This is a genomic window from Flavonifractor sp. An82 (assembly GCF_002159265.1).
Taxonomy (GTDB): Bacteria; Bacillota; Clostridia; order Oscillospirales; family Oscillospiraceae; genus Flavonifractor.
This window is the reverse complement of record NZ_NFHG01000019.1, coordinates 1-53832: the sequence shown is the minus strand read 5'-3', so window position 1 is coordinate 53832 and position 53832 is coordinate 1. Positions and strand designations below refer to the sequence as shown.

General features: G+C 56.3%; 64 protein-coding genes and 5 pseudogenes (1 of these 69 only partly in view). 26 read left to right on the top strand and 43 right to left on the bottom strand.

Annotation, left to right across the window (positions count from 1 at the left end):
• From B5G34_RS15290 to zupT, 3 genes are all read right to left on the bottom strand, one after another.
• Nucleotides 1-376, bottom strand: partial view of a hypothetical protein gene (locus B5G34_RS15290; protein WP_006571783.1) — the 5' portion only. The gene continues 140 nt to the left of window position 1, outside the view; only the first 376 of its 516 coding nucleotides appear in the window; the start codon lies at nucleotides 374-376; its stop codon lies off the left edge, out of view.
• Nucleotides 377-438: 62 nt separating this feature from the next.
• Entirely contained in the window at nucleotides 439-1158 is a 720-nt protein-coding gene (locus B5G34_RS15285; RefSeq protein WP_087339456.1) for an L-2-amino-thiazoline-4-carboxylic acid hydrolase, read from the bottom strand.
• A 202-nt stretch (nucleotides 1159-1360) separates the two neighbouring features.
• Nucleotides 1361-2164: a zinc transporter ZupT gene (zupT, locus tag B5G34_RS15280; protein WP_006571785.1), complete on the bottom strand. Its 804-nt coding sequence runs from the start codon at nucleotides 2162-2164 to the stop codon at nucleotides 1361-1363.
• A 170-nt stretch (nucleotides 2165-2334) separates the two neighbouring features.
• Between zupT and B5G34_RS15275 the strand changes: the two genes are divergently transcribed.
• Genes B5G34_RS15275 through B5G34_RS15265 form a run of 3 tightly spaced genes read left to right on the top strand, consistent with a single transcriptional unit; the run spans nucleotide 2335 to nucleotide 3861 of the window.
• The gene (locus tag B5G34_RS15275; RefSeq protein ID WP_087339453.1) at nucleotides 2335-2697 is read left to right on the top strand and encodes a metalloregulator ArsR/SmtB family transcription factor; all 363 of its coding nucleotides are present in this window, start codon (nucleotides 2335-2337) and stop codon (nucleotides 2695-2697) included.
• A gap of 19 nt (nucleotides 2698-2716) precedes the next feature.
• Complete coding sequence (locus tag B5G34_RS15270) at nucleotides 2717-3298, top strand: chromate transporter (protein WP_006571788.1); 582 nt, start codon at nucleotides 2717-2719, stop codon at nucleotides 3296-3298.
• Nucleotides 3298-3861: a chromate transporter gene (locus B5G34_RS15265; protein ID WP_087339450.1), complete on the top strand. Its 564-nt coding sequence runs from the start codon at nucleotides 3298-3300 to the stop codon at nucleotides 3859-3861. The genes B5G34_RS15270 and B5G34_RS15265 overlap by 1 nt, the downstream gene beginning before the upstream one ends.
• 5 nt (nucleotides 3862-3866) lie before the next feature.
• On the opposite strand, the gene B5G34_RS15260 is transcribed toward B5G34_RS15265, so the two are convergent.
• The 6 genes from B5G34_RS15260 to B5G34_RS15235 all read right to left on the bottom strand — a co-directional run bounded on the left by B5G34_RS15260 (nucleotide 3867) and on the right by B5G34_RS15235 (nucleotide 8026).
• Nucleotides 3867-4523, bottom strand: coding sequence for a hypothetical protein (locus B5G34_RS15260; protein WP_087339447.1), 657 nt, complete (start codon nucleotides 4521-4523; stop codon nucleotides 3867-3869).
• A gap of 3 nt (nucleotides 4524-4526) precedes the next feature.
• Nucleotides 4527-5372 (bottom strand): metal ABC transporter permease, encoded by an 846-nt coding sequence (locus B5G34_RS15255; protein ID WP_242823646.1) that lies wholly within the window; start codon nucleotides 5370-5372, stop codon nucleotides 4527-4529.
• On the bottom strand, nucleotides 5356-6078 hold the full coding sequence (locus B5G34_RS15250) for an ABC transporter ATP-binding protein (protein ID WP_006571792.1): 723 nt from the start codon (nucleotides 6076-6078) through the stop codon (nucleotides 5356-5358). The genes B5G34_RS15255 and B5G34_RS15250 overlap by 17 nt, the downstream gene beginning before the upstream one ends.
• A 15-nt stretch (nucleotides 6079-6093) precedes the next feature.
• Nucleotides 6094-7170 (bottom strand): metal ABC transporter substrate-binding protein, encoded by a 1077-nt coding sequence (locus B5G34_RS15245; protein WP_006571793.1) that lies wholly within the window; start codon nucleotides 7168-7170, stop codon nucleotides 6094-6096.
• Nucleotides 7171-7297: 127 nt separating this feature from the next.
• Complete coding sequence (locus B5G34_RS15240; protein ID WP_006571794.1) at nucleotides 7298-7594, bottom strand: hypothetical protein; 297 nt, start codon at nucleotides 7592-7594, stop codon at nucleotides 7298-7300.
• 36 nt (nucleotides 7595-7630) lie between these two features.
• Nucleotides 7631-8026, bottom strand: coding sequence for a transcriptional repressor (locus tag B5G34_RS15235; RefSeq protein WP_006571795.1), 396 nt, complete (start codon nucleotides 8024-8026; stop codon nucleotides 7631-7633).
• Nucleotides 8027-8302: 276 nt separating this feature from the next.
• Between B5G34_RS15235 and B5G34_RS15230 the strand changes: the two genes are divergently transcribed.
• The 6 genes from B5G34_RS15230 to B5G34_RS15215 all read left to right on the top strand — a co-directional run bounded on the left by B5G34_RS15230 (nucleotide 8303) and on the right by B5G34_RS15215 (nucleotide 11659).
• Entirely contained in the window at nucleotides 8303-8926 is a 624-nt protein-coding gene (locus B5G34_RS15230; RefSeq protein WP_040646418.1) for a class I SAM-dependent methyltransferase, read from the top strand.
• Nucleotides 8927-9201: 275 nt separating this feature from the next.
• Nucleotides 9202-9615 carry a hypothetical protein gene (locus tag B5G34_RS15225; RefSeq protein WP_006571797.1) on the top strand — a complete coding sequence of 138 codons (414 nt, stop codon included), beginning with the start codon at nucleotides 9202-9204 and terminating at the stop codon, nucleotides 9613-9615.
• 79 nt (nucleotides 9616-9694) lie between these two features.
• Nucleotides 9695-9868: a hypothetical protein gene (locus B5G34_RS18820; RefSeq protein WP_006571799.1), complete on the top strand. Its 174-nt coding sequence runs from the start codon at nucleotides 9695-9697 to the stop codon at nucleotides 9866-9868.
• A gap of 276 nt (nucleotides 9869-10144) precedes the next feature.
• Nucleotides 10145-10306, top strand: coding sequence for a hypothetical protein (locus B5G34_RS18965; RefSeq protein WP_006571801.1), 162 nt, complete (start codon nucleotides 10145-10147; stop codon nucleotides 10304-10306).
• A 341-nt stretch (nucleotides 10307-10647) separates the two neighbouring features.
• Nucleotides 10648-11199: a DUF3793 family protein gene (locus B5G34_RS15220; RefSeq protein WP_087339444.1), complete on the top strand. Its 552-nt coding sequence runs from the start codon at nucleotides 10648-10650 to the stop codon at nucleotides 11197-11199.
• 37 nt (nucleotides 11200-11236) lie between these two features.
• Nucleotides 11237-11659 carry a flavodoxin gene (locus B5G34_RS15215; protein ID WP_040646419.1) on the top strand — a complete coding sequence of 141 codons (423 nt, stop codon included), beginning with the start codon at nucleotides 11237-11239 and terminating at the stop codon, nucleotides 11657-11659.
• A gap of 189 nt (nucleotides 11660-11848) precedes the next feature.
• Here B5G34_RS15215 and B5G34_RS15210 read toward each other — a convergent pair whose 3' ends face one another.
• On the bottom strand, nucleotides 11849-12253 hold the full coding sequence (locus tag B5G34_RS15210) for a metal-dependent transcriptional regulator (protein ID WP_006571805.1): 405 nt from the start codon (nucleotides 12251-12253) through the stop codon (nucleotides 11849-11851).
• A gap of 235 nt (nucleotides 12254-12488) precedes the next feature.
• Between B5G34_RS15210 and B5G34_RS15205 the strand changes: the two genes are divergently transcribed.
• The 7 genes from B5G34_RS15205 (at nucleotide 12489) to B5G34_RS15175 (ending at nucleotide 19165) form a co-directional block, all read left to right on the top strand.
• Nucleotides 12489-12701: a FeoA family protein gene (locus tag B5G34_RS15205; protein WP_006571806.1), complete on the top strand. Its 213-nt coding sequence runs from the start codon at nucleotides 12489-12491 to the stop codon at nucleotides 12699-12701.
• Nucleotides 12702-12814: 113 nt separating this feature from the next.
• Nucleotides 12815-14818 carry a ferrous iron transporter B gene (locus tag B5G34_RS15200; protein ID WP_087339441.1) on the top strand — a complete coding sequence of 668 codons (2004 nt, stop codon included), beginning with the start codon at nucleotides 12815-12817 and terminating at the stop codon, nucleotides 14816-14818.
• Entirely contained in the window at nucleotides 14818-14991 is a 174-nt protein-coding gene (locus B5G34_RS15195) for a FeoB-associated Cys-rich membrane protein (protein ID WP_006571808.1), read from the top strand. The genes B5G34_RS15200 and B5G34_RS15195 overlap by 1 nt, the downstream gene beginning before the upstream one ends.
• Nucleotides 14992-15174: 183 nt before the next feature.
• Nucleotides 15175-15531, top strand: a complete 357-nt coding sequence (locus tag B5G34_RS15190; RefSeq protein WP_087339438.1) for a metal-dependent transcriptional regulator — start codon at nucleotides 15175-15177, stop codon at nucleotides 15529-15531.
• A gap of 121 nt (nucleotides 15532-15652) precedes the next feature.
• Nucleotides 15653-16567 (top strand): AraC family transcriptional regulator, encoded by a 915-nt coding sequence (locus B5G34_RS15185; RefSeq protein WP_087339435.1) that lies wholly within the window; start codon nucleotides 15653-15655, stop codon nucleotides 16565-16567.
• Nucleotides 16568-16738: 171 nt separating this feature from the next.
• Entirely contained in the window at nucleotides 16739-17011 is a 273-nt protein-coding gene (locus B5G34_RS15180; RefSeq protein ID WP_006571811.1) for a DUF6110 family protein, read from the top strand.
• A 54-nt stretch (nucleotides 17012-17065) separates the two neighbouring features.
• Nucleotides 17066-19165, top strand: coding sequence for a heavy metal translocating P-type ATPase (locus B5G34_RS15175; RefSeq protein WP_087339432.1), 2100 nt, complete (start codon nucleotides 17066-17068; stop codon nucleotides 19163-19165).
• Nucleotides 19166-19277: 112 nt separating this feature from the next.
• On the opposite strand, the gene B5G34_RS15170 is transcribed toward B5G34_RS15175, so the two are convergent.
• Genes B5G34_RS15170 through B5G34_RS15160 form a run of 3 tightly spaced genes read right to left on the bottom strand, consistent with a single transcriptional unit; the run spans nucleotide 19278 to nucleotide 21660 of the window.
• The gene (locus B5G34_RS15170) at nucleotides 19278-20216 is read right to left on the bottom strand and encodes a hypothetical protein (protein ID WP_087339429.1); all 939 of its coding nucleotides are present in this window, start codon (nucleotides 20214-20216) and stop codon (nucleotides 19278-19280) included.
• Nucleotides 20213-20956, bottom strand: a complete 744-nt coding sequence (locus tag B5G34_RS15165) for an ATP-binding cassette domain-containing protein (protein ID WP_087339425.1) — start codon at nucleotides 20954-20956, stop codon at nucleotides 20213-20215. Before B5G34_RS15165 ends, B5G34_RS15170 begins: the two co-directional genes overlap by 4 nt.
• Nucleotides 20944-21660 carry a GTP-binding protein gene (locus B5G34_RS15160; protein ID WP_087339422.1) on the bottom strand — a complete coding sequence of 239 codons (717 nt, stop codon included), beginning with the start codon at nucleotides 21658-21660 and terminating at the stop codon, nucleotides 20944-20946. The genes B5G34_RS15165 and B5G34_RS15160 overlap by 13 nt, the downstream gene beginning before the upstream one ends.
• A gap of 169 nt (nucleotides 21661-21829) precedes the next feature.
• On the opposite strand from B5G34_RS15160, the gene B5G34_RS15155 reads away from it, so the two are divergent.
• The 4 genes from B5G34_RS15155 to B5G34_RS15140 are packed head-to-tail and all read left to right on the top strand — an operon-like array spanning nucleotide 21830 to nucleotide 24920.
• Nucleotides 21830-22504 carry a Crp/Fnr family transcriptional regulator gene (locus B5G34_RS15155; RefSeq protein ID WP_087339419.1) on the top strand — a complete coding sequence of 225 codons (675 nt, stop codon included), beginning with the start codon at nucleotides 21830-21832 and terminating at the stop codon, nucleotides 22502-22504.
• 23 nt (nucleotides 22505-22527) lie between these two features.
• A complete protein-coding gene (locus B5G34_RS15150) occupies nucleotides 22528-23580 on the top strand; it encodes a PhnD/SsuA/transferrin family substrate-binding protein (RefSeq protein ID WP_087339416.1) in 1053 nt (350 codons plus the stop codon).
• Between the two features lie 5 nt (nucleotides 23581-23585).
• Nucleotides 23586-24335 (top strand): ABC transporter permease subunit, encoded by a 750-nt coding sequence (locus B5G34_RS15145; protein WP_087339413.1) that lies wholly within the window; start codon nucleotides 23586-23588, stop codon nucleotides 24333-24335.
• A 3-nt stretch (nucleotides 24336-24338) separates the two neighbouring features.
• Entirely contained in the window at nucleotides 24339-24920 is a 582-nt protein-coding gene (locus B5G34_RS15140; RefSeq protein WP_087339410.1) for an ABC transporter ATP-binding protein, read from the top strand.
• A 53-nt stretch (nucleotides 24921-24973) separates the two neighbouring features.
• Here B5G34_RS15140 and B5G34_RS15135 read toward each other — a convergent pair whose 3' ends face one another.
• From B5G34_RS15135 to B5G34_RS15115, 5 genes are all read right to left on the bottom strand, one after another.
• Nucleotides 24974-25318, bottom strand: a complete 345-nt coding sequence (locus B5G34_RS15135; RefSeq protein ID WP_087339406.1) for a cupin domain-containing protein — start codon at nucleotides 25316-25318, stop codon at nucleotides 24974-24976.
• 20 nt (nucleotides 25319-25338) lie between these two features.
• Nucleotides 25339-25668, bottom strand: coding sequence for a cupin domain-containing protein (locus B5G34_RS15130; RefSeq protein WP_006571822.1), 330 nt, complete (start codon nucleotides 25666-25668; stop codon nucleotides 25339-25341).
• A gap of 77 nt (nucleotides 25669-25745) precedes the next feature.
• Complete coding sequence (locus B5G34_RS15125) at nucleotides 25746-26432, bottom strand: ABC transporter ATP-binding protein (protein ID WP_087339403.1); 687 nt, start codon at nucleotides 26430-26432, stop codon at nucleotides 25746-25748.
• The gene (locus B5G34_RS15120) at nucleotides 26426-27175 is read right to left on the bottom strand and encodes an ABC transporter permease (RefSeq protein ID WP_087339401.1); all 750 of its coding nucleotides are present in this window, start codon (nucleotides 27173-27175) and stop codon (nucleotides 26426-26428) included. Before B5G34_RS15120 ends, B5G34_RS15125 begins: the two co-directional genes overlap by 7 nt.
• Nucleotides 27165-27827, bottom strand: a complete 663-nt coding sequence (locus B5G34_RS15115) for an MqnA/MqnD/SBP family protein (RefSeq protein ID WP_242957077.1) — start codon at nucleotides 27825-27827, stop codon at nucleotides 27165-27167. The genes B5G34_RS15120 and B5G34_RS15115 overlap by 11 nt, the downstream gene beginning before the upstream one ends.
• Nucleotides 27828-27847: 20 nt before the next feature.
• Here B5G34_RS15115 and B5G34_RS15110 point away from each other — a divergent pair.
• The 3 genes and pseudogenes from B5G34_RS15110 to B5G34_RS15100 all read left to right on the top strand — a co-directional run.
• Nucleotides 27848-28285, top strand: a pseudogene (locus B5G34_RS15110) (recombinase family protein); the annotation flags it as partial.
• A 121-nt stretch (nucleotides 28286-28406) separates the two neighbouring features.
• A complete protein-coding gene (locus B5G34_RS15105; protein ID WP_162609498.1) occupies nucleotides 28407-34649 on the top strand; it encodes an S-layer homology domain-containing protein in 6243 nt (2080 codons plus the stop codon).
• 185 nt (nucleotides 34650-34834) lie between these two features.
• A complete protein-coding gene (locus B5G34_RS15100) occupies nucleotides 34835-35008 on the top strand; it encodes a cysteine-rich KTR domain-containing protein (protein ID WP_087339395.1) in 174 nt (57 codons plus the stop codon).
• Nucleotides 35009-35065: 57 nt separating this feature from the next.
• Here the strand turns inward: B5G34_RS15100 and B5G34_RS15095 are convergent, their stop codons facing one another.
• The gene (locus B5G34_RS15095) at nucleotides 35066-35416 is read right to left on the bottom strand and encodes a helix-turn-helix transcriptional regulator (RefSeq protein WP_087339392.1); all 351 of its coding nucleotides are present in this window, start codon (nucleotides 35414-35416) and stop codon (nucleotides 35066-35068) included.
• 481 nt (nucleotides 35417-35897) lie between these two features.
• A complete protein-coding gene (locus B5G34_RS15090) occupies nucleotides 35898-36143 on the bottom strand; it encodes a hypothetical protein (protein WP_087339389.1) in 246 nt (81 codons plus the stop codon).
• On the opposite strand from B5G34_RS15090, the gene B5G34_RS18815 reads away from it, so the two are divergent.
• Together B5G34_RS18815 and B5G34_RS15085 are read left to right on the top strand one after the other, a co-directional pair.
• A complete protein-coding gene (locus tag B5G34_RS18815; RefSeq protein ID WP_162609497.1) occupies nucleotides 36142-36315 on the top strand; it encodes a hypothetical protein in 174 nt (57 codons plus the stop codon). The two genes, B5G34_RS15090 and B5G34_RS18815, sit on opposite strands and share 2 nt — an antisense overlap.
• A pseudogene (locus B5G34_RS15085) lies at nucleotides 36312-36473 on the top strand (recombinase family protein); the annotation flags it as partial. The gene B5G34_RS18815 and the pseudogene B5G34_RS15085, both read left to right, overlap by 4 nt.
• On the opposite strand, the pseudogene B5G34_RS15080 reads toward B5G34_RS15085, so the two are convergent.
• A pseudogene (locus B5G34_RS15080) lies at nucleotides 36472-37020 on the bottom strand (ABC transporter ATP-binding protein); the annotation flags it as partial. The pseudogenes B5G34_RS15085 and B5G34_RS15080 sit on opposite strands and share 2 nt — an antisense overlap.
• 87 nt (nucleotides 37021-37107) lie before the next feature.
• Nucleotides 37108-37758 carry a TetR/AcrR family transcriptional regulator gene (locus tag B5G34_RS15075; RefSeq protein ID WP_242957076.1) on the bottom strand — a complete coding sequence of 217 codons (651 nt, stop codon included), beginning with the start codon at nucleotides 37756-37758 and terminating at the stop codon, nucleotides 37108-37110.
• Nucleotides 37759-37901: 143 nt separating this feature from the next.
• Between B5G34_RS15075 and B5G34_RS15070 the strand changes: the two are divergent.
• A pseudogene (locus B5G34_RS15070) lies at nucleotides 37902-38228 on the top strand (helix-turn-helix transcriptional regulator); the annotation flags it as partial.
• A 15-nt stretch (nucleotides 38229-38243) separates the two neighbouring features.
• Here B5G34_RS15070 and B5G34_RS15065 read toward each other — a convergent pair.
• The 21 genes and pseudogenes from B5G34_RS15065 to B5G34_RS14970 all read right to left on the bottom strand — a co-directional run.
• Nucleotides 38244-39392 (bottom strand): DUF6017 domain-containing protein, encoded by a 1149-nt coding sequence (locus tag B5G34_RS15065; protein WP_087339380.1) that lies wholly within the window; start codon nucleotides 39390-39392, stop codon nucleotides 38244-38246.
• A gap of 98 nt (nucleotides 39393-39490) precedes the next feature.
• Nucleotides 39491-40333, bottom strand: a complete 843-nt coding sequence (locus B5G34_RS15060; protein ID WP_087339377.1) for a phosphotransferase — start codon at nucleotides 40331-40333, stop codon at nucleotides 39491-39493.
• On the bottom strand, nucleotides 40333-40743 hold the full coding sequence (locus B5G34_RS15055; RefSeq protein WP_087339374.1) for a hypothetical protein: 411 nt from the start codon (nucleotides 40741-40743) through the stop codon (nucleotides 40333-40335). Before B5G34_RS15055 ends, B5G34_RS15060 begins: the two co-directional genes overlap by 1 nt.
• 124 nt (nucleotides 40744-40867) lie before the next feature.
• The gene (locus B5G34_RS15050) at nucleotides 40868-42220 is read right to left on the bottom strand and encodes an NCS2 family permease (protein ID WP_242957075.1); all 1353 of its coding nucleotides are present in this window, start codon (nucleotides 42218-42220) and stop codon (nucleotides 40868-40870) included.
• 98 nt (nucleotides 42221-42318) lie between these two features.
• On the bottom strand, nucleotides 42319-43242 hold the full coding sequence (locus B5G34_RS15045; protein WP_087339371.1) for a CorA family divalent cation transporter: 924 nt from the start codon (nucleotides 43240-43242) through the stop codon (nucleotides 42319-42321).
• Nucleotides 43243-43259: 17 nt separating this feature from the next.
• A complete protein-coding gene (locus B5G34_RS15040) occupies nucleotides 43260-43766 on the bottom strand; it encodes a EutP/PduV family microcompartment system protein (protein WP_087339368.1) in 507 nt (168 codons plus the stop codon).
• On the bottom strand, nucleotides 43763-44143 hold the full coding sequence (locus tag B5G34_RS15035; RefSeq protein WP_204245964.1) for a BMC domain-containing protein: 381 nt from the start codon (nucleotides 44141-44143) through the stop codon (nucleotides 43763-43765). The genes B5G34_RS15040 and B5G34_RS15035 overlap by 4 nt, the downstream gene beginning before the upstream one ends.
• A 1-nt stretch (nucleotide 44144) precedes the next feature.
• Nucleotides 44145-44390, bottom strand: coding sequence for a glutaredoxin family protein (locus B5G34_RS19510; RefSeq protein ID WP_343286574.1), 246 nt, complete (start codon nucleotides 44388-44390; stop codon nucleotides 44145-44147).
• A gap of 84 nt (nucleotides 44391-44474) precedes the next feature.
• Nucleotides 44475-44960, bottom strand: a pseudogene (locus B5G34_RS19505) (peroxiredoxin); the annotation flags it as partial.
• Between the two features lie 72 nt (nucleotides 44961-45032).
• The gene (locus B5G34_RS15025; protein ID WP_087339361.1) at nucleotides 45033-45239 is read right to left on the bottom strand and encodes a hypothetical protein; all 207 of its coding nucleotides are present in this window, start codon (nucleotides 45237-45239) and stop codon (nucleotides 45033-45035) included.
• 13 nt (nucleotides 45240-45252) lie between these two features.
• Nucleotides 45253-45804: a BMC domain-containing protein gene (locus tag B5G34_RS15020; RefSeq protein ID WP_087339358.1), complete on the bottom strand. Its 552-nt coding sequence runs from the start codon at nucleotides 45802-45804 to the stop codon at nucleotides 45253-45255.
• A 40-nt stretch (nucleotides 45805-45844) separates the two neighbouring features.
• Nucleotides 45845-46753, bottom strand: a complete 909-nt coding sequence (locus B5G34_RS15015) for a hypothetical protein (protein WP_087339355.1) — start codon at nucleotides 46751-46753, stop codon at nucleotides 45845-45847.
• Nucleotides 46754-46771: 18 nt separating this feature from the next.
• A complete protein-coding gene (locus B5G34_RS15010) occupies nucleotides 46772-48097 on the bottom strand; it encodes a 4Fe-4S dicluster domain-containing protein (protein WP_087339351.1) in 1326 nt (441 codons plus the stop codon).
• A gap of 18 nt (nucleotides 48098-48115) precedes the next feature.
• Nucleotides 48116-49525 carry an aldehyde dehydrogenase family protein gene (locus B5G34_RS15005; protein WP_087339348.1) on the bottom strand — a complete coding sequence of 470 codons (1410 nt, stop codon included), beginning with the start codon at nucleotides 49523-49525 and terminating at the stop codon, nucleotides 48116-48118.
• Nucleotides 49526-49538: 13 nt separating this feature from the next.
• Entirely contained in the window at nucleotides 49539-50525 is a 987-nt protein-coding gene (locus B5G34_RS15000; protein WP_087339345.1) for a cob(I)yrinic acid a,c-diamide adenosyltransferase, read from the bottom strand.
• Entirely contained in the window at nucleotides 50525-50791 is a 267-nt protein-coding gene (locus tag B5G34_RS14995; protein WP_087339342.1) for a EutN/CcmL family microcompartment protein, read from the bottom strand. The genes B5G34_RS15000 and B5G34_RS14995 overlap by 1 nt, the downstream gene beginning before the upstream one ends.
• A gap of 13 nt (nucleotides 50792-50804) precedes the next feature.
• A complete protein-coding gene (locus B5G34_RS14990) occupies nucleotides 50805-51620 on the bottom strand; it encodes a flavoprotein (RefSeq protein WP_242957074.1) in 816 nt (271 codons plus the stop codon).
• 22 nt (nucleotides 51621-51642) lie between these two features.
• Nucleotides 51643-52470: an ethanolamine utilization protein EutJ gene (eutJ, locus tag B5G34_RS14985; protein ID WP_087339339.1), complete on the bottom strand. Its 828-nt coding sequence runs from the start codon at nucleotides 52468-52470 to the stop codon at nucleotides 51643-51645.
• Nucleotides 52471-52497: 27 nt separating this feature from the next.
• A complete protein-coding gene (locus B5G34_RS14980) occupies nucleotides 52498-53157 on the bottom strand; it encodes a phosphate propanoyltransferase (protein ID WP_087339336.1) in 660 nt (219 codons plus the stop codon).
• Between the two features lie 18 nt (nucleotides 53158-53175).
• Complete coding sequence (gene pduA, locus B5G34_RS14975; protein ID WP_087339333.1) at nucleotides 53176-53451, bottom strand: propanediol utilization microcompartment protein PduA; 276 nt, start codon at nucleotides 53449-53451, stop codon at nucleotides 53176-53178.
• A 31-nt stretch (nucleotides 53452-53482) separates the two neighbouring features.
• The coding region (locus tag B5G34_RS14970; RefSeq protein WP_204245963.1) for a hypothetical protein at nucleotides 53483-53832 on the bottom strand (350 nt) is incomplete at its 5' end.

Here is a 53832-nt window from a genome sequence, read left to right as displayed (position 1 = left end):
CCTCCGTACCGGGGATGACAAACCGGGCTTTCGCTTTTCCCTGGATCAGCCAGAAATCCAGAAAGAACAGGTCACAGAAATTGACCATCATCCACTGGATATATCCGGTCAGGGCCAGACGCCAGAACCCTGTTGTCCCGCCCTCCACAGAGCTGACCGCACCGTAAAGAAGGAGAGGCAGCAACTCTCCGAAACAGATCCATAGCCAGTAAAAACGGTTTTCCGCCCCAGTGGGCGGATCTTTCGCTGCCTTGATGATGGCAGGCGGATAACAGTGGAACATTAGCCGGGGGCGATACAGTGCGACCAACCCAGCGAACAAGTTGAAGTAGGCTGCCATAGCGAGCCCGTCTAAGATGGTGCGCGTCCAGTTCATACACATCCCCTTTCACCTGCAAGCGGGTTAAGCGGAAAAAAGTCCCATTTGAAATGTCACCATTACTTCAGAGGATCCGATTCATCCAGAATATGAGGCGGCCACACACCGGGAATGGGTACACCCCTCTTCATCTTGAAGTCGCATAGTCCATCCCCGGTCGCACAGGTCTTTTCCCTGTACAGGGCAACACCAAAAGCCCGGAACATCACATAGTCCAGGTTGCACATATAAGGCAGATACTCCATGTATCCTCTTTCTTTGCAGAATTCGCAAATCGGGCAAACCTGATTGTGGTAGATAACGGGATACTCGGCAGTGGGTGTCTGGGTCTTTGTCACAAAGCTGCCCGGATTTTTTGCGGCGTTTTCTGCATTCCTTCTGTCTTTTCGCCGCAACGCTTTGTTGATAAGATCAGGGCAGCAATTGAATAGTCCGCCGACTAACCGTCGCAGCAGCTTGGGAATTCTCTCAAAATACCGCTCATAGAGTGTGGTGGCCAATCGTCCCCAGTCGCGGGTGGAAAGGCCGTACTGTTTGCCAACCACTCCGATAGAAACAAAGAACATACATCCGGTCAGATTTCTGGTGCCACTGCTACTGTCTCCGCCGATAAAGGGGAAATGCTCCAACATCTCTTGCTCGTAATCATTCCAGATTTCAGTGAAAACCAGGGGATAGGGCTTCCCGAAGATCTCCTCGATCTCCGGCCTGATAAGCTTCAGATATCCATCCATTTCCCGCCTGAGTTTGCTCTTATTTTTTTGATAATACGGATGCATGACGTCCCTCCTTGCCGCCGGGTATCAAAGTTCCGTTCTTCTCATAGTTCTTTTTGATTAGCAATTGCTAACTACATATTCACTATACTCCATTTCAGGCCTGAAATCAATTTCCGTGGTGGAATTATTCTTGAAATAAGCAAATAAGGAGAGGACCAGCAACTCCGTCCTCTCCTTATTGAGAATATTTACAATTTGGGGCTTACAAAAAGAGCAGCAGGCTGATCGCCATGACCACCATGCCGGAGATCAGGCCGTAGATGGACAGATGGTGCTCCCCATATTCCCGGGCAGCCGGGAGCAGTTCGTCAAAGGAAATGAACACCATAATGCCAGCAACTCCCGCAAACAATAGTCCAAATACCGTGTCGCTCATAATCGGGCGCAGCACCAGCCATCCCAGCAAAGCCCCCAGAGGTTCCGCCAGGCCCGAAAGGAAAGAATAGCAAAAGGCCCTGCGCCGGGAACCGGTGGCCTGGTAAATGGGCACCGACACCGCGATCCCCTCCGGAATATTATGGATGGCGATGGCCACAACGATGGGGATGGCTACGCTCGGCTCCTGGAGTGCCGATACAAAGGTGGCCAGACCCTCGGGGAAATTGTGGATGGCGATGGCCAGCGCCGTAAAAACGCCCATGCGCATCAAACGCCCCGGCTGCGGAGCGTCCTTCGCTGTGTCCTCCATGAGCTTTACTTCGTGGGGATTCTCCGCAGAGGGGATCAGCTTGTCGATTACCGCGATCACCAGCATACCACCGAAAAACGCCGCAACTGTCGCCCAACTGCCGGGGCGGGTCCCCATTTCGGCGATCAACGCATCCTGTGCTTTGAAAAATATCTCGATCATGGAGACATAGATCATGACACCCGCGGAAAAGCCCAGGGAAACCGACAAAAATTTTCGGTTGGTGTGCCGACAGAGAAACGCGATGCAGCTGCCAATCCCGGTGCTGAGCCCAGCCAGCAGTGTCAGAAAAAAAGCAAGCAAAACAGTATAGTCCAAAGTAAACCTCCTTGTTTGTTTTCGGTTAGCTGTGGCTAACTACGCTGATTCTATCACTCTCCTCATGGTATGTCAACGGCAAGCTCTACGTTCCAATATAAGCTTGACATTTGTAAAAAGCAGGATATGATTAAGTGTATACTTAATCATATCCTGCTCGAGGTGAAGAAATGAAGTCTGTCACAGTATGGAAGGCATTGTCGGATGAAACCCGCAGAGCTATTTTGAAATTGCTGTTAAGCCGTAGTTATTGTGTCCGCGCATTGGCAAGACAGTTGGATCTTTCAGAAGCAGCCATTTCTCAACATTTGAAAATTTTACGGGATACAGAGCTGGTCATCGGAGAAAAAAACGGCTATTTCATGCACTACAGCGTCAATCGTCAGCTTCTGAAAGACACGGCAAAAGAACTGGAGAGCTGGGCAGCCATTCCATGTGATACCTGCTGCCCCGAACACGGTGCCTGTATGATAAAAGAGGCGGAGCACTGCCATCTTGCCGGCAGGACCAACACAGGCCGAACGGATACATGAAAGACATGAGGAGGCTGCTATGAAAGGACACCGTTATACCGATCTCTTTTTGACCTTTTGCAAAATCGGGCTTTTTACCTTTGGCGGAGGATATGCCATGATCTCCATGATGGAGCATTACTGTGTCGACCAAAAGAAGTGGATTTCCCAAGATGAAATGATGGATGTTACTGTGATCGCAGAATCTACGCCGGGGCCGATCGCCATCAACTGCGCGACCTTCGTGGGGTACCGGCAAGCTGGATTTCCCGGCGCAGTCGCCGCTACCTTTGCCATCGTTTTTCCTTCCTTTGTAATCCTCTATCTTCTCTCCCTTTTTCTGGATGGTTTTTTGATGTATCCTGTGGTAGCCAACGCATTTCGGGGCATAAAAATCGCCGTAGGACTACTGATATTGGAGGCAGCCATACGCATCATCCAAAAAATGCCTGCCAAAAGATTGCCCAAGGGCATCCTGATATGCTCCGCCCTGATGATGCTGTGCATCAGCTTTTTCTCCTTGAACATTTCCTCCATCACTTTGATGTTGGCAGCCGCAGCACTTAGTTTAACATTGTATTTTGTCCATAACACCATGAAAACAAAGAAGGAGAGCAGGTAATGATCTATTGGCAGCTTTTTATCGGCTTTTTGCAAGTAGGCTGTTTTGCCTTTGGAGGCGCCTATGGTGCGATCCCTTTGATCCGGGATGTGGTTCTGGCCAACGGTTGGTTGACAGAAGAAAAGCTGACCTATATGATCGCCGTCAGTGAAAGTACGCCCGGACCGATCATGGTCAATCTGGCTACCTATGTGGGCAGCAGTCAGGCCGGGCTACTTGGCGCCATGATCTCCACACTAGCGGTGGTGCTGCCCTCGTTCTTTGTGATCCTGCTGATCATGGTGCTGCTGAAAACCGTACTTCAGCAGCCTTGGATGCAGGCAGTCCTGCGCGGCGTAAAACCATGTATGGCCGGCATTATACTCGCTACCGGCATTTACATGGTATGTAACCATTGCGTATCCTTCGGCGAGCATCTGGAACTCGATATGCACTCTTTCCTAATCACGCTGCTCCTTGCCTTTGCTATGTTAGGGAGTGGTTTCCTGTTCCGGAAAAAGCTCTCCCCCATCGGGCTCATTGCCTTATCCGCCGGGCTTGGTATTATAGTCTATGGCATATGACCCTCCTACTCAAAGGTCACATCTTCCAACCTTAGAAAGATGATCCCATGTTCCTCCAGCGTGCGGTCCGCCTGAAGCGTTCCCACCACGGTTATCTCCGATTCCGGAGCTGGGTAATCCTGAGGATAAGAACGTTCTTCCGGCATGACAAGGTCAAATCCCTGGGCGCAGCAGGCGGTGGCGTCCTCTACAATCACACCGCAGTAGACCTGTTTCGTTTCAGGGTCCTGATATACCGTGAAAATTCCCGTCATGCGGATGGTTCTTCCGATATAGTCATCCGGCGACATCATCATGTTGAACACTTCTGCGTAGACCATGGTGCTGCTGAGGGTGGTTAAATCCACATCCACGGACACTGCGGGAGCTTCCTGAGAATCCGGCTGCAAATCCGCAGCCGGATTCTCCGTTTCTTCCAGCGCGGGACTGACAGCCGGGAATACCGGGCTGTCTCCCTGCCCATCACCGCCTTCTGCCGGCAGCGGTTCTTTCCCGGACACTTCGGATTCGGCGGATGGTACATGCTCCGGAGCTGCTTCCGCCTGTTGAGAAACAACGGGCGGTGCCAGGCTCTCAGCTTGCCAAGAGCCTTCTTTTTTTCCACATGCGGAGCAGGTCAGGAGCAACATCCCGGCCAGGAGCAAAATCGATTTTCGTTTCATCGGTCATCTCCTTCCTATCCATCCTACAAGGGAGCAAAGGGCAAACAGTGCAATTTGCACGGCAACAATGGTGGACCCCACCGGTGTGCCGGCCAGGATGGAGGTAAGGATCCCGGCAGCGGCACAGAATACGGAGAGGACAGCGGCGCAGAAAGTGACGGCCCGGAAGCTTTTGAACAATCTCATGGCGGACATGGCCGGGAAGATCACCAGGGCGGAGATCAGCAAAGATCCCACCAGATTCATGGCCATCACAATGACCACCGCCGTCACCACCGCCAGAATCAGATTGTACACTCTGGCCCTGGTTCCGGTGGCCGAGGCAAAGCTCTCATCAAAGGTGACCGCAAAGATCTTGTGGTAGAAAAAGAGGTATAGGAGCACCACTACCACCGATAGTGCGGCACACATCCAGACCTCGGTCTGGGTAAGAGTGAGAATGGAGGTGGAACCGAATAGGGTGGTGCAGACATCCCCCGTTAGATTGGTGGAGGTGGAAAATACATTCATCATCAAATAGCCTATGGCCAGCGCGCCCACCGAAAGCATCGCCATGGCGGCGTCGCCTTTGATTTTGGAATTCTGGCCCGCCCCCAGCAGAAGGATGGCACACAGCACCGTGATGCCCATAACCAGCGGCATGTCATTGATCAGGTTCAAAACAGAGGCCACCGACATGGCCCCGAAGGCCACATGGGACAACCCGTCCCCGATAAAGGAGAACCGTTTGAGCACCAGTGTGACCCCCAGCAGAGAAGCACACAGGGCCACCAGCACACCCACCACAAGCGCATAGCGGACGAAGGGATAGGCCCAGTATTGGACCAGCTTCTCAATCAGTAATTCCACGGTCGCCACCTCCTCTCTGCTCGAGAAATCCACGTCCGGGATTGGATCGGACAAAGGCATCCCGGGTTCCGAAAAACGCCTGCTCCCCCAGATAGAGGATGTGACTGGCATAGTGGAGGGCAGCCTCCACATCGTGGGAGATCATCAGGATGGTCATGCCATCCTTTTGATTCAGCTGGGCGATGACCTGATACAGCTCCCGGCTGGCCGCCGGATCCAGTCCGGCTACCGGCTCGTCCAGCAGCAGCATCTTCCGGGCCGCGCAAAGAGCCCGGGCCAGCAGCACCCGTTGCTGCTGGCCTCCCGACAGCTCCCGATAGCATCGCTTTGAGAATCGTTCCATATCCATGCGCCGGAGGGACTGCCGGGCCAGTTCCTTTTCCGCCTTGGTGTAAAAGGGACGCAGGCCGCACCGGCTTTGACAGCCGGACAGAGCCACCTCCCAGACAGTGGCGGGGAAATCCCGTTGGGCCTGGGTCTGCTGGGGCAGGTATCCGATCTCATTGGCACGCACTCCGCCGCTCAGAGTCACCGAGCCCTCCAGAGGCGTCAGCAATCCCAGGATGGTCTTCATCAGGGTAGATTTTCCGGCGCCATTCTCCCCCAGGATGCACAGGTAGTCCCCGGTGCCCACGGTAAAGCTCAGATCCCGCACCAGGGCAGAATCATAGCCCAGGGCCAGGCCCTGGCAGTTCATCTGGATCATGTGATGGCCCTCCTCTCAGCCCAGCGCGGTTTTCAGGGTCTCCAAGTTCTGCTCCATAATGCCCAGATAAGTGGCTCCCCTCTCCACATCCGCGGCCGTCACCGACTGCATGGAATCCAGCACCAGGATCGTCTGGTTTTTGGTGCTGGTATTGCCCACCACCGTCTGGGCGATCTGATGGGTGGCCCCCTCAATGGTCAGCACACAGGGCAAGGACAGCTCATCCACCTTACCGGCCAGGAAGGCCACCGTTTCAAAGCTGGCCTCCGTTTCCGCCGAGCAACCAGAAAAGGCGGCATAGTAGGTAAGTCCATAATCATCCGCCAGATACCGGAAGGGGAACCGGTCGGCAAAAAGTAGGGTATGGGTGGAAGCGGCGTCCACGGCAGCCTGATACTGACCATCCAGGTCAGTTAGTTTCCCGATGTAGGCGGCCGCATTTTCGGCATAGGCATCCTGATGCTCAGGGTCAATGGTACCCAGGGTGTCCGCAATGGCGCCGCAGAGCAGTACGGCATGCTTCAGAGACAGCCAGATATGTTCATCATCATGGCTGTGGGTGCATTCCGAGGGGTCGTCGCAATCTTCATGATCTTCATGGTCATGCTCATGATCGTGTTCTTCGTGGTGTTCATGGGTATCCTCGGGATTCTCTTCCTCCTCATGGTGGTGATGATGCTCGCTCTCCTGCATTCCCTCAACCACTTCCTCTGCTTTTACGCCGTCCCCCAGCACCTCCATCAGGTTCATGGCCACCAGATCGGGATTGGTGGCGTTGGCCAGGGCATCCTCTACCCAGGAGTCCGACTCTCCTCCTGTGTAGAGAAACAGGTCGCAGTTGGAGATGGTGACCATATCATCAGCAGTAGGCTGAAAGCTGTGAAGATCCACGCCATCGTCCAGGAGCATCGTCAGCTCCACATGGTCGGCTCGATCCCCCAAGATTTCCCGCACCCAGTCGTACTCCGGGAAAATAGTGGTGACGATCCGCAGCTTTTCGCTGCCGCTTTCTGAGGTGGATCCGGTGCTGCAGCCGGTCAGAATCCCGGCGGTCAGCGCTAGGGAAAGAAGGATGGAAATCGCTTTTCTCATGGGATAAAACCTCCGAATTCATACAGAAACTGAAAAATGGGCGCAAAAATACAAGGGGTTCCGGGCATGCGCCAGGAGAGCCTGCCTTAAATAGGCAGACCCGTCCCCTTGTCCTTTTTCATTCTGTTTAATTCAGTAGTTTTACCTTCCACAAAACCGGGGAAGATGCGACAAAGATGTTCTGCGTCCACAGGACGCAAAGCAGCATATAGACACCCAGCACCGCTGCTCCAACAGAAGCGGCGTGAACTACCGAGAGCTGCTCCAGAAGCTTTTGGACGCTTTGGATCTGATGGCAGATGGTACAGTGCTCGCCGCCACAATCGTGGTCAGCCTCAGCAGCGACAAAAAATACGGAGAAGAACAGGGCAAACACCAGCAGCGCTGCCCCGCAGGTGGCGGCAAAACGTGTTTTTTTCGCCATGTTCTTCTCCCCCCTTTGAAGTTTATGAGTACGACGTTATGTGCCGTGGCAGTTTTGACAAATGCCGTACAGGACTGTCTTGAGAATATCTAGGTCAAACCCGTCCAGCTCCGACATGGCACGGGTTAATTGCGCAGTATGCGCCGCATCCATGTGGAAAGTCTTTCCGCAGCGGGTGCAGGACAGGTGCAGATGGGAGTGGCAGTCTTCCGCACCCACATACTGGTAATAGGCCTCTCTGCTTCCCGGTTTTACCGATTTACGGATCAGCCCCTCCGCCTCCAGCTGAGACAGATTCCGGTAGACGGCACTGAGGCTGATCTGCTGGGCGCACAGTTCCTGAGCGATCTGCCGTACCGACAGCAGCTGATCCGGATGCTCATTGAGAAAGCTGATTAGATAATCCCGTTGACGGGTATCGTACTTCTTCATCCCCAGGCCTCCCAAAATTTGCGAATTATTTGCAAATTAAGATAGCATGATGCAGGTGGTATGTCAAGCCTATTCTTTAGACCCTATTGGAGAATATGTCACCGCCGATCCCCCATTAACGGATGGCCCTTCATACCATCCCTTTGCCCTCCCATCCTAACTGCCAGGAACGACAGAGGACTCATGTAAATTTCCTTTATGTATTACCTTGCAATTACCGTTATCCTGTAGTAATATACGGTTAGCTATATCTAACCAAGACGGAGCGTACATTCTATGGATAACAAACGATTCTGGGACCGATGTTCTAAATATTATCCCGCTTTTATTCGTCATTCAGAGAAGACATACCTGCAGATCCGCAAAACGATCCGTCCTTTCCTGAAGCGTGATATGGATGTTCTGGAACTTGCCTGCGGTACAGGACAGTTATCAGTGCCCTTATCACCGTATGTTCGCACTTGGGAAGCCACCGATTTCTCCCCTGAAATGGTGAAGCAGGCAAAAAAACAGCTTCATACATCGCGTCTGCATTTCTCGGTCCAGGATGCCACAAAACTGCCCTATGGACCCGAGAGCTTTGATGCGGTGGTAATTTCCAATGCGCTCCATATTATGCCGCAGCCGGAAAAGGCTCTGTCAGAAGCCTGGCGGGTATTAAAGCCAGGCGGGTTCCTTTTTACTCCCACATTTGTCTGGGGAAACGGCCGTTGGGCCAGATTTCGGCTCTGGGTCATGGGTTTGTCCGGCTTTCATGTCTATCACTCCTGGAACGCAGGGGAACTGATGGCATACTTATCTGAGCATGGATATACCATCGTGTGCCACCAGCTTTTTGGCAGCAAATTTACACCGCTCTGCTGCCTGATCGCCCAAAAACCCCCGCTGGACCGTTTGTAGTCCATCAGTCAGCCGCGAGAAATTTGGGAGTGATAGAGCTCACACCCCAGCTTCTCACAGAAGACATCCTGCAATTCTTTGCTGTTACTTAGGAATTGTGGACTATGCTTGGAGGCATCGATATGCAGTCTTTTTGCTATGGGTTGACCGCTTTTCTGTTTTGTGCGGCAATTATATTTGGGTGCCAGAAAATCAAAAACCTTGCGCGGCGAGCCGCTTGCCGAGAGGACCACAAGATTTGCGCCAGAAAAGAAAATGAAGGAGTGTGATTTATCATGCCGAAAAAAATCATATTATTCTTTCTCACCGCAGCCTTATTGTCTATCCTTGCCGGATGTGACGGCAACACAGCTTCCTTTGTGGACCAAAGCGGTGATACAGCCTTCGCTTTACAGGATGCTTTTGATACAAGCGTTAAGGCCGAGGCATACACAAACGAGCTCTTTACATCCATGCTTTCAGAAGAGGGTATTTCCCAATATGAGATCTTATTGACTACCGGCGGCTTTATTACCAGCGACCCTCTTGTTTATATTTCGGGTTATCAATATAGTTATGACGGCAAAAACGCGGTATACGGGTATAAATTACAATTAAATGACGATGGCTCAACATTCACTGTATTGGAAGAAGGAGTTGAAATAGGAGAATTTGTATGTCTCAACGAGAGTTCTTCTGCGGAAGGTTAGGTCATCTTCCTTTTTGTGTCGACAGGCCTTTTCTTGGGCTGCCCATAGTCAAGTTTTCATGTACTAAAAGGAGCAGATTATGAAAAAATACATTGGTCCCATCTGCTGGCTGGCCGCGGTCGTTATTTGGGTTACTATCTCATGGATCAATTATGCAGAAGGTAATATGGGGTTTGCAGTGGTACAGCTCCTTATTTCCGCGCTCTGCTTGATTCATGCAATCCGCACATTTTTGAAGAACAAAAAAGCATAATATTTTTTTCAGGATCTCGTCATTGTTATGGACTGCTCACCACGGATTGATGCTTTTCCTCTTGAGAAATTCATCCCAGGAAGCACTCATATTGTTTCACAAAAGTGAATTTTTGCTAACTATTGAGCAGAGCAGATCTTTTATAAAAATCATTCTTACAGAAACAGGTCAGATTTCCTCCACTTCATTCCTGAGATAACGTTGCTCTTTACTTCTCTCCCTGTTGGCCCTATACTTATTCTGTTGTATGTATTGATTGCAAAAGGAGGGTCTTACATGTTCAGGACTGTTGTTTCCGTCATCATTATGGTGGCAGCCAGCATTGGGGGTATGTTTTTCGGTGCGCTGTTTAACAACGCCATTGGCGGGATGATCCTGTTTGCACTAATTTCCGGCATCGCCTGTATCATCCATAGTTTGGACAACCGAAACACTTGATTTTTTATGCTGATGCAGTCACGCAAAGAGCGTGACTGCATTTTCTCTTTCTGCATTTTGCTTACTGAAATGCACCACTAATCGATGCGCCTACTACATTTCTCATACAAGAAAATGTGATTTCCCCTCTGGATTGCTGTGGCACGGAAGTTACATCATCCTTGCCTGAACAAATTATCTTGACAAATTCATCCCAGTCATTTATAATCACACCAGTCAGTTAGCAATAACTAACCAAGAGCGTGAAATTATTTTTTTATTCAGCAGTTAGCATTTGCTAACCACTGTACAGAACATACCACTTAGAACAATTATTCTCAGTCGAGAAATGGGGTGCTTCCATGTCAGAGGATTTATTGGTTCGCCATTGTTCTCCTACACTGGCAGGAATCAAAACAGGGAATCTGTTCTCATGCCCCTGTGCCTCCCGAACAGACCTGACTAAAGAATTGTCCCAATTGAATAAAAAGCTGGTTCCGAAAGGAATCCGAGTTTTGCCGCTCAGAGTCCGCAGAGGACGTGCCTTGATTTATGTTTATCGTCCCCATGCACTGGAGTGCGACTTGGCCGATCAACGTGCCAGAGTTCTTCTGCTGAAGTACGGATACACGCCGGAGAATCCGTACTGCTGCGTGGTTCATTTGATACGTCGCCTTTGCGCAGAAGAGGAATTTCCTCATGAGATCGGCCTATTTTTAAGCTATCCGCCGGAAGACGTGTTAGGTTTTATCCAAAATAGAGCCTGTAATCACAAGTGCGTCGGTTGCTGGAAAGTCTATGGAGACGAGACCGCAGCTAAACATAGATTTGAACAGTATGATGCGTGTAGCAAGATCTATTCCCTACATTGGCAACAAGGGAAATCCATCGAACGGCTCACTGTGGCTGGTTGATGTATTTACATTCAAAAAGGAAAGGTTGTTTTATTTTATGAGCAAGGTTGCAGTTGTCTATTGGAGCGGTACCGGCAATACCGAAGCCATGGCCATGGCCGTGGCAGAGGGAGCCAAAGAGAAGGGCGCCGAGGTCTCTGTTCTGCCCGCTTCTGAATTTTCGGCCGATCAGGTAAGCAGCTTTGATGCCATTGCGTTTGGCTGTCCCTCTATGGGCGCTGAGCAGCTGGAGGAAATGGAATTCGAGCCCATGTTTTCCGCCTGTGAAAACCGCCTGAGCGGAAAGAACATCGCTCTGTTCGGCTCCTACGGATGGGGTGATGGCGAGTGGATGCGCAGTTGGGAAGCCCGCTGCAATGATGACGGCGCTAATCTGGCCTGTGACAGCGTGATCTGCAATGAAACTCCGGATGACGATGGTCTGGCAGCATGCCGCAACCTGGGTGCCTCTCTGGCCTGAATTGATACCAGAAATAGTCACTAGATTATTGAATACTCAAGTTCCTTCTGTACACAACATATTACCAAAGAAAGCAAAATCACCTCCTCTTTCTCCCCTCAAAGTAACATGGCCGGCATGGTTTATTCCACGCCGGCCATGTTGCTTTATTAGGGCACGATAGTTTATCTGCATAATGAGTATTCCTGCTTACTCTACACTGTCACGCTGCCCCTTCACACTCTGCGCAACGCTCCACTCCAAGTGCTTTTTCACTGCCAAAAAGGACTCTTCGCTGATGACATGCTCAATTCTACACGCATCCTCTGTTGCCGTTTTCTCATCCACACCCAATCGCATCAACATTTCTGATAGGACGATATGACGAGTATACATAGTCTGTGCAATTTCCATTCCGCTTTCCGTTAATGTGATCGCTCCGTCTGCATCCACCAGAACATATCCGTTTTTCTTTAAAATAGACATAGCCCTGCTGACACTGGGCTTGGAATATCCTAAATGCTCTCCGACATCAATAGCCCGTACATAGCTTTTATTCTGAGAGAGAATGTAAATCGTTTCCAGATACATCTGGCCAGACTCATGGATTGACATGGCTACCTCCAGCAGTATTGTTTTTCTTATTATACCACAGAAAACCAGCAAGTTTCAATTTGATTATCTTTTTCCTGCGTTACACTGTTGCGTATAATTTCAAATTTGGTCTTGACAAAGGCGTATTGGTGATATATTATTTGCGATGCAGTGGTTAGGGTTGTCTAACCTTTTTTGATGGGTTCTGGTTGTTATACGCTAACCAAAGCTACCATTTTATTGACAGGTGAAGAATATGACTTTGAAAGAAGCCCTGGAAGGAACGGAGTACAAGATCCAGCGAATCGATACGGACGATGAAGAGTTGAATGCGTTTTTATTTTCGCTTGGATGTTACGAAGGAGAGCCGATCACGGTAGTCTCCCACTTAAAGGGCGGCTGTGTCGTTTCTATCAAAGACGGCCGCTATAACATTGACAATCAACTGGCGGAGGCAATTCTGATTTGAATTGCCTCTCCCCCCTGCTTCTAAAAATATGTGTGTCTACTGCACATATCGGTTAGCTATCAGCAACCGTCGTGTGTTGTAATAGAGAATAGCAAAAAGAGGAGGAACTACCCATGCGTATTGCCTTGACAGGCAACCCGAACTCCGGCAAGACCACCATGTACAACGCCCTTACCGGGCGGAACGAAAAGGTGGGCAACTGGGCCGGCGTGACGGTGGAGAAGAAGGAACACCCCATCAAGAAAGCCTATTACAGCGGGACCGAAGATCTGATCGCGGTGGATCTGCCCGGTGCCTACTCCATGTCCCCTTTTACCTCGGAGGAGAGCATCACCAGTTCCTATGTTCGCAATGAGCACCCGGATGCCATTATCAACATCGTGGATGCCACCAATCTCAGCCGCAGTCTGTTTTTCACCACCCAGCTGCTGGAGCTGGGCATCCCTGTGGTGGTCGCTCTGAACAAGAGCGATATCAACGCGAAAAAGCAGACCACCATTGACACTGCTGCTCTCTCTGCTAAGCTGGGCTGTCCCGTGCTGGAGACCGTATCTACAGCCGCTGAGGGACTGAAAGCAGTGGTAGAGGCTGCGGCAGCTCTCAACGGCAAAGGCCAGAAGGCTCCATATCATCAGGGCAATATCGACCTGACCGATAAAAAGGTCGTGGAAGAAGCAGACCGCAAGCGTTTCACCTTTGTCAACCAGTTGGTCTCGCAAGTGGAAAAGCGGAAGGTACTTACCCGCGAAAAGGGAACTGGGGACGCTATTGACGCTGTCCTCACCAATAAATTTGCCGGTATTCCCATCTTTGCCGTGGTCATGTTACTGGTGTTCCAGATCTCCCAGGTCTGGGTGGGGCCCCTGATCGCAGACACCCTGGTGGCCTGGATCGAGACCTTCCAGGGCTTTGTGGCGGACAGCCTGGCCGATGCCAACCCGCTGCTGACCGCTCTGCTGGCCGACGGTATCATCGGCGGCGTGGGCGCCGTTGTCGGCTTCCTGCCTCTGGTGATGATCATGTACTTCCTGATTGCCCTGCTGGAGGACTGCGGCTACATGTCCCGTGTTTCCGTGGTGCTGGATCCCATCTTCAAAAAAGTGGGCCTCTCCGGCAAGTCCGTGATTCCCTTTGTCATCGGTACGGGCTGCGCTATCCCCGGCGTCATGGCTAGCCGCACCATCCGCAATGAGCGTGAGCGCCGAGCCACCGCTATGCTGACCCCCTTCATGCCTTGCGGCGCCAAGATCCCTGTCATCGCCCTCTTTGCCGGTGCTTTCTTTGATGATGCAGGCTGGGTGAGCTTCACCATGTACTTTACCGGTATCGTCCTGATTTTCCTGGGTGCTCTGCTGGTCAACAAGATTGCTGGTTACAAGAACCGCAAGTCCTTCTTCATCATTGAGCTGCCCGAGTACAAGATCCCCTCTTTGCTCTTTGCCCTGAAGGCCATGTGTGCCCGGGGCTGGGCCTACATCGTAAAGGCTGCCACCATCATTCTGCTGTGCAACACTGCCGTGCAGATCATGCAGACCTTCAACTGGAGCTTCCAGGTGGCTGAAACCGCCGACAGCTCCATCCTGGCTTCCATTGCCGGCCCCTTCGCCTACCTGCTGGTGCCCATCGTGGGCGTCCTCAGCTGGCAGCTGGCCGCCGCTGCTGTCACCGGCTTCATCGCCAAGGAAAATGTGGTTGGCACCCTGGCCGTGTGCTTCGTGGGTCTGGAGAACTTCATCGACACCGACGAGCTGGCCATGCTTGAGGGCTCTGGTGCCGAGGTTGCCGGTATCATTGCCATCACAAAGGTTGCCGCTCTGGCCTACCTCATGTTCAACCTCTACACGCCTCCCTGCTTTGCCGCTATCGGCGCCATGAACTCTGAGATGAAGAGCGCTAAGTGGCTGTGGGCCGGTATTGGTCTCCAGCTGGGAACCGGCTACACCGTGGGCTTCCTGGTCTATCAGATCGGCACTCTGGTCACCACCGGCGCGGTGGGCGCTGGCTTCCTCCCCGGCCTGATTGCAGTGGTTGCCTTTGCTGCGGTCCTGGTCTACCTGTGCATGAAAACAGAAAAGGACCTGAAGCGTGAGTATGCGCTGAGTGGGGCGAAATCCTGATGATCGACTACATTGTGATCGCAATCCTTGTGGTTATTGTTGCCGCCGCTGCGTTCTATGTTTATAAAGCGAAAAAAAGCGGAAAAAAGTGTATCGGTTGTCCTGACGGCTGCTCCTGCAGTTCGAAACATGACGATACACATTGCAGCTGCGGAAACCATCATCATAAATAGCACATGAGCAAAGGATTGCGGCTTTTCCAGCGGAAGGGCCGCAATCCTTTTTTGGTATCGTCTTGTTCACTAAAAGCTTTCCGCTGTCTGCAAGAATACGTCAACTCGAGCTGAAAAGAATGCAGTGTTCATAGCTGTAACACCAGTCTCCCGAAACGCAGACCAAAAGGATGGTAATCGTCCATGACATTAAAACGAACAACGGAAGATTACGTAAAAACAGTCTTCATTTTATCCCGAAAAGGAGATGTGCGTTGCCATCAACTGGCTACATGTCTATCCGTTTCCCGCCCCACCGTTTCTGTTACCGTCAAAGCGCTCTGTGAAGCTGGCCTTCTCTATATGGATGACAAAAGAGCGCTTCATTTGACTGACAAAGGGCTTGAGCTTGCTCAAATAGTGGAGGAACGGCATCAGGTCTTGTGCGACCTCTTGGTAGGGCTTGGTGTAGATGCCGATATTGCCTCCAATGACGCATGCAGGATGGAACACGCGATCAGTGATGAAAGCTTCCGCGCCCTGAAATCGCTGACTCAATGAGTCATGCACTCTTTTTCATCATAGAATCTGGTCAAACGAGTTGTGTTAGATCCGAGGAATACCGGATACGATCGATCTTATTTTTGACTGCAGGCCTTCTCTCTGAAAATAGGTGTTGGATATGTTGATCGAGTATTTGCAAACCAAATATCCGGAATATGTGCAATGGCTCCATGATATCCCTGGTGCGCATGTTTGCCAATTCACATTGTCAGGATCGACGCCGGAAGACCTTTCCATGCTTCCGGCACACCCCCCCGGCCAGATATACGAAATCTTTTTTTGCTTGGGCGGGCAGGTCGTTGCCAAGCGACCAAACGAAAAATCTCATACAATCGAAAAATATGATGTACTTGTCCTTTCCAGTGTTTGCGCGCCCGATTCAGTAAAAATCAGCGGGAACCTGCAAGGAATTCTTATTACGATCGAACCAAACCTATCCCATGACGGACTTTTTTCCGTCTTCACCTCTTTGGGACTCCCTATAGACCTGTGTCAACTTACCTCCAAATTAGCCGTACACTATGGCTACACCACGCTTTGCAATCGTTGCTGGGGCCAGGCCATATTTGATTTTTTGACGCATCTACCGAAAGAGGCATGCGGAAGATATTGCCTCTTGAAAGCTATGGAACTGCTCTATATCCTCACGGTAAAAGACCATAGTTCCGCATACTCAACAGCAAACCAAGTGCCTAAAAATCTTTTGGATGCACGGGCATATATGGAGTCGCATTTGTCCGAGAAAATTACAATCGCAGATTTGAGCCGGCTTCTTGCCGTCTCACCCACCTACCTAAAAGCAGAGTTCCGACGTATATATGGAACGTCTATTCACGGCTATCTCACGGATCTGCGTATGCGCAGGGCCGCTGAATTGATTCATTGCACAGATCTGCCGATCTATCAGATCGCTCAGCAAGTAGGCTATGCAGGAATGAACCAGTTCAGCTCTGTCTTCAAGCGCTATTATGGAGTAACACCAGGGCAGTTCAAAAAAATGTCGAAAGCCGGGATGCATTGTCTTTTTCAGTGATGACAAAGTGAATTTAGTTGGCTATAATGATTGGACGCTCAACGCTATCCTGAGATATAAGGGGTGATTGCGATGAAACAGCATCGTTTTTGGGCCTGGGGCGCGGTAATCTGCATGATCATGGTCATGGTTACCGGCTACAAACGAAAATAACAGAAAGGAAGTATCAGAATGAGTGTCTATACGAAATTGGCCTGCTTTGTGGGCGGCACACTGTTTGGATCTTTCGGAATCAAGCTGCTGTCCAGCAAGGACGCTAAGAATGCATATGTCCATGCGACTGCTGCTGGTCTGCGTATGAAGGATTCCGTCATGGGAACCGTCGCTACTGTGCAGGAGAATGCCGCCGACATTCTCGCTTCTGCCAAGGACCTGAATGAGGCGCGGGCTGCCAAAGAGGCAGAGGATGCCGCTGCTGCCAATCTGGACAGCGTGGAAGCCTGATGACAGCAGAGGGAGCCGCCCGTGCGGCTCCCTCTTTTCGTGAAGGAGGAACCTATGAACGCAACCATATTGCATGAAAGCCGGGGACGTATTCGAATCAGGCTGAAGCAGGATCGCATGACGCTGGAGCAAGCCGACCGGCTGGAGCTCTGGCTGCAGAATAAAGCCTGGGCTCGCCGTGTTACGGTCCACGAGCGGACATGCTGCATCATTTTACAGTACGAAGGAGACCGGCAGGCCGTTCTGGACGATGTCCGCTGTTTTTCCTGGGAGAAAGCAGAACAGCAAATCTCTCTGCCCGCCCACAGCACCCGGGCGCTTAACCGAGAATTTGAGGAGAAGTTGGTCAGCAAGGTCATGATGAAGGCGGCCTGCACACTGTTTCTGCCCTCCCCGCTTCGCATTGCCCGGATCGTGTGGCATATGATCCCCTTTGTGCGCCGCGGTCTGCATTGCCTACTGCGCCGCCGCATCAAGGTGGAGCTGCTGGATGCCCTGTCCATTTCCATCTCCGCCTGCCGTGGGGATTTCGGAACTGCGGGTGCGGTCATGTTCCTTTTGGAACTTGGAGAGCTTCTTGAGGAGTGGACTCGGAAAAAGTCTGTGGAAGACTTGGCCCGGTGCATGTCGCTGAATGTGGATCGAGTCTGGCTCCGGACCTCCGAGGGTGAGGTACTGATTCCTATTTCCCAGGTTCAGCCTGGGGATGCAGTAGTCGTGCGGGCCGGCGGAATCGTCCCTGTGGACGGAGTGGTACTGGAGGGCGAGATCACCGTTAACCAGGCATCCTTGACTGGTGAATCCATCCCCGTGCCCAAACGTCCCGGCGGAGCGGTCTATGCCGGAACTGTGGTAGAGGAAGGCGAATGTGTGCTGGAGGTCAAGAAAGCCTCCGGACAGAGCCGATACGACCAGATCGTCCACATGATTGAGCAATCGGAACAGATGAAGTCTGCCGCTGAGAGCAAGGCTGCCCATCTGGCCGACAAGCTCGTTCCCTATACCTTTGCAGGAAGCCTACTGAGCTTCGTCCTCACCCGCAACGTGGCCAGAGCGCTTTCCGTGCTGATGGTAGATTTCTCCTGCGCCCTGAAGCTGGCCATGCCACTGGCAGTGCTCTCGGCTATGCGGGAGGCTGGAGACGCACATATCACCGTCAAGGGCGGTAAATTCCTGGAGGCAGTGGCCGCAGCCGATACCATCGTTTTTGACAAGACCGGCACCCTGACCCATGCCTGCCCCAAGGTGGCAAAGATCATCCCCTTCGGCGGCAGAGACGAACGGGAGATGCTGCGGGTGGCTGCCTGTCTGGAGGAGCATTTTCCCCACTCCATGGCTAACGCTGTGGTCGAGGAGGCCAGGCAGCAGGGACTGACCCATGATGAGTTCCACTCCAAGGTCGAGTATCTGGTGGCCCACGGCATTGCCAGTACCGTCAACGGGGAGCGGGTGCTCATCGGCAGCGCCCACTTTGTATTTGAGGATGAGCACTGCCAGATTCCGGAAGGTGATCAAGAATGCTTTGACATGCTCCCGCCGGAGTATTCCCACCTGTATCTGGCAGTAGGTGGACAGCTGGCGGCTGTGATCTGTATTTCCGACCCGCTTCGGGAGGAAGCAAAAGATGTGCTCGCCACACTCCGCGCTCTGGGAATTTCCAACACAGTCATGCTCACCGGAGACAGTCACCGTACCGCTGCAGCCATTGCCGCCCAGGTTGGGGTGGACGATTTCCGTTCGGAGGTGCTCCCGGTAGACAAGGCAGACTATGTGGCCCAGCTTCGCCGGGATGGGCATATCGTTCTGATGGTGGGCGACGGCATCAACGACTCGCCGGCCTTGTCTGAGGCAGATGCCGGCATTGCTATCAGCGATGGCGCCGCCATCGCCCGGGAGATTGCGGACATCACCATCGCTGCCGATAGCCTTTGGGAGCTGGTGGAACTGCGCCGGATTGCTATGGCGCTCATGGCCCGCATCCATTCCAACTACCGCTTTGTTATCGGCTTTAACGGCGCTCTGATCGCCCTCGGCATGGCCGGGATCATTCCTCCCGCCACCTCCGCCACGCTGCACAATCTTTCCACTTTGGGGGTCAGTTTGAGAAGTATGAGTCCACTTCCCCATCAGAAAGAGAGGAAACAGGTTCTATAAAACTACTTGGATCATACTTGGAAATCAGGACAATCCTTTGGAACCTGTAAATGCTATAAAAACAGAACTACCTCAGCCGTGCTCTGCGGCTGAGGTAGTTCTGTTTTTTCTTCTAAACTTGTAACTTGTTATCAGCCTTCCAATCGGTTGCTTTGGAAAGTTTTTGGCAGTATAGTCCATAAAATTCATCGTGTGTCAAGGATGCAAGCCACTCAGTGGAAGGACAGCAGGCGCTGGGACTCTCCTGCTGACTTTTTCCCTGGGCGTGCTCGGGATAAACGATCAGATCTCCGTTGACAGCATAAAAGGAGCAAAGCTCCTGACACAAAATCTCTTTCACCATTCGGCAGGCAATCGACTGGGGAACAGAAGTGCGGGCACAGAAGTAGGACGGGATCAGAACCGGACCTTCCTGGGGAATCTGAAGGAAGGTCTCCTGTCCGTCTGCCCGCAGGGCATACAGAGAGGGCACAAGGGCAGTGGACGCCTGCCCCTGACGCACGGCCTGAAAGGCGCCAATGGGCATATCGGTCACCAGACTGCGCTCCAGCAACGCTTCTGCTGCCTGATGCCCCCATCGTTCCCAAACCGCTTTCACCACCGTCTTGACCGCCGAGTTGTTGATGCCGCCAAATGCTAGACCGTTCCAGTCAGCCAGGGCAGTATGGCCACAGACCTCCGGTTCCCTGGTATAGTAGACCAGAGGAATGGACAGGAACGGCAGCAGAAACGGCCCTCGCTCCACAGCATCCAGCATAGGACCGGAACACAGGGACATCCAGCTTCGCACCGGATAGAGATCATCTTTCAGTTTGCAGAAAATGTCTGGATCTTCGAATACCTCCAGATCGGCAGAAACGATGAGGTCGGGAAGAACGGCATCCGGCCGGGCCAGATATTCAGACATGTGCTCCGGATATCCCAAGCCGAAATAGCGCACTTCCAATTGGATCCCATCGGAGAGCAGTTTCTGCGCCAGCCCATCCAGGAACGCCTTCTCCTGTCGGTGAAGTACGCAGATGTGATTCCAGTAGAGCAAAATATGTGTCATGCCAGGAGTTCTCCCTTCCGTAACAACGTCTGATAGCGACGCTGGGTTTGGTATTCGGCTTCTAATTGCTGATAGAGGGCCGCTTCAGCCGGAGAACGTCCCACCACCGCGGTAATTGCGCCGCCGCCAAGTACGATCCGCCGCTCCGACATCAACGCTGTATGGGGGTCATGGGTGACCACCAGAACCAGCTTGTCCTGACGGCGAAGCAAATGCAGCGCCCGCTGCTTGTCGATCCCGGCGTTTTCAATCTCGTCAATCAGTACGATGGGGCTGTCACAAACGAGGGCGATATCCCCGATCATCAGGGCCCGTGACTGCCCGCCGCTGAGCTGGTTGAGGCTTTGACCCAATGTTACGGGTTCCGGCGTGATCTCGTTCACCAATTTCAGAATTTCTTCCGGGGTGATCTCCCGGCTGCGGCAGCGGGCGTGCAGGCGTAAAAAGTCTTCCACCGTGGTGTCCAGAACAAAGCGCATGTTCTGTCCAAGATGGGCTACCAGCTGACCCGACATCCTCTGCCGATGACAGCGGGATACGGGCGCTCCATCCAGCAAAATGGTGCGTCCGGTAACCGAGTCTCCCTGGGCCAGCTGCTCCACATCTTTGATCAGCCGGGACTTCCCTGACCCAGTGTTCCCCACAATGGTGTACAGCTGACCACGTTTGAGATGAATGGGCAAAAAGGATTCCACCCTTCCGCCCTTGTCATGCCCCGGCAAAATGGTCAGGCACTCCATACCGGCGCCTCCTTTCCAAAGTCAATCTTACCCACAACGCCCTGCTGGAACGCTCCGCCTACCCGGCGTTCTCCCACACAATAGGAGCATACCCCGCTTGGCATGGTATGCCGAAGCACATCCTCCCCGGAGCCGCAGTTGTCGGGCTGCTCCAGCAGCCACTGTGCCAGGCGGTCGATGCCATATCCGGCTAAACCATCTACCGGGAACAACGCTGCCTTTGGGTTTAGTTCCCCAATTTGCCAGGAAATGATCTCCAGCTCAGCCTGGGAAACCATATCAGTTTTGGTCAGCACCACAAAGTCCGCCTGCGTGAGCATGGGGCCAAGCTGTCCCGGCGCCTTGCAGCTGGCAGTACAGTCCAGGACGCATCCCGCCACCATGTGGATGGTGGCAGGGGAACAGCGATGACACAGGCCCGCTGTCTCAATCACTAATGTATCGCAGCGCTGTCCGTCCGCCCAATTCCACAGCTCAGGCAAATTGGACACAAGGAAGTGATCCGGGCAAATATCCCCGCTCAGGCCAGTGACACAGGGTAAACCCAGTTCCTCAAAGACTGCGGCATCTCCGCTTTGCAGGCAGTCGATCTTGCAAACGCAGGGGGTTGCCCCGCTCTGCTTGAGCAGCGGAAGAAGAGATCGCAAAACAGAGGTCTTCCCTACTGCAGAAGCTCCAGAGAATAAGAAAATGTGATTTGGCATGCGTGTGCTCCTCTCCAGTCATGCAGTTAGCATCAGCTTACCACCTGACTGTGCCACTTGTCAGTATCAAGTGAGACTGAGAACGCAGCTTTTTTTCTTGACGAAAGCGATATTCGGCATGTACAATATTATACGGTTAGCGAAAGCTAACCCATTGAAATGAGGTGAGGTGTTGGAACAAACTGAGCTATCTCACAAGCTGGCACTTTCTGCTTTTTTGGCAGATGTTACACTGCCTGGGACAAAGGTGTCCACTCAGATTTTCCGGAGCGGACAGATTGTCAGCGACATTCCCCGGGGAATCCCATCCATCGGTCTGATCACAAGAGGCAGGATCGAGGTCTATTCCGTAGCATTGGACGGAAAGGATATCCTGCTCAACGAGCTGTCGGCTGGAGAATGCTTTGGTATCTGCAATCTCCTGACCCAGTGCGAACTGGAGACTGTGCTCAGATGCAGCGTGGAAACGGAAATCCTCTATATTCCCAAAGCCGTACTGCAGGAAGCCATGGCTGCAAATGGCACACTTGCCCTTCGCTTTGCTGCGGTTTGCAGTGAGAAAATCCAATTTCTCTTGAAGCGGATCGAGCTACTCACCATGCAGTCCTGCCGGGGGCGTGTCATCGCCTTTCTCCTTGCCCATAGCAAGGAAGGCGGCGAGGTAATTTTTCGTGGCTCACGGGAGGATCTTGCCCGCCATTTGGGCGTCAGTCGTGCCGCCCTGTTCCGGGAGCTGGCAGTGCTGCAGACCATGGGAGCTATCGAGTCCCACGGGAATCTGTTCCATGTAATTGATCCGGGCCAGCTGGAAGATCTGCTCTATCATCCATCCAACACCAAATAGACCACCCAGAAAGGAATACGATCATGAAAAAGTTCTTGTCTCTCATTTGTTCTCTGTCTCTGTCTGCGGCGCTTCTTGCTGGCTGCTCCTCCACATCCCAGGAACCCACCGCCTCTCAGACACCCTCTGATTCAGAAACTCCCACCAGCAGTCAATCGGTCACGACGGAAGCCGTGGATGTGAAGGTGATGGCCCTCAAGGGTCCTACCGCCATGGGAATGGTGCAGTTCATGAGTGAGACGGATAACGGCTCCATAACCGACAACAACTACGACTTTACCATCACAGCCATGACAGATGAGGTCTCTGCGGCCCTTTCCCAGGGTACCACAGACATTGCCGCAGTTCCGGCCAATCTGGCTTCCGTCCTCTATAACAACACAGAGGGCGGCGTACAGGTTCTGGCGATCAATACGCTGGGTGTGCTGTACATTGTGGAGAGTGGGGATACCGTTCAGTCCATGGAGGATCTGCGTGGCAAAACCATCTATGCCAGCGGGAAAGGCGGCACGCCTGAATATGCTCTGAACTATGTGCTGGCCCAGAACGGCATCGATCCCACCAGTGATGTGACCATCGAGTGGAAAAGCGAACAGGCAGAATGCCTGGCTGCGCTGACCGCTCAGGAGAATGCCATCGCCATGCTGCCCCAGCCCTTTGTTACCACCGCCCAGAGCAAAAGCGACAGCATCCGGGTGGCCCTGGATCTGACGGAGGAATGGGACAAGCTGCAGGCGGACAGCGAAACACCCTCTACTCTGGTCACCGGAGTGGTAGTGGCCCGGACAGAGTTTGTCCAGGAGCATCCCGAGGCTGTCTCCTCCTTCCTGGGTCACTATGCCTCTTCCGTGGAGTTTGTCAACTCCAATGTCGCGGATGCCGCACAGCTGGTCGGTTCCTATGACATCGTCACCGCGGAGGTTGCCCAGAAAGCCATTCCCGCCTGCAATATCGTCTTTGTAGAGGGTGCCGAGATGAAGGACAAGCTGTCCGGCTATCTGACCGTTCTCTTCGACCAGAACGCCAAATCTGTGGGCGGCGCTCTGCCCGCTGACGACTTCTACTACAGCCGCTGAGGAAGATGAGACGCGCCGGAATACTACGGCCCTGGGCGGTGTTTGTATGGCTTCTGGTCTGGCAGATAGGGGCCATGGCGCTGGATCAGCAAATCTTACTGGTCTCGCCCATACAGGTTCTGGCCCGGTTGGGGGAGCTGGCCCTTCAGGCGGAGTTCTGGAAGGCCGTGGGATTTTCCATGCTGCGGATTACCGGTGGCTTTCTCTTAGGGGCCGCAGTGGGTACCGTTCTTGCAGCGCTCTCTGCCAGGCTGCGCCTGGTGGAGGAGCTGCTGGCCCCCCTTCTGCTGGCCATCAAGTCCATCCCTGTGGCCTCGTTTATCATTCTGTCCCTGATTCTGTTTTCTTCCCGCAATCTGTCCATCCTGATCTCGTTTCTGATGGTTCTGCCGGTGCTGTATTCCGGGGTTCTGGGCGGGATCCGTGCCATGGACAGTCAGATGCTGGAGATGGCACAGTTGTTCCGGATTCCCACGCTCCGGCGGATCCGTTATGTGTATCTGCCCCAGGTGCTGCCCTATTTTCAGGCGGCCTGCGCCTCCGCTTTGGGCCTATGCTGGAAGTCGGGAATCGCTGCCGAGGTCATCGGTATGCCCACAGGCTCCATCGGTGAGCGGCTCCAGCAGGCCAAGGTCTATCTGGATACGCCGGACCTGTTTGCCTGGACACTGGTCATCGTACTGGTAAGCCTGTTATTTGAGCGGTTCTTTTTGGTAGTGCTGAGACAGGCTGCGCACCACTTGGAGAGGATGTGAGCCATGCAGGATATTGTGATGCATGCGTTATGCAAGTCTTTTGGGGAAAAATCGGTGCTGCGGGATGTCTCCGGCACATTGGCAGCCGGCCGCATCACCGGGCTGATGGCCCCTTCCGGAGCAGGAAAAACCACCCTGCTGCGCATCCTCATGGGACTGGAGCAGGCGGACAGTGGCCGGATCGACGGTCTGGATGGTCTCCGCCTCAGCGCAGTATTCCAGGAAGATCGTCTGTGTGACCAACTGGACGGCGTTTCCAACCTCCGCTTGGTAACACCGTCCCTGAGCCGCGCAGAAGCCAGAAATGCTTTGGAGGCGGTGGGACTTGCCGACTGCATCGGTCAGCCCACCCGGGAGCTTTCCGGAGGACAGCGGCGCAGAGTGGCGATTCTCCGTGGTCTGCTGGCTGACTATGACCTTCTGATCCTGGATGAGCCTTTCAAGGGTTTGGACCGGGAGACCAAACAGCTGGTGATAGAGGATACTCAACGCCGATGCATGGGAAAAACCGTGCTCCTTGTCACCCATGATCCCACAGAGCTGGATGCGCTGGGTGTGACCGAATTGCTGACTGGATTGGAATAAAAAACGGGCTCCATAGAAGCGTTTTGACTTCTATGGAGCCCGTTCTTTTTCTGTCAGCAGGACGGGGTCTTCACGACCACCAGGTACATCTTGAACGCTGTCACCGCCTGTACCGCGTGAGGGATGCCGGCGGGCATGATAATGGCTTCTCCTGCGTTCAGGGTGTGGGGAACACCGTCAATGGTAATCTGTGCCGTCCCTTCCAAAATGGTCGCCATAGCGTCTCCGGGAGCAGCGTGGGTGCTGATGGCCTCACCCGCATCAAAGGCAAACAGGGTGATCCCCGCACCGGGCTGTTGGGCCAGGGTCAGGCTGACAACCTTACCCGCTTCATATTCCACTTGCCCCTTCAAGGCAAAGGGCTGCGCATGAGGGACATTCTTAATCAGGGTTTCCATGAGTTATTCCTCCTAAATCATTATGAAAGCGTGATCTGCAGCAGCTTGCAGCCATCCGGAGCAACTACTGCGTGGGGCGTATGGGCGGGAACAGCCAGGCAATCGCCCGTTTGAAGACAGTAGCTGTCCTCCCCCGCAGAGACATCAAGCGCCCCCTCCAGAATGTAGTAGAGGGTATCGCCAAAATAGCATTCCTCACTGATACTCTCCCCGTCGCCAAAGGCCAAAAGAGTCATTTGGCAGTGTTCCTGCCGGCTCATGGCCATACTGACCACGCGGCCAGGTTGAATCTGAATCAGCTGGGTGAGCTGCTGGGGCTGCTGTGTGGGCAGGTTGCGTAAAAAGTCCATTGCTCATACCTCCATGGGTCGTTTATCCATATGATACCCCAGGAAACGGAATCATTCCATTGCCACAGCAACAACGATCAGGCTGTGATGCGACCAATAATTTCCCGCCGGATCTCCGTCAGTTCCGGCGCCGAGGCATCCCGGCCTTCCTGGCCAGGCAGGGTGATCCATGTTTGAATGGTGGTTGGCCTGGGTGTCAGGACAGCAATCCGGGTGGCCACGGTCAATGCCTCATCAATTTCGTGGGTGACAAACAGAACGCCCGGCTTTTTGATCTTCCAGATCTCCAGAAGCATATTCACCATCTCCATGCGAATGCCGTAGTCCAGCCCCTGAAAGGGCTCATCCATCAGGAAGAACTCTCCGCCGAAATGGAAGGCCCGTGCCAGCGCACATCGACGGGCCATGCCCCCGGAGAGCTGCGTAGGATAGTACCCCTCAAAGTCTTTCAGCCCCACATCCGAAATGAGGGTACGCACAGCCTCCGGCTCGGCATCCTCACGAACCAGACGGATGTTTTCTTCCACTGTTCGCCACGGCAGAAGGCGGGGACTTTGAAACATATAGCTCAGCCGAGTATCGGTTCCCTCGATGGTACCCGTGTCAGGTGTTGCCAGGCCTGAAATCAGGTTAAGAAGCGTGGTCTTTCCGCAGCCGGAGGGACCGATCAGGGCCACGATCTCCCCCGGAGAAAGGGTCAAAGACAAGTCAGACAGGACAGGTAATCCGTCATAGGACTTGGTGATCCCGCTCAGTTTCAGCATATCACACCTTCTTTCCCACAAAAAGCCATCCTCAGCAATCTTTGTGTGAGATAGCATCCCAATACCAGCAGCAGCGACCAGGCAATGATGGCATCGGGCTCGATGTTGAGCCGGGCCGTGGTGATGGCTCCTCCGATTCCGCTGTTTGTAGTAAGAACCTCTCCCATAACTGCCAGCTTCCATCCGCCTCCGATCACGATTTCCAGCGCTGAGCGGAAATAGGGGCGGATAGAAGGAAGGGTTACATGGCGCAGCATCTTCCAGCGGGAAAATCGGTAAAGGCGCGCCATCTCCAACAGCTGTGGATCTACGCTGCGGACGCCGTGACTGAGGTTGATCACCACAGTTGGAACTGTGGCTGTTGCCACAATGAAGACGCAAGGCTTTCCGTTAAATCCGAACCACACCAGTGCCAGAACCACCCAGCATACGGGCGGAATGGCCTGGAGCACATGGATCAGTGGGGTTCCCACATCCTCTATCTTGGGACACAGGCCAAACAACAGCCCCAGAACAGCGCCAACGCCCACACCGATGGCCAGCCCGGCAATCAGCCTCAGGATCGTTGTTCCTATGGTGGCTCCGAAATCCGACTGCGTCATCAGCCGAACCAATGTAGAAAGGACCTGGGCAATGGGGGGCACCACCAGCGGCGGAAAAAAGAGAGATGCCAGCTGCCAGGCTCCCAGCAGCAGGCACACTCCCAAGGCACGGCGGAACCACAGTCCCGCCTTACCCCGCATAGAACAGCCCCTCATCGGGCAGCTTTCCACCGATCATAGAGGGCTCAAAGTTGTAAAGAAGGTTATAAAAGGTATCCAGCTCCTCTTTGGCGTCCTGGGCACTCTTAAAAGTCAAGCCCATATTGGGAATCGCTGCCTCCACAATTGCGGCTTTCATGCCCAGATACTCCTCAGCCAGCGCAGCAGCCTCAGCCGGGTGATCCAACACCCACTGCACGCTCTCCTCATAGGCGGCCTGGAACTGGGCGGCCAGCTCAGGGTTCTCGTCCAGGAATGTCTGCGTGGTGCCGAAGCCCGCGTTGGGGATCATGGTATCGGTGCCGGTGGATCGCTGCCACTCGGTTTCAAAGCTGAGTGCCCGGCGCACATTCTCATTCTGTACCATGGCGGAAGTAACCTGGGGCTCGATCAAAGTGGCGTATTCCGCCTCCCCAGAGGCCAAAAGGGCGGCTACCTCTGCGGTACTGGCGTAGACCACCTGGACATTTTCACCCACCGTCAAGCCGGCCTCACTCATAAAATACTGGGTGAGCGCATCCGGAGGAGAGGACTGAAGCGGGATATATACCGTCTTACCCTCCAAATCGCTCCAGGTCGTGAAATTCGGATCGGTGGTCATGAAGTATGTAACGCCCCAGGTGTTTACATTCATCAGACGTACATCCAGGCCCTTACTGCCGGGTATCCACTGATGACGAGGAGCAGCTCACCAGCTATGAGGCCCAGCAGAACTACTACACCGACAAGATCATGACCAACCGGGAGTGGACCATGGCCGGGATCTTCGCAGATGAGGGCATCACAGGCACATCGGCTCGGAAGCGGCCCGAATTCCTGAAGATGATCCGGCTGTGCAAGCAGAAGAAGATCGACATCGTCCTGACCAAATCCATCTCCCGCTTCGCCAGAAATACGGTGGACTGCCTGAATTACATCCGGGCCCTGCGGGAATTGGGCATTGCGGTCATCTTCGAAAAGGAGAACATCAACACGCTGGAAGCCGACAGCGAGATCCTCATCACCATGCTTGGAGCCTTCGCTCAGGCAGAAAGCGAGAGCATCAGCGCCAATGTCCGCTGGGGCAAGCGGCAGGCCATGCGCGAGGGAAAGACAATCATACAGTACCACAGCCTATTCCTCCAATCCCAGCACAAATGAGCTTCTAAGCATCACCTACCGGCTCTGGAAGCTCACCGGCGATCCGGCCGGCGGTTTCACCTACGCCGAAAGGGTGATAGATGCGTCGTCCGGCGAGCAGGTGACCTATGTCTCTACCGATGGCCAGGACCCCCCGCCGGGGGTGGAGGAAGCCTATGCCCCGGTGCAGGAGGCCCTCGCCAACTGGTCCATCTCCGCCGACGGCAACTTCCTCCATCCGGCCCAGAGGGTGGTCTTCTCCCCCTCCGGCGCCGTGGGCGGGGAGCAGGGGATCTCGGCCGTCAACGCCTTCTTCTCCACCTTCCAGTCCGGGGGTACCCCCAGCATCCGCGGCGGTTTGCCCTATTCCCTCTTCCTCTACACGGCGCAGCCGGTGACGGGTGCGGAGAACGCCACGGCCACCGTCCGCTACACGTCCGCCAGTGGGAGCAAGGAGTCCTTTGTGGTGAACCTGACGGGCACGGCCGGCAGCTATCTGCTCTCCGGCGGCGGCGAGGCCTTGGCCAGCGACGTCACCGGGACCATTGAGAAGGTGGTCTTTGCCATGGGCGAGGAGAGCAGCGAGGTCTCCGTCGGTCTGCCCATTGTCGCCACGGTGCGGGTACGCTTCACCGGCGCCGTCAACGCCGACGTTGCCAAATACCTGAAGGTCTATCAGGGGGACAAGCTGCTGGAGACCATCTCCCTGGGCTGGGACCCCACCCCGCAGGACACCTATGTGACGTGGCCTTCGACTGACGACAGCTATGCCCTCCAGGTGACCGGCACGCAAAACGGCCGGGAGGTGGTATACGCCAGGGGCCCCATCTCTGAGGAGGAGACCACCCTGACTCTGGGAGACGTGACCCTCACACAGGTCAGCCCCCTCGTGGTGGATTCCAATGGCGAGGCAGTGGATCTGCGCCGCTACTACTTAAAGTGGTATGCGAGCAACGAGGAGGATGCCGAGCCCATCGCCACCGGCTCCAGCTATTGCCTGCTCCCGGGTGAGACCCTCTATGTGCAGGCCCAACCGGCGGGCACCTTGCTGACCCGATTCGCCTCCGGCGAAAAAAGGGCAGTTTCCGCTGAAACCCCCAAGCCCACGATAGAGCTGGTTGCTCTGCCGCAATACACCGTCTCCGGCAAAGTCCAGCTGGCGGACGGGACGCCCCTCAGCGGCGTGACGGTCACCGTCTCCAACACCGTCTCCGGCAACGCCGTTTCCGTCACGAGGACCACCGATTCTGACGGTACATTTAGCCTCTCAACGCCGGTGCTGAAGGGGGCGGTCCTCACCGCCAGCCGGGGCGACCTGGGGTTGTATACAAAAGAGTTGACGGCCGGTGTGGGTGAGGCCGATATGGACATCATCCTGTCCGCCCGCCAGGGCGTGATCTCCCTGCCGAATAGATATATGTTCACCTCCTGCGAGCTGACGACATCGGACGGCGAATCCGTGGCCTTCACCACCAGCGGCGACAAGAAGTACATCTACCTGACGGAGCCGGAGACGGCGGCAAACCAGACCCTCCACATGGAGATGTACAACAATCATTACTACTGTGAGACTGACGTGACCTTGGACAGCAATAGCACCGTCTACATTCGCAGTACCGAGCTCCCCCGCTTTGTGGAGCTTGGGTCCCTAGCCGTTGCGCTGGGCAATCCCGGCCGCACCGACTGCTACATCCTGCTGTACGATGGGGCGGGCGCCCTGGTGAAGGCGGATCAGTGCCAAAACTGGGGGGATGAGCTCGCCCACTACAACATCTACCTGGACCCCGGCAGGTACACCTGCCTGCTCCTGGGGGATGGCCCCTGGCAGCAGGTCAGCTATGCCCAAAACAGCCTGGCGGAGATCAAAGCGGCCCTTGCGGAGGCCGGACTCAGCCAGTATTCTCTGGAGCGGTCCGTAGAGATTCGATACGAACATAGCGAGTCGATCAGCGGCACGATTACGATTCCCGCGGATACCGTAGGCTCCCTGCTGAATCTGGAGACCAGCGGTCTGACCGTCACCACCGAGGGCGAGGTGGTCTCCGTCCGCATGACGGTGGCGCCCAAGGACCTGGAGAGCGCCCCGAAAGTCCTCATGGTATCCCTATACACCAATAATATGTGGAGGGAGAGCGTCGGCTACGTTCAGGTCATCAACGGCAGCCTCTACGTCAACGGAAAGCGGCCCGATGGTAAGGATATCCACATTACCCCCAATGATAATGACCATATTACACGTTTTAACGGCACATACGAAATCTGGATTTATGACGTGGCAGAGTACGGCGGCTGGCCGGTCACCCTCCAGTGGCAGTACCGCCGCGGCGATCTGGAGCGGGTGGAGGCCCTCGCCTATGCCAGGCTGGGCGAAAAAGGCAGAGATTACTTTGTGGGGGCGGCCACCCTGTATGAGCCGCTGATCACCCTGTACGCCCCGGAGGCGGTGGCGGAGGCGTCCTTCTACGTCTACGGCAGCACGCCAGAGAACAGCACCGTCACGCTGTTTGTGGACGGGGTGGAGACCGCGCAGCTCCAAGCCAACAAATATGGCCTTTACAACGCGCAGCTGAGCCTGGACAACCCCATCGGCCCCGGCAGTCACACGGTGTCCGCCAAAGCGGTCACCGAGGATGGCCTGACCATCACCTCCAACGTGATGGACGTGCGGTACAACGCCTCCCTGCCGGTGCTGACCAAGATCCAGCTGACGAATTACGTGGGGAACCTTGTTACGATGTGGGATTCCCAAAGCGGGGGAAACACCCATGCCGGATCCTATTATTATTACATGCCCGATATACCCACGAGATACTTCCTGACCTTCAGCGGCGATGCCAGCGGGGATGCCCTGGAGGAGGTCACGGTCTACCTGCCCCGGGCGGACGGGGTGGAAAAGCTGCCCGCCACCTATCGGGATGAAGGAGAGTGGGGCGAAGGACACTGGATAACGGAGCCTTATTATTGCGGCAACAACCCGCCCACCGGCGCGTGGGTGTACTACGTGCCCAAGGAGCCGGCCGCCCAGCTGACCGAGGGGGAGTATGCGGCCCTCGAAGAAGCGGTCCAAGCGGAGGCTGAGGATACGCTCAGCGATACGGACCAGCAAAACAAAGTCAATACCGCGTTGGGCGCCGCCGGCCTGAACTATGTCACCTGGACAGACGGCAAGCCCACGGCAGGCACGCTGACCTTTACCAACGGCAGCAATACCTACAACTTCAAGATCACCCGCAAGGAAGAAGCCACAGGTGCTGCCGATGCGATCAGCAAATTGCCCACCATGCCCACCGACGACGAGTTGACTGACCAAATGAAGCAGGGCTTCACCTTCATGAACACCGGCAACAACACCCAATACACCCGCATGGGCACGGTGAGCGACGAATTCACCGTGGAGACGGTGAGCAAGTACCAGGCGGGGGACAGCACCATCTGGAAGCACGAGACCATGACCATGAACAAGTACGAGCAGGTGGTCTATGATGCGTCCAGCGGCACGGTGTCCACCACCACCTACGAGAACACGGCCACCGACGCGGCGCACATTATTGCAGAGCCTACCGGCGACCCGGATCCGGACACCAAACTGAGCGACGAGTACACAAAGGACGGAACAACGTACTACAATCTCAAGACCGAGGCGGATAACCGGTACAAGACCCAGCAGGTACTGGACGTGTGGCAGGCCTTCTATGCCGCTCTGGACGAGACAGAGCAGAAACTGGAAGGCAACGGCACCGCGTCCTCCAATGCGTTGACGCGCAGCATCACGCAGCGGTCTTCCACTGGAGACGACGGCTTTACGCCCTCCGGCTCGCCGCCCACGCCCCCCAGCGGCCCGCCCATCGGGGTGGACCCGGATATGGCCTACATGAGCATTTTGCTCCAGATGCTGGAGCAAAACGGCGTGGACGACATCAACTCCGAGCTCTTCTGGACGGCCAACGCCAACCGGGAGACCCTGGGCGGCGGTCTCTACAACAACCTGAAGTGGAAGGTGGGCGAAAAGCAGCTGGAGATGGTCAAGAACTATCTCAAAACCGCCACGGACGCCACCAAGGCCGCCGGCAAGAGCACAGAGGAACTGGCAAAATGGGCCATGGAGCAGCTGGAGGACGGCATCTGGAACCAGATCACCAACACTTTGGGCTTCGGCAAGAGCAAGGAGATGCGGGAGCTGACCAAGAAGGCCTACGACGCCCTGCTGGAGGCCGAAAAGAACGGACAGGAAATCGACTGGACCGGCTTCCCCTTCAACGACGAGTGCCCCGACCCCCGGAAAAAGCAAGACCCCGACAAGGACAAGGACAAGGACAACGATGGCGGCGGTTCCGGCGGCGACGAGCCCGGCGGCGGCGACGAGCCCGGCGGCGGCGACGAGCCCGGCGGCGGCGATGAGCCCGGCGGCGGCGACGAGCCTGGCGGCGGCGACGAGCCTGGCGGCGGCGACGAGCCCGGCGGCGGCGACGAGCCTGGCGGCGGCGACGAGCCTGGCGGCGGCGGCGAGCCTGGCGGCGACAGCCCCCAGGGGCCCGGCATCTCCGAGCCCGTCCCCGACCGGCCCAAGCCGGCCATCGACCCCTCCGGCTATGTCTACGAGGCGGTGGAGAACAACCGTCTGGAGGGCGTAAGCGCCTCCGTTTACGAGGTCAACAGGGACACCGGTATAAGAGTCCTGTGGGACGCCTCCGTGGCGGACCAGGTCAACCCCCAGTCCACCGGCGAGGACGGCTACTACGAGTGGTTCGTGCCCGAGGGCGGCTGGTCGGTCACCGTGTCCAAGGAGGGGTATGCGGCCTATACCACCGGAGAGACAGACGGCAGCGGCGCAATGCAAGCGAACGGCACCTGGTACATGCCCGTGCCGCCGGTCCAGCTGGACGTGAACATCGGGCTGACCAGCCTGGCCGCCCCCGAGGTGGAGAGCCTGACCGCCGCCACCGACGGCGTGTATATCGCCTTCTCCCAGTACATGAAGGTAGACAGCCTGGATGATGTGTTCACCCTGAAGGCCAACGGAAAGGATGTTTCCTTTGCCGTGGAATGTGCCACGGAATATGCGCCCGACGGCACCGCCCTGACCCGCTCTGTCATCCTGAGACCCACCTCCGGGGCGCTGAACCTGGGCGATACGGTGGTTGTCAATGTGGATTCCACCGCAGAGAACTACGCGGATAAGACCCTGCGCACCAGCTGGTTCTCTCGGGGCCTTACCGTGGAGGCGCCGCCCCAGGCGGCCCAGCCCGCCGCCACGCCCTCTGGCGGCCAGGTGGCGACTAATACCCCTGTGACCCTAACTTGCGAAGCGGGGGGCCGCATCTTCTACACCACCGACGGCAGTGAGCCCAGCCTGAACAGCAAGCTCTATACCGGGCCCATCCTCATCACCACGAGCACCACCCTTAAGGCCATCGCGGTGCTGCCGGGCAAGGCCAACAGCGAGGTCGCCACCTTCTCCTACACCGTGAAGACCTCCGGCGACAACGGCGGCGGTACGGTCACCCCGCAGCCCCCCGTCACCCCCGGCGGTTCCTCCGGCGGCGGTGGCAGCAGCAGCTACTCCATCTCTGTCCCTGACAGCTCCAGCATCCAGGGCGGCACTGTCACCGTCTCCCCCAAGCAGGCGGCCAAGGGCACCACAGTGACCATCACCGTCAAGCCCGATCAGGGCTATGAACTGGACACCCTCACCGTCACCGACGCCAAGGGCAACGAACTGGAGGTGACGGACAAGGGCAGCGGCAAGTACACCTTCTCCATGCCCGGCTCCAGCGTGAAGATCCAGGTCTCCTTCAAAGAGATCGCGGAACAGGTGACCAACCCCTTCGCCGACGTCTACGAGAGCGACTACTACTATGACGCGGTGCTGTGGGCGGTGGCAAACGGCGTCACTGCCGGCACAAGCGCCACCACTTTCAGCCCCAACGCTCCCGTGACCCGAGCTCAGATGGTGACCTTCCTGTGGCGAGCCTACGGCTCCCCCAAGGCCACCGGCAGCAACCCCTTTGCCGACGTGAGCGCCGGCACTTGGTACTATGACGCGGTGCTGTGGGCGGTGGCCAACGGCATCACCAACGGCACCAGCGCCACCTCTTTTAGCCCGGATGACCCCGTGACCCGGGCCCAGGCGGTCACCTTCCAGTGGCGGGCGGCAGGCACCCCGGCGGCCGTCGGCGGCGGCTTTGACGACGTGGCGGCGGACACCTGGTACACCGACGCCGTCACCTGGGCGGTGGCCAAAGGCATCACCAACGGCACCGGCAACAACAAGTTCAGCCCGGAGGTCGTCGTGACCCGGGCCCAGGCTGTCACCTTCCTGTGGAGAGAACTGGCCTGAGCCGGTGAGCACAGGAAGCCAAAACAAACGGCGGGAGGGACCGGCATCGTCCGGTCCCTCCCTGCTATGCGAGAATCTTACAGACGGCGGTTTGAGTACCAGGGCATGCTCTTTCTCCAGAAAGAGAGCATTCCCAAAGGTTCTGGCTTATTTGCATACATCATAGGAGGGCTGAAATTAGCACAATGAATCAATCATATTGGCTTCGCTGTCCAGTTTGCGGGGAACGTTCAAAAACAAAAGTGTATGCAGATACCGTACTGGTCAGGTTTCCGCTGTACTGTCCCAGATGTAAAAAGGAATGCCGAGTAGATGTTGTACAACTGAAAATGATTTTGAGCAAGGAGCCAGACGCTTAAAGCGCAGAGCCTGCTGCCCTATAAATAGGGTCGCAGGCTCTTTTTTTATTTGGATCACTATTTGATTTGTATGTACTGTTCCGAGCGCAAAGCCTCCAACACGGCCTCTATAACAGGGATCAGCGCGGTTGCCTCTTGCTCGGAACAGTTCTCCAGCAAACAGCGAAGCCGGATGATCACAGGGTTTTCGCATTGCAGTTCGGGATAAAAAATTTCACTCGCATCTATGCGGAGTGTACGGATAAAGGGCCAGAGCACCTCTAACTTTGGATTTGCCCTGTAGTTTTCTATGTTGACCACCGTGCGGACATCAATATTTGACTCTTCCGCCACACGGCTTTGTGTCCAGCCAAGCCCATTGCGCGCCTCTCTGGCGGCATCGCCAAGGATTTTTGAAAAATCACGCACTGCAGTTCACCTCGAAGTGATTTTACAATGCTTTCCGCTGCATGAAAATGTACCGCAATACTCGCTTTCAGCGAACGCTAATACCTTCCATCCCTATGGTAGTGTCGAATACGAGCGCAGCAGAAGAACAACAAAAGTGTAAAGTCTTAATATCAGAAGCCATGGGGACCGCCCAAAGGGGATGCGTGAAGCAGAGCTCGCGCAGCCAATACGGGCGGCCCCTATGTTTGTGGTATTAGTCACACTCAGTCTCAGTTTCTAACGCAGTGACCGGGACTTTTATGCGGAAAGGGTGATATATTTGCAGATTGCAGAAATTTTGTTGCAGGTAGATGAGAATGGCGAACTGAAGATCCCTGCAGATTTGCTTCAGGAGATGGGCCTCTCCCCTGGTGCCACAGCCTACCTTGTATAACTGGCCGATTCCTGTCAGGAGTTTTTTCTCTCACCAAATTCACTGGCACAGCCTATATGGGCAGAATCAAAAATCAGGATTCCTACTTCCCTGCTGGAACAGGCAAATCTCTCCCCAGGCCAGGATATCCAGATCATTTGTCTGGACGGAGGCATCGTGCTCTGCGGAGAGTCCTGCCTCAGCAAAAATGAGCTGCGTTCTCTCCTGGAGCAGCTCCAAACTGCCTCTCAACTGGCCTGGGCTTTGCCCGAGGAGGCTGAATTGTTGATCCAACAACTTGATGAATTTATTCAGGAAGGAGTCCATGACCATGAAACAGCAGAATAATTCCATCATACACAATATGACGGAAGTAATCGTTCACGGCATGGTTGTCCAGCTTATTTTTGCGGAACATGCCAATATGGAGTTGCCGAAATCGGTTCGGGAATTTCTCAAATCGTCCTATATCCAACAGATGACAGGCCATGGTGATGTAGTATGAGAAAACGTGTGTATTGCCTCTATCGCGTATCCACCAAGGGCCAGGTAGAAAAAGACGACATCCCTATGCAGAAGCAGAGGTGTCATGAATTTGCCGCAGAAAAGGATTGGGTGATTGTAAAGGAATTTTCTGAGAAGGGAATATCCGGCTTTAAGGTATGAGAATGGTTTTTCCCTTTTCTTTCTGCGCCAAAATAATATCTTTCATAATTCTACTGTTTGTGGGGTCAAGCCCGCTGGTAGGTTCATCGAGAAAAAGCACATCTGGATCATGTAGAAGTGCCTTAACAAAGTTCAGCCTTGATTTCATCCCCTTTGAGTATTCCGACACACGCTTATCTGCATCGTTCTGCAAACCGACAGCCGATAAAAGTTCATTGATTGAAAGGGTCTGCTTTTTGTAAAGCGAAGCAAAAAAAGTCAAGTTCTCTTTTGCGGTTAATTTTTCGTACATGGTAGAAAATTCAAAGTCAACGCCAATTTGCTCATAGAAACTATTTGTATGCTTACGGCACTCAACCCCATTTACCATAGCTGTACCTTGATATGTTGGCAGCATCCCGATCAGGATTTTTTGCAAGGTACTTTTCCCGGCACCCGATGGGCCTAAAAACCCAAAGATTTCTCCCTTTGAAACTGTAAAACTCATTTCTTTTATAAAAGGCTTTTTTGTGTAACTGTACGTCAATTTATCTACTGTAATCATAGTTCTGTCCTCCATACTATTTGACTATATCATTCTATATAGTCAAAAAACATTTGAAAGATAGTCCGGCATTTAAGCCGGACAAATCTATTTAAGTTGCAAAACCAATCCCTTAATTAAAAGATACAGCGATTTTTCAAAATAGTCCTCTCCAATGCTGTCACGATGAAGTGTTATAAAATAGATTGCTCTGAAAGCAGCTCCCAGCACCTTCTTATCCATATCCGCATTTAGGGTAAGTTTGGTAAGCACATCTTCTATAAGGTCATTGTCATGCTCTATATGCTTTTCCAGCACTCCGGCAGGTAACTTTCGGGCCAGCAGTTCTATTTCGTTTGAATTAAGGATTTTCAATACCGGAGATACAGACGACTTCTTGAAAAAATCATAAATAACTTGGGTCAGTTGTTCGGTATCAAACTCATTGTCTTGCATTTGTGAAACAGCCTGCACAAGTTCTTCTTCAATTCTATCATGTTCCTCCAAAATCACGTCATATAGAAGAAGCTCTTTGGACTGATAAAATAGGTAAAATGTTCCTTTGGGAATTTGCACCCGCTTCACTATATCATCAACCGTCGTCCGACGGATACCATATTGAATAAGACACTTGCCCGCTTCCTCTTTTAACCGACGTTTAATGTATTCTTTTTCTTGATCTGTATAGCATTTTGGCAAGGTTGTCACCTCCGCTTTATCTTTTTGACCAAATTGGTTCTTATAGTCATTATACTTCATCCGATGTTTTCTGTCAACATGGAGCGGATTGTGAGCTGCCGTACAAAGTTATCTGAATATGAAATATAAAATGTAAGCAGAGTGCATATAGCAACATTCCATTGGGGAAATATGAAATATACAATGTAAGTGGGTGGTGCTATATGGCGAATATCAAAGATTGTCCCGGCTTTGAAACTTTCGGCGCAGATGTAAAAGCTGCGCGAAAGGCAAAGCATTTGTCGCGCAAAGCAATGGCGGAAAAGCTGAATATCGACTGGCGGTATCTTGCAAATATCGAAAATGACGGAATAATACCCAGCCTGCCGATTATCATACAACTAATCAGGAATTGCGGTCTGCCCGTGGAACGGTATTTTAACCCGGAGATCATGCGGGAAGAAAGCGAGCAGCGCCAGCGGGTCGGCCACAAGCTGAAACTCTGTCCCGAAGAATACCTGCCGATCATTGAGGGCGCGATTGACGGGGCTAGGGCCGTCCTCCTTTCAGATTTTCCCGGTCGCCATATCATGGGCCACAAGGGAAGAATAGTAATTCCCAATCGTGGACGGAGCGTTGAACAGCGCCGCCCGTAGATACTGCTTGATGTTTCGGATTTCCGTGGTGTTCTTGTTCAGGCAATCCAGCACAAAGCGGATGTGTTCGCTGTCCAGCTTCATAAACTTGGATTTCACCAGCTCCGCCGGATAGTCGTCACCGGCAACACGGATGGTCTTGCGCCGGGTGCAGACGGTTTCAAGGATCAGGTCTACAATCTCGTTCAGACGGTCGCCGTCATAGGGCAGATCGGCTTTCAGAATGTCATAACTGATATTGTCCTTGATGATTTCCTCATACACCCGGTATGCCTCATTCGCTTCCTTTCGCTTCCGTTCCGGCGGCTGTGCCGCCTTGCCCTCCGCAGGAGAAGGGTTTGGGGAAAGGATAGGAATGGATTGGGTACTTGATAGATCAGTATTTGATTTTTCTTTACTTGGTATATCTTTATTTAATTGCATTGGATTTCCCGATACCGGGTTTTCCGACGTTGGATTATCCGATGTTGGATTTTCCAACACCGGGTTTTCCAATCCCGGCTGTTCTTCACCCTCTGCCTCTGGCCGGGGCTGCGGCTGTTCGTAGATGGTATAAACCATGTCGGCCATCTTGCCCTTGCCGTCCCGGTTCTGCTGGCGGGTGATATACCCGGCTTTTTCCAGTTCCCACACCGCCGTCCGTATGGCGTCGATGCTTTCCCGGTTGATAAGGGACAAGCCTTTCAAGGTATAGTCCCAGTTTTCGGGCAGGGACAGCATTTGCGAAAGCAGCCCCTTGGCTTTCAGGGACAGGTCTTTGTTCCGCAGGTGGTGGTTGGACATCACCGTGTAGCCCCGGTTTTTCTCCACACGAAAAACTGCCATCTCGTCGTCAACTCCTTTCACTTGGAATTTCACCGCGTCATAGGCGGTGAGCTTGCCCGGCTGGTAGGGACACTCTGCATACACGCAAAACTGATACTTCCAGTCGGGACGGTAGAAACGGCAGTCGCCGCAATCCTCCGGCGCTCCGGCGTCGCCGCTGTCGTAGTCGTCGAAGCCGGGCTTGCCTTGCATGAGGCTTTCAAAGGCGCGGTCGCCGCCGGATGTGAAATACATGGCGTCGCCTCCTTTCTGGTTTTGGGCATAAAAAATGGCGTACCGTGGAAACGATACGCCGGACACCAGAAAACGCCCCGTGATCGGCTGGGAAGCCGTCAAAAGGCGTTTTCAGTGTGGTTATAGGGATATTCTGTTTTTTGATGATGGTTAAAAAGTTCAGTGTTTATGCGGCTTTCAGGGATTTGTGTATATAAACATGAGGCCACCGCTTTCTCCAGCACGGAACGCAGATGGGGAGAAATCTCCTCCGTCTGGGTCAGGCTGTCCCGGTCATACCGGCCGGTGAGAAGCCAGATCAGGGTCATACCCAGGCCGTAGAGATCGGTGCGCTGGTCTGTCTGGGCGTAGCCGTACTGCTCCGGGGCGGCGGTGGCGCGGGTGCCCATATGGCGGGTGTCCGTGTCCTTGCCGTCCTTGAACTGGCGGGCAATGCCAAAGTCGATCAGTCCGATGCCGCCGTCGGGCAGAAGCAGGATGTTTTCCGGCTTGATATCCCGGTAGATCACCGGCGGCTGCTGGCTGTGGAGTACCCCCAGCAGGGCACACAGCTTGCGCCCCAGCGAGATACACAGTCCCTCCGGGCAGCCCTCCTCCCGCTCCCGCCACTGGGTCAGGTTCTCCCCTTCCAGATAGGTGCGGAGAAGATAGCCTGTTCCATCCTCTTCAAAGCAGTCCACAGGCTCCGGCACAGCCCCCGGCAGAAGGGGCGCCAGAGCGGTCAGGATCCGATATTCCTCCGCCAGATCCTCCCTGTCGACTGAGGCAGCTTTCAGCACGATCCATTGGCCGTCTGCTTTTCGCCGCAGCCGCAGGGTCAGCCGCCCGTCTTCCTTTTGACTCAGGCAGGAATCGGCCTCATAGTCCGCAAGGATCCGCTGAGGCAACGCCACGCTGTCCGGCAGCGGGGTAAACTCCGATAAGAAGTCGTTCTGATTCATCACTCCAGCCCCTCCTCCCCCAGTCCGTTCAAAAGTTCCTGGGTCTTGTCCGCCGTCAGGCCGTGGGTCAGGCCGTACAGCACCGCGGCGTCCCGCCGGTTGCGGGCGTAGAGGGGCTGCCGCTGGGCCACCTTCAGCAGCCGCTGGGCCTCCTCCTCCCTCAGCTTCAGCAGCAGCGCCAGCCGGAGCAGAAAATTCCGGGTGGGCTTGCGGGTGCCATTGAAGAGCTGATACCCATAACTGCGGTCCAGCCGACAGCCCACCACCACATCCTGCACCGACATGCCATGTCCGCTGATTAATTCCCGCAGATAGTCCGTCAGATCAGGGGCGGAAAAGGTATCCTCTGTCAGCAGAGAAGGTTCCCCGCTTTGCCGGATCTGATGTTCCAGTTCCTGTGTGGATTTCATACTTCTCCGCCTCCTCTGACAAACTCTGACATATTCAGGTGGGTCTATTATCACAAAAGCACTCTGGAATGTCAAGAATGGGCCGGCAGAAAAAACGGCACCCACTGGTGTGGGTGCCGTTTTGTCACACAAGATTGCCCAGCAGATACTTGAGGATAAACACCAGAGAGATGCCGTAGGTGAGCAGAGACACCTCCCGGCCCTTCCCCCGGACCAGCTTGATGATGCTGTAGCTGATGAAGCCGAAGGCGATGCCGTCGGAAATGGAGTAGGCAAAGGGCATGACCGCCACAGTAAGAAAGGCGGGCACAGCGCACTCCACGTCGTCCCAGGGGATGGAGGCGGCGCTGCGCATGGTGAGCACCCCCACGATGATGAGGGCGGGTGCGGTAGCGGCGGCGGGAATAATGCCGGCCACCGGCGCCAGAAATACGGAGAAGAGGAAGAGCACACCCACCACCATGGAGCTCAGGCCTGTGCGGGCCCCCTCGGCGATGCCGGTGGAGGACTCGGCAAAGGTGGTGACAGTGGAGGTGCCGATGCAGGCGCCGCAGCAGGTGGCCAGAGCGTCGGCAATGAGGGCCCGGTCCGCCCTTCCGTCGTGATCCTCCAATCCAGCGCTGGAGGACAGACCCACAAGGGCCCCCAGGGTATCAAAGCAGTCCACAATGGCAAAGCTGATCACCGCCGTCAGCAGGGGCAGCAGGCCCTTACTGAACACGCCGGCCAGGTCCAGCTGGAAGAACACCGGCGCCAGGGTCACATGCTCCATAGTAACGGTCTCGGGAATCTGGGTCACACTCATAGGCAGGCCCAGCAGGGTGGTCACCAAAATGCCGATGACCACAGCCCCCTTCACCCGGAAAGCCATCAGGATGGCGGTCAGCAGCAGGCCCACCAGGGTGAGCAGGCCCTGGGTGTTCCACACCCGCTGCCCGTCCACCACCATGGACAGCTGCAGAGCGGGCACCGCGCCGCTGATAGAGATGAGCCCTACGTTGAGCAGGCCGATAAAGGCGATGAACAGACCGATGCCCGCCGAGATGGCGTGCTTGAGGAAGTCAGGAATGGAAGCAATCAGCTTCTTCCGCAGGGGCGATATCGAGATAGCCAGGAAGAGAAGGCCGCTGAGCAGCACGATGGCCAGGCCCTCCTGCCAGGTGTAACCCATCCCCAGGCAGACGGTATAGGTAAAGAACGCATTGAGTCCCATGCCGGGGGCCTGGGCAAAGGGCACGTTGGCCAGCAGTCCCGTCAGGAAGCAGCCAATGGCCGCAGACACGCAGGTGGCCACCAGCACCGGTCCCCACAGTTCTTCCGGCATAGCCGGGAAAAAGGGCTCTGCCGCCGTACCCAAGTTGGGGCACAGGGTATTGGGATTGACAAAGATGATGTAGGCCATGGCAAAAAACGTGGTAATGCCGCCGATCACCTCACGCCTTACCGTGCTGCCCCGCTGGGAAATCGAAAAAAACACTCCATAAACTCCTCTCCTTGCCTCTCAGAACTTGCGCACCATCCTCAAAGAGAATATACCGCCGCAGAGTCTTGCGGCGGTATATTGCCCTCTTATCTTTACTTTTCTTCCTGCGCTTCCACCGTCCGGACCGGCTCCTCCCCCGTCAGTTTCTTACGGTGGAATCCCAGGGCGTAGCGCCGCCGGCCAGGCTCCAGGGGTTTCTCCACCCGCTTGTTGGTGCGGTACATGACGCTGGCTCCCACCGACAGGCCGCCGATGGCCAGACCACCCACCACACCCAGAATGGGATTGACCGCCAGCAGACCGCCGAACATGAAATTCAGGGTCACGCCCGCCAGGGAGATGATGCTCAGCAGCCGGGCGCTGCGGTTGATATTGTTGTTGACAATGGAAGTATAGGTGTCAAAATCCTTGATCACGGTATTTTTGGTCAGCTCGTACCGCTCCTCCAGGAATTTGAACTCCAGCATAACCTGACCCTGGAGCACATAGCTGTTCTGCATCTGCATGGGATAGTAACCCTTGTCGATGTGAGCCAGGATCTCCTTTACCGCAATGACCATGTTGCCGCACTGGGTATAGCTGCGCCGGAAATCCAGCAGCTGATAGGTGCCGCTGTTGTCCAGCCGATTATCCAGGGCGTCCTCCAGTTCCTTGATGGCACCGGCACAGCCGGCCACATAGGCCGAAAGGTCCTGGATCTTGAATTGCAGGGCGTACATGAGCAGCTGGCCGATGTACTTGACCTGCTTATCCGCCAGGAAGCGGACGAATCCGCCGGCGGGCGACTCCTCCAGTACCACGTTGGTGTCCACCTGCCGCAGGCGAAGGACGCCGGGCTCACTGTGCAGGCCGTAGAGCATCTCCAGCACCAGGTTGTCTCCCTCCAGGTACAGCCGGTCCTGGGTGACCTGCAGCTCCACCGGGGCGGTAAATACGCAGTAGGAACTGCCCGCCAGGCCCTCCGCCTCGCTGTACCGTCCGCGGTTCATGGCCAGAAGAAATGTATGGGTATCCAAGGGGTATCCTCCTCGTCTCAAAGGGCGCCGTATTTGTCTGACAACACCGTCCGGGGCCGCTCGGCATCCTCTTCCGACTCCCAGGGCAGCACATCCCCCGGCTCCCGCAGGTAGTTGAGGATCTGCCAGATCCCCTCTCCGGTATAGGAGCTCACATGGAAAATGGGGTTGCAGCCCGCCAGGGCCAGCCAGTTGTGGGCCCGCTCCGGGTTCCCGCCCTCATGGTCGATCTGGGTCACGATCCCGATGACCGGCCGGTTGCAGCAGGCGGTGACGCAGGGGGGATAGAGGGAATAGGGCTCCGTGGCGCTGAGCAGCAGCCCCACCACGTCGGCCTCGTAGGTGTACAGAGCCAGAGCCTTGGCCAGGGTGGCGTTCTCGGCGTACTCCCCCGGTGTGTCGATGACCACGTCATAGTGGTTGATGTACTGGGTCTTGTGGTAGTGGATCACGTCACCCTTGAGGGCCTGGGTCAGGGTGGTCTTGCCGCACTCACTGCGGCCCATCAGTATGATCTTCTTCATGTCCGCGTGATCTCACAGATGGTAAAGCCCAGGTGGTTTTTCAGGTAGGTGACGATGGCGGAGATGGCGCTCTGTACATTGGAGATACGCCCGGTAAAGATGAGGGTGCCGCTGAAACGGTCGATAAAGCCCATCTCCACCTTGGAGCTCTTAATTGCGATGTCTCCGGCAATGACAGAAATCTCCGAAGGGGTCATGCTCAGGATGCCGATGGCTGCCTGCTGGTAGTCCACATTAGGATTCAGGCCCAGCTTCTGGTAGATGATCTCATCAGGGCTGGCGATGATGTGGGCCAGGGTCACCTGTTTGCCGGGCACCATCTCCTGCACGATGCGCATTTTACCTTCCTGCACCCGTCCAAAGTCCATCAGATCCATCTTACTTCACCTCATCCCGTCCGTCCAGCCCCAGGGCCGCCTTGATACGGGGCATATCGTAGCCCACGATCTCCTCCCCGTCGATGACTGTCACCGGCAGGCCGGTATAGCCCCGCAGCTTCATGAAGGCCTGCCCCGCCTTGTCGTGGGACAGATCGAACTCCTCGTAGTCCACCCCTACCTGCCGCAGAAATTCCTTCACACTGCGGCAGTAGCTGCAGGTGGGCATGGTATAGATGCGCACCATGGCGTCTCTGGCCTTCTGGGAGGCGGGCAGCTGCTGGGGAACCTGGGGATGGAGGTTCTCCTCCCCTGCCTCCCAGCCGGCAGCGCACAGTCCACCCGTCTGAAGGGCGGCCAGCACCCGCAGCACTTCCTCCGGATTGCGGCCGATGTTGTTATCATGGATCACACTATAGCGCACTTTCTGCTCCGGGTCAATGATGAACAGCCCCCGCAGAGCCACGCCTTCCTCCTCCAGCAGCACACCGTAGCTGTCGCACACCCGCAGATTCTGGTCGGCCGCCATGGGATAGCCCAGCTTCCCCAGGCCGTTGCGCTGCCAGGCCAGATGGGTGTACACGCTGTCGGTGCTGACGCTCAGAAGCTGAGCCCCCGCCTTTTGGAACTCCTCCCGGCGGTCGGAAAAGGCTGTCAGCTCTGTGGGGCAGACAAAGGTAAAGTCCATGGGGTAGAAAAAGAGCACCAGCCACTCTCCGGCATAGTCAGACAGGCTGACCCGCGTAAAGTGCTCTCCGTCTGCCGCCAGCGCCTCCATGGAAAACCAGGGGGCTTTTTTCCCGATCAATCGTTCCACACAGCTCACATCCTTTTCTATGCATGCCGCCCCGCCGGAGCGCTCAACGCTCCGGCGGGACGGACGGTTTGGTTACTTCTCAGGCTGATAGAAGCACTGATTGCAGTCCTCATTTTTCTGATTTTCCTGCTCCTCAGGCTGATAGAAGCACTGGGCGCAGTCATCAGGAGTTTCAGCCTCGGGGGCATGGTAGGGACTCTGGGGGACTTCCTTCTTCTCCCTGTCCTGCTTCCGGTTGGGCGCCGGATAATGGCAGTTGGGGCAATCCTGTGCAGTCATTGCAGTCAACCTCCTAGTTGGAAAGTTTTTCGATCAGGCCGGGATGGGGGGACGGAATTACGCAGCTGCTGGTAATGTCCCCCGTTTCCTCCAACTGATGCATGGCAGCTTTTACCGCCGAACGGACCGAGGAGACCTCCCCTGTCAGCAGGATAAAGCCCTTGCCGCCCAGACCTCTGGCGATACGGATCTCCATCAGGGTAACGTTGGCGGCCTTGGCGGCCAGATCACCGGCCTGCACGGCGGTCAGGGCGGTCATGGTCTCGATCATGCCGATGGCTGCCGTCCGCGGGACCTCCGCCGTACCCACGATAGCCGCGGGGACCGAGTCGTGGACGTTGTTGATGATGTGGTGGCCGACCAGATAGATCCCCGCCATCTGCATCCCGCTCTCCATGGCGCTCTTGACGGCTCCCACCGCTCCGCAGATGATTATAACATACTTTCCGGGACAAGTGGGACTGGCAGTCAGAAGTTCTACATTGGCTGCCTTCAGCACCGCGTCCGCGGTTTCCACGCCCACGGGGATGCTCTTCAGTTCCAGTAATCCGATGGACTTTCCCATAACAGGCCTCTTTTCCTCAGAATTCCCGAACTTATGCCGGTCAGATCACGCTGGCAATGGCGTTGATGATGATGGTCAGAATGAAAATGGTGGTAGCGGGGGGATCGATGTGGGTGTCGCAGTGGCTGTTCAGGGTCTTGCCCACCAGATCGCCCAGCAGGGAGCCCAGGATACCGAACACCACGCCCAGCAGGAAACCAGCCTCTCCCCAGGCCAGGATGCCGGCGGAAGCCGCCAGAGCAGCGGGCAGGAAGATGTGGTGGGTAGCGGGGGTGGCAAAGCCGGTCTGGGTGAAGATCAGGGAGATGGCGGCAAAGCCGAAGCAGATGATGGGGAAGATGCCGAAGGCGGCGGTGTTGCCGCTCTGATACAGAACCACGGCCAGGCAGCTGACCACGATGCCGATGCCGCCGCCCAGGACCACGTTGTACACAAAGCCCTTGCCGGTGGAGAACCACTCACGCTTGCCGGTGCCGGTGTACTTGCCGGTGAGGCCGGTCTGACCAAACACCAGACGGGTGATGACAGCCAGGATGAACACAGTGATGCCGGGCAGGTCGGTGGTAGCGGGGCCGGCGTTGCCGATGACGGGCAGCATGCCGATGCCGTAGCTGACCAGATAACCCAGCACGCCGAAGATGCCGCCCACCAGGATGACATCGGGCTCGCCCAGGCCGTTCAGGGAGGACAGAATGTCGGTGCCGGAGGAGAGCTTACCCTTCTTGCCGGCATAGCCCGCGGCAGCAACGCCGCCGGCGAAGGCGATGTGGGGACCCACAAAGGAGCCGAAGGCCAGCATGTTAACGGCGATGTCGCCGCCTACGCCCGCCGCGGTAAGCACGCCGCCCACCAGAGCGAAGATACCGGTCATGATAAATGCGGGGAGGGCGCCCATGTATGCGCCGATGATACCGCCGCCAAAAGCAGCGACCAGAGCGAACAGATCCATAAACAATACCTCTCTTCTTTATTGCCGAATGACGATCTCTTTTTCGGTAACGGCCGCCACAGTACCCGACATACTGGCATGGAGGTTGGCCCCCAGCTTTCCTTCAGGAATGACGGCAATGAGGACGCCTCGTTCCACCCGGTCCCCTTCCTTCACCACAGGCTGAGCCGGCGCGCCAACGCCCTGACTCAGGGGGAGGGTCACCGATGTGCTGTGGAACAGGGTCTCCTCCAGGGGAGCCGGCACGTCATAGGCGCTCAGGCCCAGCTGCTGGATCAGCTTGTGGACCGGATAGCGTTTGAAGTCGCGGAAGGGAGCAGCCTGCTGGGGCTGCTCGTGGAGGGAATTGCGTACTCCCTTCTTGCCCATCTCGCCTTTGAGCATACCGTTGAGCTTCCAGGGCTGCAGGCCCATCACGCAGGCGTACTCGCACAGGCGGCAGCCGCAGCAGAGATAGGCATTCATGGGAGTATAGGCGGGATCGCACAGAGAGCCGTAGGCCGCCAGACGCATCATCTTATGGGGCTGGATGCGGTGTCCCAGCAGGCCCCGGGGGCACACCTCGGAGCACAGGGAGCACTGCATGCAGGCCGCGCCCGCGTCCCGCAGCATCTGAGGCACGCTGCGATTCAGACTGTTCAGCAGCGAGTGGCCCTCCGGCACCACGATCAGGCCCTTGGTGGTCTTGGTCACCACGCTGTCGGGTGACACCACCTTGCCCATCATGGGGCCGCCGTTGACCACCTGCCAGCGGTCCACCACGGGACCGCCGGCAAGCTCCAGCATCTGTGCCACCGTGACGCCCAGAGGCACCTTCACGGTCTTGGGGGTGCGTACCGCACCAGTGATGGTGACATACTTCTCCGTGACCGGAGTGTGGTCCTGCACCGCAGCAAGCACATTGAGCGCGGTCTCCACATTGCTCACCACCACCCCCACGTTCAGGGGGATGCCTCCCTCCGGCACAATGCGTCCGGTCACCTCATAGACGATGACCTGCTCGTCACCGGCAGGATAAAAGCCCCCCATCTTGTGGATGGACAGCTTGGGGTGGGCGGGCAGAGCCCGCTCCAGGGCTTCCACCGCAGCGTGATAGTGCTCCTTGAGGGCCACCACGCCCCGTTGGGCCCCTACCTGCTCCACCAGCAGGTCCAGCGCCTCCAGCAGCTGCTCGGCCTGACCGGCCATCAACTGCTGATCCACCCGGAGCAAAGGTTCACACTCCGCCCCGTTGATGATGACCGTATCCGCCTGGGCCTTCAGCTTCACATGGGTGGGGAAGCCGGCGCCGCCGGCCCCCACCACGCCAGCCTGTTCCACCAGGCCGATGAGATTCTCCTGCATATGGCCCAAACCTCCGTTTTATCGCACGTCCATGCCGCCCACCAGGACGCAGCGGCGACGGCGGGCAAAGGACTTGGCGGATGTCAGTCCCTCTCCGGTGGGACCGGCGATGGTAAAGGTGGTATAGCCCTCGCCGCCCACGCCGATGCCGGCGTAGGAGGGGCCGTTCTTCACAAAGATGGTAGTCTGGATCAGCTTGGCCATCTTGGTCAGCTTCTCCACGTTGCGGGAGTGCATCATGGCGGTGTGACGGTTGCCATGCTCCACACGGACGGCCATGTCAATGGCGGCATCCACGTCGGGCACACGCACCAGAGGCAGAATGGGCATCATCAGCTCCACCTGCACAAAGGGGTGATCCTCGGTGGTCTCCATGAGGATGACCTTCACGTCGTCGCCCACGTTGACGCCCACCTGCTCCAGGATGTACTTGGCACTCTTGCCCACATAGTCGGTCACGGGGCTCTTGCCCTCCTTGGTCACCAGGCTCACCAGCTTGTTGATGAGCTCGGGGTCCTTGACCTCGTAGGCGCCATGCTTCTTCATGTTGAAGATCAGGTAATCCGCCACGGAGTCCACCGCGATGATCTCCTTCTCGGCGATGCAGGGCAGGTTGTTGTCGAAAGAGCAGCCGTCCACGATATCCTTGGCCGCCTTCTCGATGTCGGCGGTCTCATCCACCACCACGGGGGGATTGCCGGCGCCGGCGCCGATGGCCTTCTTGCCGCTGGAGAGCACCGTCTTCACGATGCCGGGGCCGCCAGTGGCCACCAGCATGCGGATCTTGGGGTGGTTCATCATGGCGTTGGTGTTGGCGATGGAGGGCTCGGACACGGTCACCACCAGGTTGGCGGGCGCACCGGCCACGGCCAGCGCCTTATTGATAAGGCGGATCAGATGGAGGGAGACCTCCTTGGCCCGGGGATGGGGGCTGAACACCACCGCGTTTCCGGCGGCCAGCATGCCGATGGAATTGCAGATGATGGTCTCCGTGGGGTTGGTAGTGGGGGTAATGGCGCCGATGACGCCAAAGGGGGAGTACTCCACCAGGGTCAGGCCGTCGTCACCGGTCATGGCGTCGGTGGTCAGATCCTCAATACCGGGGGTCTTGACCGCCGCCAGACGGTTCTTCACCAGCTTATAGGCGTAGCCGCCCATGCCGGTCTCCTCCACCGCCTTGCGGGAGATGTACTCCAGGTTCTCCTGGTCCAGCACCACGTCCCGGATGGCCTGCACATATTTGGCACGGTCATGCATGGAGCGGCCCAGATATTCCTGCTGCGCGGTCGCGGCGGCGCTTACCGCCTCGTCCATGGTCTTGAACACGCCCCACTCGCCGCCGCTGCAGCTTTCCTGGGACTGCTGATCTTCCAACTGGGAGAGCACCTTTTTTACGATGGACTCCACAACAGCTTCATCAAGGTTCATTGTTTATTCCTCCTTACAAGGACATAGCCCAGCGGGCAATCTCCATATCCTGTTCCACAGTGCCGCCGGAGACGCCTACGCCTCCAACCACTTCCCCGTTCACCTTGTAGGGGAAGCCGCCGCCGAACAGGACGATCTTGCCGGGAATCGCCGTCTCGATGCCGTACAGCGGCCCGCTCTGCCCGGCCGCCTGGCCCAGCTCATGGGTCGCCATTTTCAGCGCGCTGGCCGTATAGGCCTTCCCGGCAGCGATATCCACGCTGGCCAGAAGGGCGCCCTCCATCCGCTGGAGGAGCACCAGATTGCCGCCCTGGTCCACAGCCGCGAATACCACCGGTACCCCCAGCTGCTCCGCCTTCTCTTCCGCCCGCTTGGCCAACTTCTGCAGATTGGCCAGGGTAAAGGGCGGCAGGACGTTCGGCTGGTTCCCGGACAGCTGCTCCCGCACCACGGCCGTCACCTTCTCCCGCAGCTGGTCCTCCTGCACCAGGTCCTCCTGGAGCCGGGCCAGCGCATAGATGGCGTCGGACAGCCGGTTCACGTAGCGGGACACCACCTGCCGCACCGGGTAGCGCTGAGCCAGGGTAACAATATGCCGCTCCCCCCGGCGCACAATGGTGCGGGCCACATGGAGGGCCGCGGAACAGGGGTCCACGCCGGGAATGACAAAGTGGGTCTGTCTGCCGGTGGTCTGGGTGCAGGTGTCCACTACCTGCTCCAGGAAGGCCACGTCCTCCTCTGAGATCAGGCCTTTCAGTCTGGCCATGCCGTCTTCATCGCTGGCCAGCTCGGCGCCCAGGGAAAAGAGCCTGCCCTGAATGGTGCGCAGGGTGGTGCGGATGTACTCCCGGTCCGTCTGGGCGTAGGCCAGACCCAGCATGGAATTGGCCTCGTCGATGGTGCCGTAGCATTCCACCCGGGGACTGTCCTTGCTGACCCGGGTTCCGCCTACCAGGCTGGTCTGTCCCTTGTCGCCGGTTTTGGTATATAAGTTTGCCATCAGCCCACCTCAACCGTATCCACAATTCCTACAATGGAGGTGTCGACCGGGGCCTCGCCCTTTCCGAAGACGTAGCGGGCGGAGCTGCCCTTACAGACGATCACGATCTCGCCGACGCCGGCCCCCACGGAGTCCACAGCAACCTCGCTGCTGCCTTCCCGTTCCAGGCGCTCGGTCAGCTTCTCCACGACCAGGAGCTTCATGCCCACCAGCTGCTCGTTCTTGCTGGTGGAGACCACAGTCCCGATCACTCTACCCAAATACATAGTGTCACCTGCTTTACGTCTCTTTTCGGATGGTGATTCCCCGCCGGCGGGCGTCATCCGCTGCCAGTTGGGTGATCAGAGCGTGGGGCTCCACCCACACCGTGCTGCCGGAGGGGCAGCCAGCCAACTGCTGACCGCCGATCACCCGGCCCTTGAGCCGGATGGGATTGGCTGCCCGGTGCTGCGGGGAAGCTTTGCCCCCGGCGGCGCCCACAGAGAAACGCGCTGCCATGGCCCGCTTGACCGCCTGGTCCAGCCGGTCGGCGGAGGTCAGACGCGCTCCATAGGCGCGCAGGGTCTCCAGATTGCCCCGCAGGGTCTGCTTCAGGGGTTCGGCCATGCGGAAGCCCCGCCTGGCCCGCTCGCGGTGGTCCGGACAACAGCCGTCGGTGGCCAGGATCACATCCTTGCCCCGCATCAGGCCGTCCAGGATCACCGCTGCCGCCGGCGTATCCGCCATGCAGGCCGCCACATGAGCGGCGGTGCGGACGGTGGTGGCCGGCACAATAATGGTATCGTACTGTTTGGTGAGCGCCTCCGGTGTGTCGCCCGGTGTGCCGATCCAAAGCTCCTCCGGCTCCAGCGCGGCGCGGATGGCCTCCGCGTCCAGCAGGCCGGCAGCACTCTGGGAGAGCAGCACACGGAAGGTGTAGCCCTCGGCCCGCAGGCGTCTCATGGACTCCAGGGCCTCTGGGGCGCTGATGTTGGAACCGGTGTACACCACCAGCGCCTGCTTCATCCGCGCCAGGAGCTTCTCCACCACCCGCTGGGCCAACTCCTCCACCAGGAGGGTCTCCCGCACCAGGCTGTTCAGCTGCTCATTCGTCAACGGTCCTCACCTACTTCTGCTGTTACTGTGTACAGTTCACGGCAATGCCCAGGGGGGTCACCAGCAGCGGGGCCGCCGGCTTGATCACCGGCACACCCAGGTATTTCTCAAAGGTCTGCTCAAACTGGGTGAAGCAGCAGGCGCCGCCCACCACATAGATCTGGTCCACTGGGTAGTCCTTCAGATAGCGCCCCACGATGGAGGCCATCTTTTCCACCACCGGCTTGACCACCGGATACACCCGGCTCTCCTGGGCGGGATCCCGCTTGGCCTGCTCGGCCTCCTGGATGCTCCAGCCGTGGAAGCCCGCCAGCACCAGGGTCATATGGGTGCCGCCGGTGGGTTCGTCTCCGGTAAAGATCACCTTGCCGTCCTTGAGAATGCTGATGCCCGTGGTACCGCCGCCCACGTCCACCACAGCGCCGTCCGTGATGCCAAGCACCGAGGCCGCCGCCGTGGGTTCGTCCACGACGTTGGTGAGGCGGAAACCCGCCCCTTCCACTACGTTTCCGATCACCCGCACATTGCCTTCGATAATTCCGGGCGGTATGGCGCAGGCGCCGACCTCCAGGGTGGTCCCCAACCGGGCTTCCAGCTCGTCTTTCAGCCGGGTCACCGCGTTCAGCGCGCCGATATAGTCCACCACGATGCCATCCCGCACCACAGTGGAGGGATAAGTGGCTCCGGCGATCGGCCGGTCGTGTTCATCCACCACGGCCAGCACGATATTGGCTGTGCCCAGATCCACCCCTGTCCGCAGTTGGCCCTCCCAGGGATTGCAGCTGCCGGTTTCGATCAGCCGCTCAAACTCCAGAAGGGTCTCGTTGCATGTTGTCAGCTCCTGCCCCATGGCCCATCCTCCGTTGCTTTTGTTGCTTCAGTCTTCTAAAAAGAAGGCCCGGTCGCCGGTCTTTACTCCCAACGCGTTGGCCTCCTCTACGTCGATGTGCATTTCCAGCGCATAGCTCTCCGATACCCGAACCAGCACGTTGCACAGCAGCGCGCCCCGCAGACCCTCAATTCTGGTCTGCACATACTGTCCGTCCCGGTATCCCAGCCGCCGGGCAATGTCCGGCGTCATGTGGATATGCCGCAGCGCGGCGATGACGCCACGCTCCTTCTTTACGCTGCCTTTGGGTCCGATGATCTCGATGCCAGGGGTATCCTCCAGCTGGCCGGACTCCCGCACCGGGGGCTTGACTCCCAGTACAAAGCCGTCAGCCACGGAGATCTCCACCTGAGTCTCCCCGCGCAGGGGGCCCAGGACACGCACCCGGCTCAACTCCCCTTTGGGACCACGGATGGTCACGGTCTCCTCCGCGGCGTACTGGCCGGGCTGGCCCAGCATCTTTTTGACCGTCAGCTCACTGCCGGGGCCAAAGAGGGCATCCATATCCGCCCGATCCAGATGGATGTGACGGTTGGATACCCCGATGGGGGTGGAGCGCTCCAGTTGCTCTTGCTCCTGGAGCGCCTCCACCACCAGGCGGGTGATCTGACGGACAAGGTCCTGGTATTCCATTCCGATTTTGCCCATACCAGATCCCTCTTACAATTACTGCAGCTTGGGCAGGATCTTCTCCACGTCGGTGTGGGGACGGGGAATCACGTGCTGAGACACGATCTCGCCCACCTTCTCGGCGGCGCAGGCACCGGCGTCCACAGCGGCCTTGACAGCGCCCACGTCGCCGCGGACCATCACGGTCACCAGGCCGGAGCCGATCTTCTCATAGCCGATCAGGGTAACATTAGCGGACTTGGTCATGGCATCGGCGGCCTCAATGGCGCCAACCAGACCTCTGGTCTCGATCATACCGAGCGCTTCACCCATAGTGATAACCTCCTAAAGTTGTTACGAGTTCTTATTTTGACTGATTGGATTTGTTTCTGCTCTTCCGGCTCCGCCGGGAGGAGGAACCGGTCTGTACCTCCGGGCCGGGCTTCGGCGCAGACTCGGCAGGCTCCGCCTCAGCCGGCGGTACCGTCTCCTCCTGCGCCTCCTCCGGTTGAGGCTGCTCTGCAGCTTCCTCCGCCGGAAGGGGCTCTGCCTGTTCTTCAGGCTCCTCCGGGCTTTCCGGCTCCACGGGAGGCTCGGGCTCTTCCGGCTCTCCGGGCTCCTCTGGCTCCCCGGGTTCCTCCGGCGCTTCGCCGGGGGCTTCCGGCTCAGCCGGGCTCTCCGGCTCCACGGGGGGCTGGGGCTCCGGCGGCGGGG

What these genes read in the sequence shown, in the direction of transcription:
- B5G34_RS15285 (WP_087339456.1), bottom strand. Translation starts at nt 1,158, where the DNA reads ATGCATCCGTATTATCAAAAAAATAAGAGCAAACTCAGGCGGGAAATG.
- B5G34_RS15275 (WP_087339453.1), top strand. Translation starts at nt 2,335, where the DNA reads ATGAAGTCTGTCACAGTATGGAAGGCATTGTCGGATGAAACCCGCAGA.
- B5G34_RS15270 (WP_006571788.1), top strand. Translation starts at nt 2,717, where the DNA reads ATGAAAGGACACCGTTATACCGATCTCTTTTTGACCTTTTGCAAAATC.
- B5G34_RS15265 (WP_087339450.1), top strand. Translation starts at nt 3,298, where the DNA reads ATGATCTATTGGCAGCTTTTTATCGGCTTTTTGCAAGTAGGCTGTTTT.
- B5G34_RS15260 (WP_087339447.1), bottom strand. Translation starts at nt 4,523, where the DNA reads ATGAAACGAAAATCGATTTTGCTCCTGGCCGGGATGTTGCTCCTGACC.
- B5G34_RS15250 (WP_006571792.1), bottom strand. Translation starts at nt 6,078, where the DNA reads ATGATCCAGATGAACTGCCAGGGCCTGGCCCTGGGCTATGATTCTGCC.
- B5G34_RS15245 (WP_006571793.1), bottom strand. Translation starts at nt 7,170, where the DNA reads ATGAGAAAAGCGATTTCCATCCTTCTTTCCCTAGCGCTGACCGCCGGG.
- B5G34_RS15240 (WP_006571794.1), bottom strand. Translation starts at nt 7,594, where the DNA reads ATGGCGAAAAAAACACGTTTTGCCGCCACCTGCGGGGCAGCGCTGCTG.
- B5G34_RS15235 (WP_006571795.1), bottom strand. Translation starts at nt 8,026, where the DNA reads ATGAAGAAGTACGATACCCGTCAACGGGATTATCTAATCAGCTTTCTC.
- B5G34_RS15230 (WP_040646418.1), top strand. Translation starts at nt 8,303, where the DNA reads ATGGATAACAAACGATTCTGGGACCGATGTTCTAAATATTATCCCGCT.
- B5G34_RS15225 (WP_006571797.1), top strand. Translation starts at nt 9,202, where the DNA reads ATGCCGAAAAAAATCATATTATTCTTTCTCACCGCAGCCTTATTGTCT.
- B5G34_RS18820 (WP_006571799.1), top strand. Translation starts at nt 9,695, where the DNA reads ATGAAAAAATACATTGGTCCCATCTGCTGGCTGGCCGCGGTCGTTATT.
- B5G34_RS18965 (WP_006571801.1), top strand. Translation starts at nt 10,145, where the DNA reads ATGTTCAGGACTGTTGTTTCCGTCATCATTATGGTGGCAGCCAGCATT.
- B5G34_RS15220 (WP_087339444.1), top strand. Translation starts at nt 10,648, where the DNA reads ATGTCAGAGGATTTATTGGTTCGCCATTGTTCTCCTACACTGGCAGGA.
- B5G34_RS15215 (WP_040646419.1), top strand. Translation starts at nt 11,237, where the DNA reads ATGAGCAAGGTTGCAGTTGTCTATTGGAGCGGTACCGGCAATACCGAA.
- B5G34_RS15210 (WP_006571805.1), bottom strand. Translation starts at nt 12,253, where the DNA reads ATGTCAATCCATGAGTCTGGCCAGATGTATCTGGAAACGATTTACATT.
- B5G34_RS15205 (WP_006571806.1), top strand. Translation starts at nt 12,489, where the DNA reads ATGACTTTGAAAGAAGCCCTGGAAGGAACGGAGTACAAGATCCAGCGA.
- B5G34_RS15200 (WP_087339441.1), top strand. Translation starts at nt 12,815, where the DNA reads ATGCGTATTGCCTTGACAGGCAACCCGAACTCCGGCAAGACCACCATG.
- B5G34_RS15195 (WP_006571808.1), top strand. Translation starts at nt 14,818, where the DNA reads ATGATCGACTACATTGTGATCGCAATCCTTGTGGTTATTGTTGCCGCC.
- B5G34_RS15190 (WP_087339438.1), top strand. Translation starts at nt 15,175, where the DNA reads ATGACATTAAAACGAACAACGGAAGATTACGTAAAAACAGTCTTCATT.
- B5G34_RS15185 (WP_087339435.1), top strand. Translation starts at nt 15,653, where the DNA reads ATGTTGATCGAGTATTTGCAAACCAAATATCCGGAATATGTGCAATGG.
- B5G34_RS15180 (WP_006571811.1), top strand. Translation starts at nt 16,739, where the DNA reads ATGAGTGTCTATACGAAATTGGCCTGCTTTGTGGGCGGCACACTGTTT.
- B5G34_RS15175 (WP_087339432.1), top strand. Translation starts at nt 17,066, where the DNA reads ATGAACGCAACCATATTGCATGAAAGCCGGGGACGTATTCGAATCAGG.
- B5G34_RS15170 (WP_087339429.1), bottom strand. Translation starts at nt 20,216, where the DNA reads ATGACACATATTTTGCTCTACTGGAATCACATCTGCGTACTTCACCGA.
- B5G34_RS15165 (WP_087339425.1), bottom strand. Translation starts at nt 20,956, where the DNA reads ATGGAGTGCCTGACCATTTTGCCGGGGCATGACAAGGGCGGAAGGGTG.
- B5G34_RS15160 (WP_087339422.1), bottom strand. Translation starts at nt 21,660, where the DNA reads ATGCCAAATCACATTTTCTTATTCTCTGGAGCTTCTGCAGTAGGGAAG.
- B5G34_RS15150 (WP_087339416.1), top strand. Translation starts at nt 22,528, where the DNA reads ATGAAAAAGTTCTTGTCTCTCATTTGTTCTCTGTCTCTGTCTGCGGCG.
- B5G34_RS15145 (WP_087339413.1), top strand. Translation starts at nt 23,586, where the DNA reads ATGAGACGCGCCGGAATACTACGGCCCTGGGCGGTGTTTGTATGGCTT.
- B5G34_RS15140 (WP_087339410.1), top strand. Translation starts at nt 24,339, where the DNA reads ATGCAGGATATTGTGATGCATGCGTTATGCAAGTCTTTTGGGGAAAAA.
- B5G34_RS15135 (WP_087339406.1), bottom strand. Translation starts at nt 25,318, where the DNA reads ATGGAAACCCTGATTAAGAATGTCCCTCATGCGCAGCCCTTTGCCTTG.
- B5G34_RS15130 (WP_006571822.1), bottom strand. Translation starts at nt 25,668, where the DNA reads ATGGACTTTTTACGCAACCTGCCCACACAGCAGCCCCAGCAGCTCACC.
- B5G34_RS15125 (WP_087339403.1), bottom strand. Translation starts at nt 26,432, where the DNA reads ATGCTGAAACTGAGCGGGATCACCAAGTCCTATGACGGATTACCTGTC.
- B5G34_RS15120 (WP_087339401.1), bottom strand. Translation starts at nt 27,175, where the DNA reads ATGCGGGGTAAGGCGGGACTGTGGTTCCGCCGTGCCTTGGGAGTGTGC.
- B5G34_RS15115 (WP_242957077.1), bottom strand. Translation starts at nt 27,827, where the DNA reads ATGAATGTAAACACCTGGGGCGTTACATACTTCATGACCACCGATCCG.
- B5G34_RS15100 (WP_087339395.1), top strand. Translation starts at nt 34,835, where the DNA reads ATGAATCAATCATATTGGCTTCGCTGTCCAGTTTGCGGGGAACGTTCA.
- B5G34_RS18815 (WP_162609497.1), top strand. Translation starts at nt 36,142, where the DNA reads ATGAAACAGCAGAATAATTCCATCATACACAATATGACGGAAGTAATC.
- B5G34_RS15090 (WP_087339389.1), bottom strand. Translation starts at nt 36,143, where the DNA reads ATGGTCATGGACTCCTTCCTGAATAAATTCATCAAGTTGTTGGATCAA.
- B5G34_RS15075 (WP_242957076.1), bottom strand. Translation starts at nt 37,758, where the DNA reads ATGAAGTATAATGACTATAAGAACCAATTTGGTCAAAAAGATAAAGCG.
- B5G34_RS15065 (WP_087339380.1), bottom strand. Translation starts at nt 39,392, where the DNA reads ATGTATTTCACATCCGGCGGCGACCGCGCCTTTGAAAGCCTCATGCAA.
- B5G34_RS15060 (WP_087339377.1), bottom strand. Translation starts at nt 40,333, where the DNA reads ATGAATCAGAACGACTTCTTATCGGAGTTTACCCCGCTGCCGGACAGC.
- B5G34_RS15055 (WP_087339374.1), bottom strand. Translation starts at nt 40,743, where the DNA reads ATGAAATCCACACAGGAACTGGAACATCAGATCCGGCAAAGCGGGGAA.
- B5G34_RS15040 (WP_087339368.1), bottom strand. Translation starts at nt 43,766, where the DNA reads ATGAAGAAGATCATACTGATGGGCCGCAGTGAGTGCGGCAAGACCACC.
- B5G34_RS15035 (WP_204245964.1), bottom strand. Translation starts at nt 44,143, where the DNA reads ATGGATCTGATGGACTTTGGACGGGTGCAGGAAGGTAAAATGCGCATC.
- B5G34_RS19510 (WP_343286574.1), bottom strand. Translation starts at nt 44,390, where the DNA reads ATGGTGCGCATCTATACCATGCCCACCTGCAGCTACTGCCGCAGTGTG.
- B5G34_RS15025 (WP_087339361.1), bottom strand. Translation starts at nt 45,239, where the DNA reads ATGACTGCACAGGATTGCCCCAACTGCCATTATCCGGCGCCCAACCGG.
- B5G34_RS15020 (WP_087339358.1), bottom strand. Translation starts at nt 45,804, where the DNA reads ATGGGAAAGTCCATCGGATTACTGGAACTGAAGAGCATCCCCGTGGGC.
- B5G34_RS15015 (WP_087339355.1), bottom strand. Translation starts at nt 46,753, where the DNA reads ATGGATCTGTTCGCTCTGGTCGCTGCTTTTGGCGGCGGTATCATCGGC.
- B5G34_RS15010 (WP_087339351.1), bottom strand. Translation starts at nt 48,097, where the DNA reads ATGCAGGAGAATCTCATCGGCCTGGTGGAACAGGCTGGCGTGGTGGGG.
- B5G34_RS15005 (WP_087339348.1), bottom strand. Translation starts at nt 49,525, where the DNA reads ATGAACCTTGATGAAGCTGTTGTGGAGTCCATCGTAAAAAAGGTGCTC.
- B5G34_RS15000 (WP_087339345.1), bottom strand. Translation starts at nt 50,525, where the DNA reads ATGGCAAACTTATATACCAAAACCGGCGACAAGGGACAGACCAGCCTG.
- B5G34_RS14995 (WP_087339342.1), bottom strand. Translation starts at nt 50,791, where the DNA reads ATGTATTTGGGTAGAGTGATCGGGACTGTGGTCTCCACCAGCAAGAAC.
- eutJ (WP_087339339.1), bottom strand. Translation starts at nt 52,470, where the DNA reads ATGGGGCAGGAGCTGACAACATGCAACGAGACCCTTCTGGAGTTTGAG.
- B5G34_RS14980 (WP_087339336.1), bottom strand. Translation starts at nt 53,157, where the DNA reads ATGGGCAAAATCGGAATGGAATACCAGGACCTTGTCCGTCAGATCACC.
- pduA (WP_087339333.1), bottom strand. Translation starts at nt 53,451, where the DNA reads ATGGGTGAAGCGCTCGGTATGATCGAGACCAGAGGTCTGGTTGGCGCC.